This window comes from Deinococcus multiflagellatus (assembly GCF_020166415.1).
Taxonomy (GTDB): domain Bacteria; phylum Deinococcota; class Deinococci; order Deinococcales; family Deinococcaceae; genus Deinococcus; species Deinococcus multiflagellatus.
On record NZ_JAIQXV010000004.1, the window covers coordinates 1 to 56126 of the forward strand.

Consider the following 56126-nt stretch of genomic DNA (forward strand, 5'->3'; position numbering starts at 1 on the left):
CAACCGGGTCGCCAAACTGACCGTGGTGCCCCGGGGCCGCGCGGCGGGCTACATGATGCCGGACGCCGACGACCGCCTGCACGTCACCCGCCCGGCCCTGGAGGACATGCTGGCGGTCGCCCTGGCGGGCCGCGCCGCCGAGGACGTGGTGTTCGGGGACGTGACCACGGGCGCGCAGAACGATTTTCAGCAGGCCACGTCCCTGGCGCGGCGCATGGTCACCGAGTGGGGCATGAGTGCGCGCATTGGCAAGGTGGCGCTCGCCACCGACCAAGGCGATTACCTGGGCGGCGGCCCCCAGCCCCTGCCCATGAGCGAGGCCACCGCCTTTGCCGTGGACGAGGAGGTGCGCGCCCTGCTGGACGCCGCTTACGCCCGCGCCGTGGCCCTGGTGCGCGAGCACCTGCCCCGCGTGCACGAGATCGTGACGGTGCTGCTGGCCCGCGAAACCCTGAGCGGCGAGGAATTCACTGCGCTGTTGCAAGGCCATGCGCTGGAGCCCCTGCCCCCTGCAACGCCGGCCCCCGCCAGCCTGCCGGGGTGAACAACGGCAGACGAGCGCCGCGCTGTGTCATTTAGCACAGCGCGGCGCTCGTTCAACCTGGGCTTGAGTGACAGAAAGCTCCTCTTCCTCCCTCCGTCTCGCCTTCAGGTGTTCATGCCCTCCCCCTCTTCCGGGTCGCGGGTCTCGGCGGGCTTGACGGGGGCGTGAGTACGGTCCTGGCCACCTCGGCTGTCGGCGCGCAGGTCCTCACGGGTCAGCTTGATTTCAATGGGGGCGCCGCCAAAATTCAGGCTGCGCTGCGGGAAAGGAATCTCAATGCCCGCCTCGTCCATGGCGATCTTGATCCGGCGGTTGAACTCGCGGCCAATGGCGTACTGGCTCTTGGGCTGCACCTTGAACAGCGCGCGCAGGGTCACGCCGTCGGGCGCCAGTTGCGTGACGCCCTGCACCTCCGGGGCGTCCAGAAAGAAGCCCTTCCACTCTTCAGACTCGTACAACTCGGTGCTGACCGCTTCCAGCACGCGCAGGGCGTCGTCAATATTGGCGTTGTAGGTCACGTCCACGGTGGCCACCACCCGCGACCAGTCCTTGCTGCTCACGCTGACGGTCTGAATCTGGCCGTTGGGCACGATGTGCACCGTGCCGTCCAGGGCGCGCAGGGCGGTCACGCGCAGGTTCAGGCGCTCCACCGTGCCGGTAATCAGCCCGGTGTTGACCGTGATCACGTCGCCCACGCCGTACTGGTCTTCCAGCAGGATAAAAAAGCCGTTGAACACGTCCTTGATCAGGCTCTGGGCCCCAAAGCCTACCGCCAGCCCCAGCACCGAGACCCCGGCCAGCAAGCTGGTGGCGTTCACGCCCAGCGCCTGGAGGGCGGCAATCAGGCCAATGATCACCACCACCACCCGCAAGGTGCTCTCCACCACGCCCTTGAGGGTCTGCACGCGCACCGTGCGGCGGTTGAATTCCTCGTCGGGCACGATGCGGCCGGTCAGCGCCCCGATCAGGTTCCAGGCAATCAGGGCCAGGGCCAGCACCACGAGCAGCTGCCCGGCGGTGTGGCGAAACCCGCTGGTGATCTCGCGGCCCAGCTCGAACAGCACCGGCACACTGGGCAGGTACGCCACAAAGGTGGCCACCGCCAGCCACCCCACGGCGACCCCCAGCCCCCACGCGACCCGCAGCACCGGGCGCAGCGAGGTCGGCACGTGCGGCTCCAGAGCGCGGATCAGCGTACGGCCAAAGCGGTAGATGGCGTAAGCGGCCAGCGCCGTCAGCGCGAGGCCCAGCCAGACCTGGGGTTTCGTGAATTGAATGCTCAGTTCAGCCAGCATGACGACCACCTTAGTGCGTGGCCCCTCGGTTTCATGAATGGAAATGAAAGGCGGCGCCGAGAGGTTATCCCCCTGGCGCTGCTGGCCCCCGCTGGCCTGGGCCGCTCAGCTCAGGCGGGGGTCACCTGCGCCATGGCCGCGTCCAGGCGGGCAATCAGGTCGGCCTCATGGGCGCGTTCGGCCCGCAGCAGGGCGTTTTTCACGGCGCGGGCATCGGCGCTGCCGTGGCCGATAAAGGCCAGGCCGCGCACGCCGATCAGCAGGCTGGCGCCGTAGGTGCTGGGGTCCATGCGCTCGGCCAGACCGCGCAGGGCCCCGCGCACCAGCAGGGCGCCCAGCTTGGCCTTTACGGTGCTCGTCAGGGCCTCGCGCACCCAGCCGAACAGCACCTTGGCTTCGCCCTCGGCCAGTTTTAGCACCACGTTGCCGGTAAAGCCGTCGGTCACCACGATGTCGGTGGTGTTCAGGAAGATGTCGCGGCCCTCCACGTTGCCGTGAAAGTGAATGCCCTGGCCGTGCAAGGCCTTCAGGAGCGCGTGCGCTTCGAGCACCAGCGCGCTGCCCTTGTGGTCTTCCTCGCCAATGGACAGCAGGCCCACCGTGGGCGCCTCGCGGCCCTCCACCACCCGCAGGTACACAGTGGCCAGTTGCGCCCACTGCGCGTAGTAACTGGCTTTCACGTCGGCGTTGGCGCCCACGTCCAGCAGGGTGGTAAAGCCGCCCCTGGCCGGCAAATGGGTGAGGATGGCGGGGCGCTCCACGCCGCGCACCCGCCCCAGGGTCAGCAGCGCCGAGGCCATCGTGGCGCCGCTGTGCCCCATGCTGACCGCCGCGCAGGCCCGGCCTTCCTTGACCAGCCGGGTGGCCACGTTGATGCTGGCCCCGGTGCGGCGCCGCACATCGCTGGCGTGCTCGTCCATGCCGATCACGTCGCTCGCTTCCACAACCTCCAGCGGCAGGTTGGCGCTGCCAGCATGCTTGCCCAGCTCGGCGTGCAGTTTCACGCGGTCACCGACCAGCAGCACGCTCACCCCGGCGCGCGCCGCCTGCACCGCGCCCTCCACCAGCGGGGCGGGGCCGTGGTCGCCGCCCATCGCGTCCAGCGCCACCGGCAGGCGCGCGGCGTGCGGCTTAGCGGTCATCGGGGTCACTCAGCGCCGCCGAGGCGTAAAAGGGACGGGGTTCGCCGCGCTGGGTGCTGGGCAGGCGGTAGCCGGGCCGCTCCACCTGCTCACGAATGTCCTTGAAATCCACGTACTGATCGGCGGCGTTGCGCAGCTCGTAGCTGGTCATCTCGGCAATGCAGGCCACCACCACGCGCTTGCCCCGGGCGCGCAGGGCCTCCACCGGGCGCTCGAAATCGCCGTCGCCGGTCAGCAGCACGGCCGTGTCGTAGCGGTCACTGGTCAGCAGCAGGTCCGTCACGATCTCAATATCCAGGCTGGCGCGGCGCGACACCTCGCCGCTTTCATCCGTCATTTCGCGCAGGGGGCGGGTGCGCACGGTGTAGCCCATGTAGGTCAGGGCGTCGGTGAAGCGCTTTTGCTTGTCGTCCATGGGCACCGGCACGGCGGTGTAATAAAAGGCGTTGTGCAGCGTGCCCTGGGCGGCAAAGTAATCCAGAATCTTGCGGTGGTCGAAGTTCCAGCCCAGGCGTTTGGCGGCGGCGTACACGTTGGCGCCATCAATAAAAAGTGCAATACGTTCCATTTGTTTCATTCTCCTGTGCAGCCGGGGCGCGGCTTTCCGGGCCCTCTGCAGCGAAGCCTGAGGCTCGCGGGCCCCAGGATACTTGATCGCCCCCTATAGGCTGGACCTCGCCCGTGAGCGGTGGGGCTGGAAACAGGTCAACCCGGGTCAGCCTGCCCAGGTTGAGGGTGGAAGGCCGGGCGCAGCGTGGGGTCGTGCAGCGCGGCCCACACCTCGGTTCGCAGCCGCTGCAGGTCCACCCCGGCGTAAGCGGCAGGCAGGGTGTCCAGATACCGCTCGGCCTTGTAAAAGTTGCGGTGCGCCGTGCTGCCGTGGTGCCAGCGCTTGTGCAGGGCAGCGGCCAGCAGGATCAGGGCCTGAAGGAAGGCGCGGTCCGGGCCCCGGGCCAGCAGCCACGGCGCTTCCCAGGCTTCGTGGGCCTCCCACCAGTGCCCGGCGGCGAAGAGGGCCGCGCCCCGCTCCAGGGCCGCGCGAAATGGGGGGTCCGACATGGCCGGTAGCGTACCCTGGCCTTGGGCCCTGCGCGCAATTGAGCGCCAGGTCACAGCGGTTAAACGAGAGGTGAGCGGTCTGTCCATGCGCGGCATATCCGGTGCCCAGGAGGCAGGCGTATAGTCGGAGCATGAAGCCTGTGGAACTCACGGACAGCACCTTTAAGGACGAAATCGGTCAGGGCCTGACCCTGGTGGACTTCTGGGCGCCCTGGTGTGGCCCCTGCCGCATCATTGCGCCGGTGATCGAGGAACTGGCCAGCCAGTACGAGGGCCGCGTGAAGATCGCCAAACTGAACGTGGACGAAAACCCCGTCACCCAGGGCCAGTACCGCGTGATGAGCATCCCCACCCTGATCCTGTTTAAAGACGGCCAGCCGGTCGAAGGCGTGGTGGGCGCCCAGCCCAAGCGCGCGTTTGAAGCCCTGCTGGACAAGCACAGCGCCGAGATCGCCAGCGCCTAAGCCGCACAGAAAGCCGCCCCCGCCGTACGGTGCGGGGGCGGCTTTCTGTGGCCTGGGGCGGTTGGTTCAGAAGCGCACGACTTCAGGAGGGGTCCAGGCGTGCAGGGCCTCGGACAGCAGCACCTCGCCCTCGGGCCAGTCGCCGTGGCCGCTGGCCACGTTGATGTGCCCCGCCTCGCCTGCCGAGACCAGTTCGGCGCCCCAGGCCGCCGCCAGCTCCTCGGCACGCGCGAAGGTGGTGTAGGGGTCGTTCTCGCTGGCGACCACCAGCGCCGGGAAGGGCAGCTCGGTCAGGGGCAGTGGGGCCAGGGCGCGCACCGCCGGGTACAGGGCTGCGGTCTGGGGCGCCTCGGCATCGGTGGGGCCCACCAGCAGGGCGCCGCGTACCCGCCCATGCCCCCCGGTTTGCGCGGCCCAGTGCACGATGGTCAGCACCCCACACGAATGGCCCACCAGAATCAGCTCGCCCGGCGTGGCCTCAATGGTCTCCTGCAGCCGCGCGGCCCAGGCCCCGGGGGTGGGCTGGTCCGGGTCGTCCTGGCGCACGCGGGCGGCGCCGAACTTGTGCTGCCAGCGGGTCTGCCAGTGGTCGGGGCCGCTGTCGCCCAGGCCGGGCACGATCACGAGGGTGGGGGTCATGCCTGTCAAGGTACGGCCTGCGGGTCAGGCGGAAGGCCAGGAGGTGCAGACGGGCGCTGCGCCTGAGAGCGACTGCCACTTCCTTCCTACAGTCAAAAGGCGGCCCCCATTCCGTAGGCGCCGCTGTCCTTCTCGGCCACCTACTCCGTTCGCCTTGCAGACGTTGAAGGGAAAACCCGGGGCGACTCTGGGTTCCGCTTTGAAAGGGAAAACCCAAGGCGTTTCGTCTCCCTCGGACCAACAAGGGCGTACGCGGCACTCGGTGTTACCTACCGAACGGACCTCCCCTTTAGCCCACGAAAGAAGCAGAGCCCGTCAAGACTCTGCCTGCTGTTCCTGCGCCCTAATCCAGCGCCGGATCGTCCTCGTCGGGGTCCTCGCCGTCGCCCAGAGGGGTGATGCTTACCTCTTCATGGGTCACGCGGTACGGCCCTTCCTTGGCAATGTAATCGGCGGCCATGCGCAGGGTTTCTTCCACCCAGCCGTAATCGTTGCTGATGGTCGCCACGCCGATCACTTCCCAGTCGTGGGCGTTCAGGCCGTCCAGGCGCGCGACGGTGAGAGGAAAACGGACCTTCAGGCGTTCCACCACCGGGCGCACCAGGGCGCGTTTTTCTTTCAGGTTGCCCACCCAGGGCATCTCCACCCGGATGGTGAGCACCCCCACGTAGCCCAGGGCCACGGGGCCTTAGAGCATGCCGGCCAGGAACCCCTGACGGCGCACGGCGCGCACAAGGTCCATGACGGTCAGCTGCGAGGGGTCGTAGTGCACTTCAATCTGGCCTTCGTCCGGCGTGGCCTTGACCACCCCAGGCAGGGCAGCCAGGGCTTCGGAAACGGTGGTGCCGGCTTCGCGGCTCATGCCGCGCACGCCCAGCAGTACGCGGGTGGCTTTGTTCGTCATGCCGCCCAGTATACCGGCGCGAGGTCTGGGCCCAGATGCCCGAATGGGGGCAGTGCGCGAAGAGGCCGGTTGACCAAATGCCTAAGCGAGCCGGAGCCGCGCTAAGGAAACGGGGCGCCGGGTAGGGTCCATCCCCCACGCCCGCATGAAGCCGCTGTCCCTGCTCGCCACCGCCTGCTCAGTCTTGTGGAGCCAACCGCTCACCGGGGGCGGTCTTGGCGCGGGTGCCCAGGTGGCAGACCGCGTACTGCCCGGTCACCACCGCTTCCTCCTGCGCCGCCGCCCCGACCAGTGCCGGGGGCAGGGGAAAATGCACCTCGTAGACGGCGGTGTCGTAGGCGCTCTTGACCACGGCGTGCAGCAGTCCGCTGGCCACCTCGGGGCCCGCCCCGGGGTTCAGGCTGAGGGTACGCACCAGCACAATGGGGCGGTCCCCCTGCCACACCGACTGCGCAAAAACAAAGCCGTGCAGGTCGCCCCCCAGTTCGGCCACGAAGGAATGTTCGCTGCGCTCGTAGAACTTCAGGGCGGCGAGGCTGGTGTGAAGGCGGCCATCGCGTTCGCGCTCGGGCAGGGTGTCGAAGGCGGGGTCGGCGCCGCGCTGCGCGTTCAGGTCCAGGGCCTGCAGGGCCTCGTAATCGTGCTCGGTGAAGGTGCGGTAACGCATGGGCCCAGGCTAGGGCATGGGGGCGGTGGGGCGCGTGGCGGCCCCGGCCGCTTCAACCTCGGGCCACAGGGGCATGGCGGCCTGGGCGCCGCGCCGGGTGCAGGCCAGGGCCGCCGCTACGCCTGCCCAGTGCAGGGCGTGGGGCAAAGGATCACCCGACTGCAGGCGGGCGGCCAGCACCCCGCAGAAGGTGTCGCCCGCCCCGGTGGTGTCGGTCACGGCCACCGGGTGCGCGGGCAGGACGTGGGTCGCTCCGGCGGTCACGGTCACGCTGCCCCGGGCGCCCAGGGTCACCGTTACGGCTTCCGGGCCCCGGGCCAGCAGGGCGCGGGCCTGCACGCCGACCTCGCCTTCACCGCCCGCCAGGGCCGACAGTTCGTGCTCGTTGACGATCAGGTGATGGGTGGCCGCCAGCAGTTCGGGCGCCGTGTCCCGGCTGGGGGCCGCATTCAGCAGCACCCGCAGGCCTGCCGTCCGGGCGCGCTGGGCCGCCGACAGCGTCACAGCCGGGGGCAACTCTTGTTGCAGCAGCAGGTGGCTGTAAGGCCTCAGGTCGCTGGGCAGGTGGGCCGCTTCCAGCCCCGCATTGGCGCCACTGGCCACTGTGATGGCATTTTCACCGCCCGAGGCCACCGTGATGAGGGCCACCCCAGTGGCGCCAGGGACCGCGCGCACACCCTCCAGATTCACGCCCGCCGCCTGCAGCAGGTGCAGGGCCTGTGCGGCAAAAGCGTCCTGGCCCACCGCCCCCACCAGTGAGACTGACGCCCCAGCCCGCGCTGCCGCCAGCGCCTGATTGGCGCCCTTGCCGCCCGGGGACACCTGCAACTCGCCGCCCAGCACCGTTTCGCCGGGTGCGGGAATGCGCGGGGCGGCCACCGTCAGGTCCACGTTCAGGCTGCCCACCACCAGCACGCCCGGCACGCTCAGAGCCCCTGGGTTTCTTCGGGGTAGCGCGCCTGCCACAGCGCCCAGCCTTCTTCTGGAAAGGCGCGCTTGGCTTCGGGGGCAAACAGCAGGGCGCCCTCGCGTTCCAGCGCGGGGTCGGGGGTGGGCACCACCTGGGTCTGCTGCATGGCGGGGTGGTCTTCCCAGCGCAGCAGGCGCCCAGAGCCGCCCCAGGGATCGGCGGTGGCCCACACCACGCGCCCCACGCCCAGCAGCGCGCTGGCGCCGCCGCACATCAGGCAGGGCTCCAGGCTGCTGTACAGGGTCAGGGTCTCGGGGTCTTCCAGCTTGCCCACCTGAAAAAACACGTCCATCTCGGCGTGGGCCACGCTGGCGCCGCCCACATGGTCGGCGGTTTGCGCCTGCCCCACGCGGTTGTGGCCGCGCGCCAGCACCTCGCCCTGGGCACTGACCAGCAGGGCCCCCACGGGCGCGCTGCCCGCCGCCTGCCCCTGACGGGCCAGCGCCAGCGCTTCTTTCAGGTACGCAACATGATCCAGCTGTGGCAATTCAGGCATGGCCCCAGTGTGCCAGCCGCGCCCCCCCTTCCCCCAGCCGGGGCATAGGGTGAAATTCTTGAACCTTGCCCGGTTTAGCTTATACTGAGTTCAATTTCAGTTTCGGCTCATCCGCCCACTGGCCGCAGCGCCCCGGTGCCCTTCCCGCCGCCCCGGGCCTCTCCCCTTCTCCACAGGAGCGCCCCATGACCCAGCCCCTTGCCCGTCCCTGGCTCAGCCGTTACGAAGCGGGTGTGCCGCAGCACTTTGTGCCCAGCGGCCTGACCCTGCCGCAGCTGCTTGAACGCACCGCCAGCAAGTACCCTGACCGCACCGCCCTGACCTTTCTGGGGGCCAAGCTCTCATACCGCCAGCTGTGGCAAGACGCCCAGCGCTTTGCTTCGGCGCTGCAGAAGCTGGGGGTGAGGCCCGGCGACCGGGTGTCCATCATGCTGCCCAACACGCCGCAGTTCGTGGTGGCCTTTTACGGCACGCTGCTGGCGGGGGGCGTGGCGGTCAACACCAGCCCCATGTACACCTCCAGCGAACTGGAGCACCAGCTTACCGACAGCGGCAGCGAAACCCTGGTGATGCTGGACGCCTTTTATCCCCGCTACGCCGCCGTGGCGGGCCGCGTGCCGGTCAAGCGGGTGCTGGTCACGGGGGTGCAAGACGCCCTGCCGTTTCCCAAGAACCTGCTGTACCCGGTCAAGGCGCGCAAGGAAGGCACCTGGGTCAAGGTGCCCTACGCCGAGCGGGTGCTGGCCATGGGCAAGGTTGTGGCCTCGCAGGCCCCCAGCCCCCAACCGGTGAAGAGCGCGCCCGAAGACGTGGCGCTGCTGCAGTACACCGGCGGCACCACGGGCGTGCCCAAGGGCGCCATGCTGACCCACCGCAATCTCGTGGCCAACTGCGAGCAGGCCCGGGGCTGGATGACCGATCTGCGCGAGGGGCAGGAGGTGACGCTGGCGGCCATTCCGTTTTTCCATGTGTACGGCATGACGGTCGCCATGAACCTGAGCATCCTGATTGGCGCGACCATTGCGCTGGTGCCCAATCCGCGCGACCTGAAGATGGTGCTCTCGCAGATCACGGCCTCGGGGGCCACGCTGTTTCCCGGCGTGCCCACGCTGTACAACGCCATCAACAACCACCCCGACACGCCCAAGCACGACCTGACCTCTATTCGCGCCTGTATCAGCGGCAGCGCGCCGCTGCTGCTGGAAACCGCGCGGCGCTTCAAGGAGATCACGGGCGGCGCCAATCTGGTGGAGGGCTACGGGCTGACCGAAGCCAGCCCCATCACGCACACCAACCCCATTTTCGGGAACCAGAAAGAAGGCAGCATCGGCCTGCCCATGCCGGGCGTGGACGCCGTGGTCGTGGACGACAGTGGCCAGCCGGTGCAGCCGGGCGAGGTGGGCGAGCTGTGGGTGGCCGGGCCCATGATCATGAAGGGCTACTGGCAGCGCCCCGATGAAACCGCCAAAACGCTGCGCGAGGCGTTTGGCAAGACCTGGCTGATGACCGGCGATATGGCCGTGATGGACGAGCAGGGCTATTTCCGCATTGTGGACCGCAAGAAGGACCTGATTATCGCGGGCGGCTTTAACATCTACCCCCGCGAGGTGGAAGAGGCCCTGATGACCCACCCGGCGGTGCTGGAAGCGGCGGCCGTGGGCCTGCCCGACGAGTACCGCGGCGAGAGCGTGCACGCTGTGGTGGCCCTGAAACCCGGCCAGAGCGCCACCGAAGCCGACCTGATCGCCCACTGCAAGGGGCTGCTGAGCGCCTACAAGGTGCCCCGCAGCGTGGAGTTCCGCGCCGAACTGCCCAAGACGGCCGCCATGAAGATCCTGCGCCGCCAGCTGGCCCAGGAGGCCAAGGCTGCGCGGGCGGCCACCAAAGCGAGTGCTTAAAGAGGGGTGGAGGCCGTAGGGTGTGGGCTGTAGGACAACCAGGGGCCCGGCGCAACAGCGGCCGGGCCCTTTGCTGTTCTTTTCTGTTGTTCCCTACATCCTACAGCCCACGACCCACACCCCCCGCCAGCGGCGCGTAGGCCACCGCGCCCTCGCTGAGCGCACTGGGGGCGCGCCCGGCCTGGATGGCAGCGGCGGCGGCCAGGGCGATCATGGCGCCGTTGTCGGTGTTCAGGCCCGGGCCCGGAAAGACCACGTGCAGGCCCGTAGCGGCGAAGGCTTCACGCAGGGCCCGGTTGGCGGCCACCCCGCCAGACACCACCACCGTGCCGCGCCCGGTGACCTCGGCGGCGCGGACGGTGGTTTTGACCAGGGTCTGCACGGCCGCGCGCTGAAAACTGGCGGCCAGATCGTCGGGGGCGGCACCTGCCCGGTGGGCCAGCAGGGCCGCCGTTTTCAGGCCGCTGAAGCTGAAGTCAAAGCCGCTCTGGCCCTTCAGGGGTTCTTTGAACGGCACCGCGTCCGGGTTGCCGCGCCCCGCCGCCGCCGAGATGGCCGGGCCGCCGGGGTAGCCCAGGCCCGCCAGCCGGGCCACCTTGTCAAAGGCTTCCCCCGCCGCGTCGTCGCGCGTGGCGCCGATCAGCACGTATTCGCCGTCGCGGGGCACGTCGAACAGGTGCGTGTGGCCGCCGCTCACCACCAGCGCGAGGTAAGGCGGGCGCAGCTCGGCGTCGCTGGCTGCCGCGTAAATGTGGCCTTCAAGGTGATGGGCGGCGTAAAAGGGCACATCCAGCGCCTGGGCCAGCCCCTTGCCGTACATCAGCCCCACCAGCAGGGCGCCCACCAGCCCCGGGCCCGAGGTGGCGGCCACCGCGCTGATGCTGGCCAGGTCCAGGCCCGCTTCCGACAGGGCCTCGCCCACAATCGCGTCAATGCGCTCCACGTGCTCGCGGCTGGCCAGCTCGGGCATCACGCCGCCGTACTGCGCATGCACTGTCTGGGACCACACCCGGTTGGCGCGCACCTGCACGGCCCCGCCGCACAGTTCCACAATGCCCACCCCTGTGTCGTCGCAGGACGTGTCAATCCCCAGAATGAACCGGGGCTCGGGAAACGCGGCGGGCGAGGGGACGTGGGGTTCGCTCACCGGCGGAGTGTAGCAGGGGCGCCCCGGCCTGTTCCGGCGGCGGCCCCACAAAGCCCGGGGCTGACCCGCGCCCCTCTACCGCTGCTGGTCGCGCACGGCCGCCAGCGTCTCTTCAAACTCGTCCAGAAACTCGTCTTCCAGCAGGCGGTCGCGGATCAGGGCGTCCTGCTCAGTGGTGGCCTGTTCGCGCGCCCAGCGCACCCGCGCCTGCCGGGCGCCGCTCACGTTGCCTTTGCCCGCGATAAAGCGCGCCGCGTGCCGGATGGCGGCCACCGGGTCCTCGGTGGGGGCCGTCACCGAGAGGTTGCGCAGGCCGCCCTGGTCGTTCACCAGAGAACACGTGACCTCGACGCGCAGGCCACGCCGAGCCAGAAACACCTGATCCACCCGCCACATGCTGGTGGCGCGGATGGGCTCCGGGGCACGCAGGGGCCTACGCCGGGCCACGGCCCCCCCCAGGCGGGGTCCAGTCACGCGCCGCTTCCAGGCCCAGCAGGACGCGCCCCGCGCCTTCGGCCAGGGCTTCGAGTTCCACCTCGCCGGGAATGATAAACACCGGCGCGATCCAGGCCACCCGGCGCTCAATGCGGTCCATCAGTTCGTCCCAGCGCGCAATGCCGCCGGTCAGGACAAGGGCGTCGGGGCGGGCACTCAGGGCGCCGGTCTGCTCGCCCACCGCCTTGGCCACCTGGTGCACAAAGGCGCCCATGGCCGCCTGCACGTCTGGATCGCTGGGCGCCCGGGCTTCGAGGTCCCGCAGGTTCGCGCTGCCCGTCAGCGCCAGAAAGCCCCCCTCGCTGGCGAGGTGGGTCAGGGCGCGCTCGCCCAGATCGGCCCCCAGACGCAGCAGGGCGCGCGCCGGCACCGGGCCGCTTTGCATGGCGCCCAGCGGGCCGCCATCAGCGCCGGCCCCGGTGGTATCGATGGCCCGGCCCTGGTCAAAGGCGGTCACACTGGTGGTGGCCCCCAGGTGCGCCACGACCACCCGCGCCTCGTGGAAGCGCTTGCCCACCTCGTGCGCGGCGCGCCGGGCCACTGCGCGGGCGTTGAGCGCGTGAAATTCGCCCCGGCGCCGCACGCCGCGCAGGCCCGTCAGCCGGGCTTCGGGCAGCAGTTCATCGGCGCTCTGCGGGTCCACGATAAAGGCGGGCACGCCGCGCACCTGCGCCAGCGCCAGCGCCAGCGGGCCGCCCAGGTTGGGGGGCTCCTGGGCGCCCTCCCCCTGCACGGCGTAGGCGGCCAGGGCCTCGGTGACGCGGTAGGTCCCGGTGGGGACCCGGCCAATAAAGCCGCCCCGGCCCACCACGGCGTGTGGGGCTGGCCAGTCAGCGGTCAGGGCCATGATGGCCTGGGTGAGCGCGGGCACGGCCCCAGCCGTGGGGGGCGCGTGCAGCGGCAGTTCCGCGCGGGTCAGCTGCAGGCGCAGTTGCCCCGGCAGCGCGGGGTTCGCGCTGGGCTCAAGGGTGGCGCAGGCGAGCTTGACCCCGCTGCTGCCCGGATTGATCACGTGGGCGATCACAACGGCCGCAGCGTAGCAGACCCGGTGCGTGGGCGGGGGGGGGCGCGTCCCCACAGGACCGCGCGCCCCCCCGCCCAGGCCCCACGCTCAGGCGCTGGGTTCAATCAGGCCGTAGTGCCCGTCCTTGCGGCGGTAGACCACGCCGCAGATGCCCGTTTTCATGTTCATGAACACGTAAAAATCGTGGCCCAGGGCTTCCATCTGGGCCACAGCGTCCTCGGGGCTCATGGGGCGCATCTCAAAGCGCTTCTGGCGCACAATTTCCGGCTGGAATTCGCTCACATCGTCCAGGCCGGCTTCCACATCGGCCTCGGCCGGGCCGGGCTCGGGCTGGGGCGCGGCGTCGTGGCGGTGCTTGAGGTACCGGGTCTTGAACTTGCGCAGCTGGCGCTCCAGCACGTCGCTGGCGCGGTCAATGGCGGCGTACATGTCGGCGTGGTGCTCCTCGGCGCGAATAATGCCGTGGGGCACGTTGAGCTGCACTTCCACGCGGTTGCGGCGGGCGGCGTCGCGCACGTCGCGCACGGTGAGGGTCACCCGCGCGTCGGTAATCTGGTCGTTGAAACGGTCCAGCCGGGAGAGCTTTTCCTCCACGTAGTCCCGCATGGCATCAGTCACTTCGACGTTCCGGCCCGACAGCTTATAGATGTGCACGGCTTTCACCTCTTCCTTTTCCCGGAGGGTGGGGTTGCGCTCCGGTGCCCCCACTCTAGGCCCGGGGTCATGAGACTGTCATGCGAGCACCTTACAGCGCCCGCCGCGTCTTCCGGGGTATGCTCCGGAGTGGAGCGGCGCCCCCCCAAGCGGGTGAAGGCCCCTTTCATGGTGGCGCGACCGGCACGGCGGTACACTGGGCACGTGAAGGTGGACCGCCACGAACAGGACGAGGCCCGGCGCGAGCGCATTGCCCGCGCGGCCTTTGAGCTGTTTGCCCGCAGTGGGCTGGAAGAGATCAGCGCGCAGGACATCGCCCGCGCGGCGTATGTGAGCCGAACCAACCTGTACCGTTACTTTCCCAGCAAGGTGCACATGCTGCTGGCCCACTTTGAAAAGGCGGTGCAGGCCAGCCGCGACGACGCCCTGGAACGCCTGAAGGCGGGGGCCAACCCGCAACTGGTCTGGGACAAGGTCACGGCCCGCATGGCCGACCTGGGCGTGCGCTACCGGCACCTCGTGGGCGCGGTGGGGCAGGCCGTGCTGGGCGCCCCCCCCGAATCCCCAGGTGAACGCACCGATGCGCCTGCACGCCCCGGCGACGGCCTGCGGACCGCCCTGACGCTGGCGGCGCTGGTGCAGCCCGTGCTGCTGGCCATGCAGGCCCAGGGCCGCCTGCGCCCAGAAGCCAACACCCAACTGCTGAGCATGCTGCTGGTGGACGCTTTTATTCTGGCCCTGCTGCACGGCGGCCACCGCGACCAGCGCGAGGTGCTGCGCGACTGGCAGGAGCGCTTCAGCCTGCTGATGTACGGGGCCCTGAACCCAGATACGCCGCTGCGCGAGCGGGGCTAACCGTCAGTCCGGAGAAGAGGGTGGCCCGCAAGCCACCCTTCTCTGCCTGTCACAGACAGGGGTTTCTGGCATCCGCTGGACACCGGTTGACGCGGCGCACATGTACTTGTTTTCAGGTTCGCTGGGGCGTTCTGCTTGGGCCGGCGCGCCGCCGCATTGGGGCCACGGGGTCTGTGCCAGAACCTGTTTCCAGCCCAAAGGAATGCGAACCACCCGCCTCCGGCCAGCATGAAAACAGCCGGGCCACCCTCTGCCCGGCCTTTCTGATCACGCAGCGTCTACACCGGCGCTGTTTCTCCCTGCAGCGCCTCTACAAACGCCGCGCCGGTGCCGGCCCGCACCTCGTCCAGGGTGGCGCCGGGCATCAGCTCGGTGAGGGTCAGCACGCCACCCCGGAATTCAAAGACCGCCTTGTCGGTGATCACCATGTCCACCGCGCCGCGTGCAGTCAGGGGCAGGGTGCACTCGGGGACGATCTTGGGCGTGCCGTCGGGGTCGGTGTGGCTCATGGTGATGATCAGGCGCCGGGCGCCGCTGGCCAGATCCATCGCGCCGCCCACGCCCAGCAGCGGCTTGCCGGGCACCGCCCAGTTCGCCAGGTTGCCGCAGGCGTCCACCTGCAGGCCGCCCATCACGGCCACGTCCACATGCTTGCCCCGGATCATGGCAAAGGAGTCGGCGCTGTCAAAGTAGCTGGCGCCGGGCAGGGCGGTCACCGGAATCTTGCCCGCATTCACCGGGTAATCCAGCGCGCCGCCGTCTTCGGGGGCAGGGCCCACGCCCAGCATGCCGTTTTCGGTGTGCAGGTTCACGCCGTGTTCCGGGGTGATCAGGTCCGCCACCAGCGTGGGGATGCCGATGCCCAGGTTCACCACGTCGCCGCGCTTCAGTTCCTTCAGGGCGCGGCGGGCCATGTTCAGGCGGGCCTCGTCCACCTTCTTGGCGCTGCCCTTCACGCTGGCGCTGGAGCCCAGGTGTTCGGGCAGCAGCGGCGCCTGCACCAGATAGTCCACGTACAGCCCCGGCGTGTGCACCTGCTCGGGCGCAATGGTCCCCACTGGCACGATTTCCTCGACCTCGGCAATCACGAGGTCGGCGGCGGTGGCCATCGCCTTGTTGAAGTTCTGCTCGGTCAGGCGGTACTGGAGGTTGCCCGCCGTGTCGGCCCGCCACGCGCGCACAAAGGCCACGTCGCCGCGCAGGGCCGGCACAAAGATCATCTCCTGCCCATTCAGGGTGCGCACGTCGGCGTCCCCGGCGATCAGGGTGCCGGCGGCCGTGGGGGTGTAAAAGCCGCCCAGCCCGGCGCCCCCGGCCCGCAGCGCCTCGGCCAGCGTGCCCTGGGGCAGAAGGTGCACCTCCAGCCAGCCTTCCTGGTTGGCCTTGACCGCTTCGGGGTTGGAGGTGAAGTAGGAGCCCACCGCCCTGGCAATCTGGCGGTTGCGCAGCAGGCGACCGCCGCTCAGGCCCGGTTCAGAGACGTTGTTCGCCACGTAGGTCAGGCCCTGCACGTCGGTGTCGGCCAGCGCGTGCACGAGGTGGACCGGGTTGCCGGTCATGCCGAAGCCGCCCACCAGCAGGGTCTGGCCGCTGCGCACCTTGGCGGCGGCCTCCTGTGGGGTGATCACGGGGACGCTTTTCATGCTTCCACCCGTTCAATGATCGCGGCCTCACCCTGGCCCACGCCCACGCACAGGGTCGCCAGGCCGTACCGCCCCTCACGCCGGGCCAGTTCGTGGGTCAGGGCCACGATCAGGCGGGCGCCGCTCATGCCCAGCGGGTGCCCCAGGGCGATGGCGCCGCCGTTCACGTTCACCTTCTCCTCGGGCAGGTCCAGTTCGCGGATACAGGCCAGCGCCTGCACGGCAAAGGCCTCGTTCAGCTCGATCAGGTCCAGGTCGGCCACGCTCAGGCCGGTGCGCGCCAGCACCTTGCGGGTGGCGGGAATGGGGCCCAGACCCATCACGCGTGCGTCCACACCGGCCGAGGCGCCGCCCACCCAGCGGGCCAGCGGGGTCAGACCCAGTTCGCGCGCCTTAGCGGCCGACATCAGCACCAGGGCCGCCGCGCCGTCGTTCAGGCCACTGGCGTTGCCGGCGGTCACGCTGCCCCCCTTGCGAAAGGCCGGCTTGAGGCCCTGCAGGGTGGCTTCATCGGTGGCCAGGGCGTAGGTGTCGCCCTCCTTCTTCACGCGGGGATGCTCGTCGGTGTCCACGACGGTGACGCCCTTGCGGCCCTTCACCTCCACGGGCACGATCTGGCTTTTAAAGTGCCCGGCGTTCAAGGCCTCGGCCACCTTGCGCTGGCTGTTCAGGGCGAAGGCGTCCTGGGCCTCACGGGTGATCTCGCCGCCTGCGTAGGCGCCCTCGCGGCTGCGCTCGGCAATGTTCTCGGCCGTCTCCCCCATCGCTTCCAGCGGAAACAGGGCTTCTAGAGCGGGGTTGGGGAAGCGCCAGCCCAGGGTGGTGTCATAGGCCGTCACGTTACCGTTGGCAAAGGCCTGTGGACCCTTGGGCATCACCAGCGGGGCGCGGGTCATGCTTTCCACGCCGCCCACCACGTAGACGTCGCCCTCGCCGGCCCGGATGGCGCGCGCCGCTGTGTTCACGGCGGAGAGGCCGCTGGCGCATAGGCGGTTGACCGTCAGGCCCGCCACGGTGTCGGGCAGGCCCGCCAGCAGGGCGGCCATGCGGGCCACGTTGCGGTTGTCCTCGCCGGCCTGGTTGGCGCAGCCGAAAATGACCTCTTCAATCTGGTCGGCGGGCACGCCCGCGCGGGCCACGGCCTCGCGGATCACCAGGGCGGCCAGGTCATCGGGGCGCACGGACGACAGGGCGCCGCGAATGGCGCCGATGGGGGTGCGAACGGCCGATACGATCACCACGTCGCGCTCGTGCAGGGCCTGAAGGGACTGGGGGGCAGCTTGGGGGGCAGTCATGGGGACACTCCGGTCTGGATAAGGCAGCGAAAGGGGCCTCTGCGCGGCGCCAGAGCGGCAGGCAAAGGCAAACTGGGGATGCAACAGACGCATTCAAGCGCGCCTGCGCGCACTTTGGAAGGGGCAGCGGCCTGTCAAACGGAACGCCGCCCCGAGCATTCGTGAAGTGCCGGGGCGGCGAAGACTGCTGGAAGAAAGGTGAGGGTGAGGAACTGTGGCCGGGGGCCCTGTTGCAGCGCAGCAACACGCGCGGCCCCTGCACAAGCAAGGGGCCGCGTAGACAGGATGAGTTGAGGGGCAGCGGTGACGGGGCGGCCCTCCCCGGCTGGTCAGGACGCCCGGCTGCGGCGCAGGCGGCCCAGCAGGGCGAACACCTGCCGCTGCTCCTCGGCCTGAATGGCGCGGCGCAGGGCCTCGGGAGACAGGGGCCGCGCGGCGGCTTCGGGGGGCCCGGCGAGGGTCGAGCGGGCACTGGCCGGGCCCGCGTGGTGGGCGGCTGGGGGCTGCACGGTTGGGGGCTGGGCAGCTGGGGTCTGAGCAGCTGGGGTCTGCGGCGCCGGCTGGGGCGTGTGAGGCCGTGCGTCGCCGTTCAGGTAAGGCGTGCCCCACGCCCCCCACGTCGACTGATCCGCGTCCCTGGCCTTCCTGGTCATACCTACAGGGTAGGGAGCGACTTCGCACAATTCTCTGACGAATTGAGCGTTTGGTGAAGCGCGCATGTGGACAGCCCCTGGGCGGGCGCCTGTGCGCAGCCGGTATGCTCGCGGGCGCCAGAGGCACGGCTGTATTCGCCTGCCTGAAGGGAGAGCCGCACGATGAGCATCACAACCACCCCCGCCTGGAAGGCCCTGCAGGAACACCACGACGAACTGAAAGCCGCCCACCTGCGCGAGCTGTTTGAGGCCGACCCCACGCGCGGCGAGACCTTCTGCGCCGAGGGCGCGGGCCTTTATCTGGATTACAGCAAGAACCGCGTTACCGCTCAGACCCTGGAACTGCTGTGCGACCTCGCGCGGGCGGCGGGGGTGGAAGAGCGGCGAGACGCCATGCTGGCCGGCCAGAAGATCAACGTGACGGAAGACCGCGCCGTGCTGCACACCGCTCTGCGCCAGCCCCAGGGCGCGGCGGTGGCGGTGGACGGGCACAATGTGGTTCCCGAGGTCCACGAGGTACTGGGCCGCATGAGCGCCTTCGCCGAAGAGGTGCGCGCGGGCCGCTGGCTGGGCCATACAGGCAAGCCGCTGAAGAACATCGTCAACATTGGCATTGGGGGCAGCGACCTGGGGCCGGTGATGGCCTACGAGGCGCTGAAGTTCTACGCCCAGCGCGACCTGACGGTGCGCTTCGTGTCGAACGTGGACGGCACCGATCTGGTGGAAAAGACGCGCGACCTGCGGGCCGAAGAAACGCTGTTCATCGTGAGTTCCAAAACCTTCACCACCCAGGAAACGATGGCCAATGCCCGCTCGGCCCGCGCGTGGCTGCTTGCGGCGCTGAGGGACGAGGCGGCGGTGGCGCGGCATTTCGTTGCGGTGAGCACCAATGCCAGGGAGGTGGCGGCCTTTGGCATTGACACCGCCAACATGTTCGGCTTCTGGGATTGGGTGGGCGGGCGCTACTCGCTGGACAGCGCCATTGGCCTGAGCCTGATGATCGCGGTGGGCCCCGCGCCCTTCCGCGAACTGCTGGCGGGCTTTCACGACATGGACGAGCACTTCCGCACGGCGCCGCTGGAGCGCAACCTGCCCGCGTTGCTGGCGCTGCTGGGGGTCTGGTACAACAACTTTTTCGGCGCCCAGACGCACGCGGTGCTGCCCTATGACCAGTACCTCGCCTACTTTCCGGCGTACCTGCAGCAGCTGGACATGGAAAGCAACGGCAAATCGGTCACCTTGGGCGGTCAGGTGGTGGACTACCAGACGGGGCCGGTGGTCTGGGGCCAGCCGGGCACGAACGGCCAGCACGCCTTTTATCAGCTGATTCACCAGGGCACGAAGCTGATTCCCTGCGATTTCATCGCTTTCTGCCAGACCCTGAACCCCCTGCCCCAGCCCGGCGGAGCGTCGCACCACGATCTCCTGATGGCGAATGTGTTCGCCCAGACCGAGGCCCTGGCCTTTGGCAAGACGCACGCCCAGGTGCTGGCCGAGGGCGTGGCCCCAGACCTGGCGCCCCACCGCGTGTTCGAGGGCAACCGCCCCACGAACACCCTCCTGGCTGACCGCCTGACCCCACACACGCTGGGCGCGCTGATCGCGCTGTACGAACACAAGGTCTTTGTGCAGGGGGCTATCTGGGGGATCAATTCCTTTGATCAGTGGGGCGTGGAACTGGGCAAGGTGCTGGCCAGCCGCATCGTGCCCGAACTGGGCGAGGCCGAGCCGGAACTGGGGCACGACAGCTCCACCAACGCCCTGATCCGCCGCTACCGCGCCCGCCGGTAAAGGGGGCAGGGCGAGGGCTGCCCCCTCTTGGGGGTTAACAGCCTCCGGGCCCTGGCTGGTCCCTGTTCAGGGTGGCTTGCTCCAGAACGGCCTGAGGCTGGTTTAACCCTCCTGTCCCGGCGGTTCTTCCTCTTCCCGCTGCCCCTAGCCCAGTCTGCCTGGGCTGGGGCGGCACATTGTGGCGCGCCGTCATCTGCTAAAGAGGGAATGCAGGCCCGCCCAACCCCCCCTTTGAATCTGGCCCCTTGTCCCCCCTGCCCCCATGCGCCTGACCCTGATCACCGACCCCGCTGCCGAAGAAGCCCTGGAAGCCACCCGGGTGCTGACGCGGCAGTATGCCAACGCGCTGCTGGTGCTGGCCCGGAGCCGCCCCGGCGAGCGGGCGACGGTGCTGGGGCGCAGCCTGGACCAGGGCGCGGCGCTGCCGCAGTGCACCCGGCGCGCGGTGGCCGCCGAGGTGGAGCGCGCCCGGCACTGGGCGCGCGGCGGCCTGAAAACCGACGGCTTCTGGCTGGACGCCCGCAGCATGCGCGTGCACGCTGCCGGCGCGCAGGTGAGCGTGTGGACGCTGCGGGGCCGCCTGACCCTGGGCGCGCGACTGGGCAACTACCAGCGGCACCTGCTGAATACCGGGGTGGTGCGCGGCGGGCGGATCACGCGGGCCCGCTCCGGGGCGTGGTACGTGCAGGTGCAGCTGGCCGCGCGTTCCGGCGCCGCAGAGGGCACCCCCACTTCTGTGGACGCGCTGGAACGCCAGGGCCTGTTCAGCGAGGTGGCCCGGCGCCTGCGCGGCGGACGCCTGAGTGCCCGGCAGCAGGGGCAACTGGCCCTGGCCCTGCTGGACACCGGTCAGACCGACGAAGCCGAATTGCTGCTGCTCACGGCCCTGGGGGGCGAGCGCCCCGACGCCCGCATTCACCTGGGCCTGAGCCTGCTGGCGGGCAGCCGCCGCGACCCGCAGGCGCGGCTCTCGCACGCCGGGCGCGGCCTGCACGAAGGGCCCGACGATTTTACGTCGTGGTGGCTGCGCTGCTCGCAGGCGCGGGCGCTGGTGGAACTGGGGCGCGCCCCCGATGCCCGGCCCATCATGGAAGGCGTGCTGCGCGAGGTGCCGGCCTCGGAGCTGCGGTCGCGGGCGCGGGCGCTGTACTTTGCCCAGGGGGTCTGCGCGGCGCTGGACGACTTCGCCGGCCAGGACCGCTACGGGCGCGAGGCCCTGCGCCTCTTTGACCTGCTGGGGCTGGGCGGCGAGGGGCTGTCGCTGCGGCTGGACCTCGCCTACCGCCTGTATTTCCAGGGCCGCGCCGACGAGAGCTTTGCCATGATTGGCGAGGTGCTGGACATGACGGCCCGCCTGGAAGACCCGCGCGCCGGCGTGGCCCACCTGATCTGCGCCGAGCTGCACCTGCTGAGCGAGGAGTTCGCCCCCGCCCTGACCCATCTGGAACAGGTGCACGCGGCGCAGGGGCGTCACGCTGGGGACCGGCTGGACGTGCCCGCGCGGGCGTTTGCCGCCGAGTGCCTGTGGCGGCTGGGACGGCTGAACCTCCCGGATTTCGAGCGGCGCATTGAGGGCCTGCACCCCACCCAGGACTTTGACCATGTGGTCAAGGCCTTTTACACCGGCCTGCTGGCCTTTGAGGGCGGGCAGCGCGGCGCGGCGCGCGCGGCCTTCGAGCAGGTCACGGGCGGCGTGGCCCTGCTGGACGGCTTCCGGCTGCGCTCCTACGCTTTTCTGGCCTTTGAGCGCTGGGCGGCGGGCGAGCCCCTGGAGGCCGCCAGCGCCGAGCTGCTGCGCGCCCTGAACCATGTGGGCGGCGAACTGGCCCTGGCGGTGGACGCGGGCCGACTGGCCGCCCTGTACACCGCCTGCGCCGAACGCGGAATCGGCGGGCGGCCGGTGCAGCGGCTGGCGCAGCGGCTGCGGCCCCTGCTGAGCGTGCGCACCCTGGGGGGCTTTGCCGCCAGCGTGAACGGCCAGCCGGTGCACATCCGCCTGAGCAAGGCGCGCGAACTGCTGGCTTACCTGGTGCTGCATGGCCCGGCCAGCCGCGAAACGCTGATCACCGCCCTGTGGAACGGCGAGGCGCGCCCCGAACTGGGCTCGTACTTCAAACAGGCGCTGCACGCGCTGCGGCAAGCCTTGCGGCCCTTTCTGCCCGCCGCCGCCGCCGATCCGGTGCCGCACCTGGGGGGGCTGTACCACCTGTCCGAACGCTTTGCGGTGCAGGGCGACGCCCTGGCCCTGCGCGCCGCGCCCGTGCACGACCCCGAACAGCTGCAAGAAGCTCTGCACCGCTACGGCGGTCCCTTTCTGCCCGAGGTGGACACCGAGTGGGCCGCCGAGATGCGCCGCGAGCTTGAAGCCCAGGCGCAGGCCCTGGCGATGGCGCTGGGCCGCAGCCTGGAGGCAGATCAGCCCCTGGCTGCGGCGCGTGCCTATCTGCAGGCGGCGGCGCTCAACCCCCTGTTTGAATCGGCCTGGGAAGCGGCGGCGCTGGCGTACGAACGGGGCGGCGCGCCGCACCTGGCCCAGCACGCCCGCACCCAGCAAACGCTGGCCGTGCAGCAGGAAATGGGCCTGTGGGCCGCCGAAGCCGACTGACAACAGGGGGCACAGGGGCGGGAACGCGGCAGAGGGCCTCTGCGGGGCCGGGTTGTCCCCGGGTTAACCACCCCTGCGGCACACTACACGCAGTTCACCCGCTCTTTCGGAGGTTGCTGACATGAAGACTCTGCTGACTCGAACACTGATGGTCGTGTCGCTGCTGCTCGTTTCGGCAGCGCCCGCCAGCGCCACGTTGAACGCCCCGTGCTGCATCACGGGGGGCAGTCCAGCCTCAACCACTTCGCCACGCTAGCGCCTGCCACCTTCCCGCCCCGACCCCTCCTCTCACGCGGCGCGAGCGCCCTTCCCCAGCATCCTCCCTCTGCGTCTTCTTACGTTGACCCTGCTCCGTCGCCTGGCCAGAAGCGTCTCACCGCGCTTCTGGCTTTTGCTGTGGCGAAAACTGGCGGCCTGGGTGGCCTTGCGGGGCAAAGGGCCTGTCCCTGCCCAACTTCCCTTAGCCCTGGCGCACACTCTGCAGAATGCCGGCGGCAATTTCTTCCACGCTGGCGCTGGTGGTGTCGCGCACGGGAAGGCCCACACGCTGAAACAGGCGCTCGGCGCGGCGAACCTCGTGCTCGCACTGTTCCAGGCTGGCGTAGCGGCTGCCCGGCTTGCGCTGGGTGCGAATGGCGTGCAGGCGCCGGGGGTCAATGGTCAGGCCGTGCAGTTTGTGACGCCAGGGCTCCAGCGGCAGCGGCAGGCCGGTGCGTTCAAAGTCGTCCTCGGCCAGTGGGTAGTTGCTGGCGCGAATGCCGTGTTGCAGCGCCAGAAACAGGCTGGTGGGGGTTTTGCCCGCGCGGGACACCCCCACCAGAATCACGTCGGACAGGCCGTACTGTTTGTCGCCCACGCCGTCGTCGGTGGCCAGGGCGAAATCCAGGGCGTCCATGCGCGACAGGTACGCTTCGGTGTCGTGCATATCGTGGTGGCGGCCCACCTCGCGCACGGCCGGCACGGCGAATTCGCGCTCCAGCACGCCCAGCCCCGGGCCCAGCAGGTCAAAGACCTCGGCGGGGCAGGCCTGCAACTCGGCCAGCACATCGGCGCGGGTGATAGTGGTGAAAATCAGCGGGCGCTCGCCGCGCTCGGCCAGCACACAGACCTCGCGGGTGATGGCCTGCGCGGCGGGCACATCGGCTGTAAACGGGCGGCGGCGGTACACCAGCGGCTGACCCGGAAAGTGCGCCAGCAGGGCGCGGGCAATGTTCTCGGCGGTCAGACCGGTGTGGTCACTCACGATCAGCACGGTGCGCGGCTCGGGCATGGGCCCCAGCCTGACATGGGGAGCGCTTCCAGACTTGCGCCGTCTGGCGGGCAGGGACATTGTCACCCCCCGGGTGGCAGGAGGGCGGTGTCGGCTCGGGTAAGCTGGCAGCCAAGGCACACTAAAGCGCCCGGTTCCACTTAGGAAAACCTTCATCTCAACGGAGAAAACCCATGGACATGATTCGCCCGTTCCAGACACTAAGGATGACCGACGTGGAGCTTGTCGGCGGCAAGAACGCCTCGCTTGGCGAACTGATTCAGGAGCTCTCGGGGGCCGGGGTGCGCGTGCCCGGCGGCTTTGCCACCACCGCCGACGCCTTCCGGCTGTTTCTGCAGGAAAACCAGATAGAGGAGAGCATCAACGCCCGCCTGCACAGCCTGGACGTGAACGACGTGGTGGCGCTGGCCCAGGCCGGCCGCGAGATTCGCGCTCAGGTGGAAGCCGCGCGCCTGCCAGCGGCGCTGGAAGAGGCCATCCGGGCTGCCTACGCCGGGATGACCGCCGAATCCGGCGGCACCGAGCCCGACGTGGCGGTGCGTTCCAGCGCCACCGCCGAGGACCTGCCCGAAGCCAGCTTTGCCGGGCAGCAGGAAACCTTCCTGAACGTGCGCGGCGTGGAGAGCGTGCTGCACCACGTTCGGCTGGTGTTCGCCAGCCTGTACAACGACCGCGCCATCTCGTACCGGGTGCACCACGGCTTTGCCCACAGCGACGTGGCGCTCTCGGCCGGCGTGCAGCGCATGGTGCGCACCGACCTGGGGGCCAGCGGCGTGGCCTTTACCCTGGACACCGAGAGCGGGTACAGAGACGCGGTGCTGGTCACCAGCGCCTACGGCCTGGGCGAGATGGTGGTGCAGGGCGCCGTGAACCCCGACGAATTCTTCGTGTACAAGCCGGCGCTGAAGGCCGGAAAAAAAGCCATCCTGCGCCGCACCCTGGGCAGCAAGGCCAAGAAGATGGTCTATGCCGAGGCCGGCGGCGTGCAGACTGTGGACGTACCCGAAGCCGAACAGCGCGCCTTCAGCCTCTCGGACGCGGACCTGACCGAACTGGCCCGGCAGTGCGTGAGCATTGAGGACCATTACGGCCGCCCGATGGACATTGAATGGGGCAAGGACGGGCGCGACGGGCAGATTTACATTCTGCAGGCCCGCCCCGAAACCGTGCAGAGCCGCACCGGGGGCGTGCTGGAGCGCTTTGAACTCACCGGCAAGGGGCCGGTGCTGGTGGAGGGCCGCGCCGTGGGCAGCCGCATTGGGGCCGGCACCGTGCGCGTGGTCCGCGACGTCTCGCAGATGGAGCAGGTCAGAGACGGCGACGTGCTGGTGGCCGACATGACCGACCCCGACTGGGAACCCGTGATGAAACGCGCCAGCGCCATCGTGACCAACCGGGGCGGGCGCACCTGCCACGCGGCAATCATTGCGCGCGAACTGGGCATTCCCGCTGTGGTGGGGACCGGAACCGCCACCCGCGAACTGCGCAGCGGTCAGGCGGTGACGGTCTCCTGCGCCGAGGGCGACACCGGCTTCGTGTACGAGGGCCAGCTGGACTACCGCATCAACCGCGTGGAACTGGGCAACATGCCGCCCGTGGGCATGAAGATCATGATGAATGTGGCCTCGCCGGACCGCGCCTTCTCGTTTGCCGCGCTGCCGCACGAGGGCGTGGGGCTGGCGCGCGTGGAATTCATCTGCTCGAACGTGATTGGCATTCATCCCCGCGCGCTGCTGGATTACCCGGACGTGCCAGGGGACGTGAAGGCCCAGATCGAGGAGAAAACCGCCGGCTACGCCACGCCGCGCGACTTCTTCCGCGAGAAGCTGGCCGAGGGTGTGTCCTCGATTGCCGCCGCCTTTGCGCCCAAGCCGGTGATCGTGCGCCTGTCGGACTTCAAGAGCAACGAATACGCCCACCTGATCGGCGGCCCCGCGTACGAGCCCACCGAGGAAAACCCCATGATCGGCTTCCGGGGCGCCAGCCGCTACCGCAGCGCCGACTTTGCGGCGGCCTTTGCGCTGGAATGCGAGGCGATCAAGTCCGTGCGCGACGAGATGGGCCTGACCAACGTGCAGGTGATGATTCCCTTCGTGCGCACGGTGGGCGAGGCCCGGCAGATCATCGAGATTCTGGCCGCCAACGGGCTCAAGCGCGGCGAGAACGGGCTGAAGCTCATCATGATGTGCGAGATTCCCAGCAACGCCATCCTGGCCGATCAGTTCCTGGAGCACTTCGACGGCTTTTCTATCGGCAGTAACGACCTGACGCAGCTGACCCTGGCGCTGGACCGCGACTCGGGGCTGGTGGCCGAGCTGTTTGACGAGCAGAACGAGGCGGTGCTGGCCCTGATGAGTCAGGCCATCTCGGCCGCCAAACGTGCGGGCAAGTACGTGGGCATCTGCGGCCAGGGCCCCAGCGACCACCCCGCGCTGGCCCAGTGGCTGATGGACCAGGGCATTGATTCGGTCAGCCTGAACCCCGACTCCGTGCTGGGCACCTGGCTGCATCTGGCGGGCGAGGGCGCCGAGGCCCGCGCCACCGTGGCCCACTAAACCCGGGGCCGGCTCAACCCGGCGGGCCAGGGGGACGTGAATGTCCCTTTGGCCCGCCCGCCTGTTGGTGCCCCGGCCCCTAGAGCAGTTGACATAAAGATGATGTGGGTTCTTGACCCTCCCCCCTCGTGGGACTCAAAGAACTGTGCCGCAGCGAGGGGTGAGGGGGTTCTTTGGTCAACCGCTCTAGAGCAGGTGACCTAAAGATGGTTGGGTCTCGCCCCTCGTGGGACTCAAAGAACTGCGCCGCAGCGAGGGGTGAGGGGATTCTTTCCTCAACCGCTCTAGACTGCCCCGGTGAGCGCCGACCCCCATCTGGACCACGCGGCCCTGCGGGCCCTGGTGGGGTCGGCCTTTGGGCTGGCGGTGGAAGAATTGACGTTTCTGCCGGAAGGCACCTCGCACGCCTACCGGGCCCAGGGGCCAGGGGGGCGCTTTTTCCTGAAGGTGCACCCCGATTCCCCCTACGGCGCGCGCGCCACCGCACGGGCCCGGCGGGAAGCGCCGCTGCTGCAGGCGCTGCGGGAAGAGGGCCTGACCCACGTCCCCAGGCCGCTGCCCACCCGGGCGGGCGGCTGGTCAGCAGCCCTGGGCGGCTTTCAGGTGTTCGCCTACGACTGGATTGACGCGGTGAATCTGGGCCAGGACTGGACAGCAGCCCTGCCAGAACTCGCCCCGCTGCTGGGCAAGCTCCACCGCTGCACCGCGCGGATTGGGGCGCAGGGGCTGGCCCTCCCCGTCCCCCCCGAGGACTTCGCCCTGCCCTTCGACGCGCTGCTGACGGAAGCCCTGCACACCCTGGCCCACCTGCCAGCGGACGCGCGTCCGGCCCTGGTCCGGCTGGCCGGGCTGCTGGGGCCCCATCTGCCCCTGATTCAGGCCCTGCTGGCCCAGGCGCGCGAGGCGGCGCGGCAGGCCCGGCAAGCCCCGCCGCCCTTCGTGCCCTGCCACACCGACGCCCACGGCGGCAACGTGATGCGCGCCCAGGACGGTGCCCTATGGCTGATTGACTGGGAAACCGCCCGGCTGGCCCCGCCAGAACATGACCTGTGGATGCTGGGCCATCACCTCCCCGCGCTGCTGCCTGCCTATGCCGGGGGGCGGGGCCAGCCGTACGAGCCCCGGTCCCACCTGCTGCGGTTCTACGTGCTGCGCCGTTCCCTGGAAGATCTGGCCGAGGACCTGCGCTGGCTGCTGCACGAGCACCCCACACCCCAGACCGAGGCGCACTCGCTGGACCTCATCGAGCGCTTCATGCTGCCCGCCCTGCTGAGCGCCGAGGCGGACGTGGCCGCGCTGGAGGGCTGAGGCAGACGCCAGCCCGCACCAACAGCAGGGCTCTGGGAAGCAAGGCGACGCCCAGGGGGTCAAACCCCAGCCCCCCTGAATCCCGATAGGTGCTCCGCTACGCCCTGCCCTTCAAGCTAGCCGCGCCTCTCTCGGTCAGTCTGGTGACGAGCACGACTCTTCGCCGCATCGCTGCTGGCAAAGGGCCCAACGCGATGCAAGGTGGACACGTTCAATTGACGGTGATCACCCTGGGGGTCCGGTCCACCACCGTGATGGCTGGGCCGAGCGCACGTTCGCGGCTGCCGTACCAGGATTTTCCAAAGCCCAACACGGTATAGGTGCCCGGCTTGGCAAACATCAGATTGGTGCTGAAGGAGAAGGACCTGCTTTCGCCCCTGTTGTTCTTGTCTGACCAGAATGTTGACCGGGCTGCACCGGGCGACAGAGCGACCGTGGTGGGCAGGGCCTGTTGGGCCAGACACGCTCTGGCCACAGCGTCGCTGTATGCCACCGCCCCCTCAAAGACGCAGACGCCCAACTCCAGGTCGTACGAAAGAGACGTGAAGTTGGCACTGGAATCCATCAGAACGTCGGCGCCGACGGCGGCGTTCATGGGTGTTCCGACAGAAGCCGGAGCGCCCACCGCCGTGGTCATCTTCACGATATAGGGCAGGATGTCGGAATGGGGATTCGTGAGCCGGCACGAGGTCAGCAGAAGGGCGCAGAGGATCAGGCGAGGCGTCATGCTGCCCCTACAGTAGCCCCTGGCGCAGCGCCTGCACGGCCGCCTGGGTGCGGTCGGCGGCGCGCAGTTTCAGCAGGACCTCCTGCACATGGAGCTTGACGGTGCTCACGCTGATGCCCAGGGCCTGGGCAATGTCCTTGTTGCCCAGGCCGTCGGCAATCAGGCGCAGCACCTCGGTTTCGCGGGTGGTCAGGGGCGAGGCGGCGTTCGGGGCGCGGATACCGCCCAGGACATGGTGGGCCACCTGCGGGTCCAGGTAGGCGCTGCCCGCCGCCGCCGCGCGGATGGCCAGCAGCAGCAGATCGGGGTCGGCACTTTTCAGGCAGTAGGCGTGGGCGCCAGAGGCCAGGGCCGCCAGCACCTCGCCGCGCAGGTCGTGGGCGGTGAGCATCACGAGGCGCACGCCGGGCCAGCGCGCGGCCATCTCGGCGGCGGTCTGAATGCCGTCCATGCCCGGCAGGCCAATGTCCAGCACCGCCACGTCCACCGGCTGGGCACTGCCCTGGGTGCGCGCCAGCACCTCCAGGCCCTCCTCGCCGCTGCGCGCTTCGGCCACCACGCGCAGGTCGTGTTCCAGGTTGATGGCCGCGCGCAGGCCGTCGCGGGTAAAGGCGTGGTCCTCGACGAGGAGAATCCGGGTGGGGTCGGCGCTCATAGGGCCACCGGGACCAGCGTTGGCCGGCACGGTGCCAGCTGGGTGAGGCGGGCAGAAGAGGGGCGCCGCCGAGGGGCCGGCAGGCCAGACAGCAGGCGGGTCACAGGTCCTCCAGGGGCAGGGTCAGGGTAAAAACGCTCTGGGCGCGGGCGGTGCGGGTGTAGGTGACGTGGCCGCCGTGGGCCTCGGCAATGCGGCGGGTGAGGTACAGGCCCAGCCCGGTGCCGCCCCCCGCGCCGCCCGCCCGGAAGCGCTGAAACAGCGTGGCTTCGCGCCCGGCGGGGACCCCGGGGCCGTCGTCCATCACGCTCAGGGCCACTTCCTCGCCGTCGCGGCGCAGCTTGACCTGCACGGTGCTGCCCGGCGGGGCAAAGCGCACAGCGTTGTCCAGCAGGTTCTGCACCGCCCGGCGCAGGTCGTGGGGCTGGCCGCGCACCCGCACGCCTTCTAAGGTGGTTTCTAGGGTCACGCCGCGCGCCTGCGCCCGGGGCTGCACCTGCTGCGTCACCCCCAGCACCACGTCGCGCAGGGCCACGCTGCGCGGCTCGTCGGCGTTGCCGCTTTCGTACTTGGCCACCAGCAGCAGCTGATCGGCCAGGGCCAGCAGCGCCGCGTTGGCCTCCAGGCCGTTGTGCAGGGTGGCGCGGTAGTCTTCCGGCAGCGGGCCGTAGGCGCCTTTCAGGGCCGCGCGCATGTTCACGGCGTTGGCCATCAGGGGCGTGCGCAGGTCGTGGGAAAAGGCGTAGATCAGGTCCTGCAGCACCTCGCCGCGCGCCTGCAGCTGCGCCTGGCGGTCCTGCAGGTCGTCCAGCAGGGCGGTGCGGTCCAGCAGCGGCTGCAGGGTCTGCACCGCCTCGGCCAGCACGTCCGGGGGGGCGCTGGCGCCCGTCACGATCAGCAGCAGGTCCTGATCGGCTGGGCGGGTCAGGCGCGAGAGCAGCGTATGGGCGCCGTCCACCCCCCAGACCAGGGCGCTGCCGGGAGGCCGGGCCAGAAACTCCAGCGGCAGTCGGCTGCCCAGCCGCCCTGACCCCGGGCCCGGCACCAGGGCGTGGGGCGGGCGCAGCACGGCGCGGTCCACCCGGCCCAGTTCCACGCTCTTGGCGCCGGTTAACTCGCGCAGGGCCTGGGCGGCGCGGGCCACGAACGCCTCCTGGCCGTAGGGCCCACTGACCGCCTCCACCAGCCGCCGTAGGGCGCGCTCGCGCTCCAGGCGCCGCCCCTCTTCTTCCAGGCGTGCGGCGCGCAGCGAGGCTTCGCGGGCGCGCAGGGTCAGGCCGCCCACCAGCAGCGCCGCCAGAATGCTCACCACGCGGTTGCCCAGGTCCTCGGGGCTCAGGCCGTCGCGCAGGGCGTTCACCGCAGCGGCCAGCAGGTTGCCGCCCACCGCCACCGCCAGCAGGTGCAGCGTGGCTGCCCGCGACCCCCCCAGCGCCGAGAGGGCCACGGGCGCGCACAGCAGCGTGCCCACCACCAGCGACGACGGCGTGAGGGTATCGGCCAGGGTAATCAGCGCGATCAGGACAAGGCTCAGCCAGGAGCGTTTGCTCCAGGCAGGCGGCGGGGCGCCCAGGGCGGAATCGGGCAGGGTGGGCTTGGACAGGGCGGGGTCGGTCATGGCGGTGGTGGCGTGCAGGGGGGGGCCCCGCGTGGGCGCGCAGGCCAGCCCTCACCCTACCGCCGTTCCCACCCCCCCAGTGACTGGCCATCTGGCCAGTGGGGGCGCCATCTGGCGGCTGGGCGCCCGCCGGGTGGGGGGCGCACCCTGCAGGGCATGGACGCTTTCCTTCTGTTGCTGGTGCTGCTGCTGGGCGCCTACCTGCTGTACGCCCTGGTGCGGGCCGAGAGGTTCTGACACCGTGGACATTCTGCTGACCTACGGCCTGGCCATTGCGCTGGCACTGCCCCTGGGCCTGCTGATCGCCCGGGTGTACGACAGCCCGGCCTCGCCCCTCAGCCGGGGCCTGCTGCGGCTGTGCGGCGTGAACGCGGCGCGCGGCATGACGTGGCAGGGCTACGCGGCGGCGCTGCTGGGCACCAACCTGCTGGTGGGGCTGGCCGCGCTGGCGGTTTACCTGGGGCAGGGCGGCCTGCCGCTGAACCCCGACGCCATTGCCAGCATGCGCTGGGACACGGCCGTGCACACCATGGCCTCGTTTATCACCAACACCAACCAGCAGCACTACAGCGGGCAAAGTGGCCTGTCGTACCTGTCGCAGCTGCTGGGCATTACGGCGCTGCAGCTGTTTACGCCCGCCGTGGGCATGGCCGCCCTGTTTGCCGTGCTGCGCGGCCTGCGCGGCGAGACCAACGTGGGCAACTATTACCTGGACGTGACCCGCGCCGCCGGGCTGCTGGCCGCGCCCGCCTTCGTGCTGGCGCTGCTGCTGACATGGCAGGGCGTGCCCAGCACCTTTGCGGGCGCCAGAACCGCCACGCTGCTGGAGCCGCACACCGTTCAGGGCCAGACCGTGACCACCCAGACCATTCCGGTGGGGCCGGTGGCGGGCATGGTGGCCATCAAGCAGCTGGGCACCAACGGCGGGGGCTGGTACGGCCCCAACAGCGCCGTGCCGCTGGAAAACCCCACCCCACTGTCGAACCTGCTGCAACTGGTGAGCATCATTCTCTTTCCGGTGGCGCTGGTGGTGGCGACCGGGCGCTTTCTGCGCCGCCCCCGCTTTGGCCTGATGGTCATGGCGGTCATGAGCGTGCTCTCGGCGGCGCTGACCCTGAGCGCGGTGCTGGCCGAACGCGCGCCGAACGCGGCGCTCGCCGGCCTGGCCGCCGCCGGGCCCAACCTGGAAGGCAAGGAGGTGCGCTTTGGCGCCGACGCCTCGGCGCTGTGGGGCGCGCTGACCACCCAGACGAGCAACGGCTCGGTGAACAGCATGCTGGACTCCTTTACGCCGCTGGGCGGACTGGTGCCGCAGCTGGGCATGTTCCTGAACGATGTCTACGGCGGCATTGGCGTGGGCATGATCAACATGCTGGTGTTCGTGCTGCTCACCGTGTTCGTGGCCGGGCTGATGGTGGGCCGCACCCCGGAACTGTTTGGCCGCAAGATCGAGGCGCGCGAAATCAAGATCGCCTCCCTGATTCTGCTGCTGCAGCCGCTGCTGGTGCTGGGCCTCACGGCCGCCGCGCTGGCCAACCCGGCCGTGACCGCCAACTCCAACCCCGGCTTTCACGGGCTGTCGCAGGTGCTCTACGAGTACAACTCGGCGTTTGCCAACAACGGCAGCGGCTTTGAGGGCCTGGGCGACAACACCCCGTGGTGGAACCTGACCTGCGCCGCCGCGCTGCTGCTGGCCCGCTTTCTGCCCATCGTGGGGCCGCTGGCGATTGCCGGACTGCTGGCCGCCAAAAAGGCCGCCCCCGAAAGCAGCGGCACCCTGCGGGTGGACACCCCGGTCTTCGCCGGCATGCTGCTGAGCGTGATGGTGCTGCTGCAACTGCTGAACTTTGCCCCGGCCCTGGTGCTGGGCCCGGTGGCCGAACACCTCAGCCAGGGCCAGAGCACCCAGAGCGCCGCCAAGGACGTGACGAAATGACCGCCGCTCCCCAACCCCAGCCCGGCACCCCCCCCACCGCCAGGACGTCCATCTTCGCCCCTGACCTCGTGCGCGCCGCGCTGGTGGCGGCCGTGACCAAGCTCAGCCCGCGCCCCATGGCGAAAAACCCGGTGATGTTCGTGGTGTTCGTGGGCGCCGCCGTGACCCTGGTGCTCACGGTGCAGAGCCTGGTCGCCGGGCGTCCCTGGGGCTACGAAGCCGCCGTGACGCTGCTGCTGCTGTTCACCGTGATCTTTGCCAATTTTGCCGAGGGGCTGGCCGAGGCGCGCGGCAAGGCCCAGGCCAATGGCCTGCGCTCGGCGCGCGAGGACACGCCGGCGCGGCGCGTGGTGGACGGGCGCGAGGAAGTGGTGCCCAGCACCCGCCTGGGCCGGGGCGACGTGGTGGTGGTGAGCGCGGGCGAGATGATTCCCGCCGACGGCGAGGTCATTGAGGGCCTGGCCAGCGTGGACGAGAGCGCCATTACCGGCGAAAGCGCCCCCGTGATCCGCGAGGCGGGCACCGACCACAGCGGCGTGACCGGGGGTACCCGGGTGCTCTCGGACCGCATCGTGGTGCAGGTGACCAGCCAGCCCGGCGAGAGCTTTCTGGACCGCATGATCGCGCTGGTGGAAGGCGCCAGCCGCCAGAAGACCCCCAATGAACTGGCCCTGAGCATTCTGCTGGCCGCCCTGACCCTGGTGTTCCTGATCGTGGTGGCAACCCTGCTGCCCATGTCGCGCTTTGCGGGCGCCGAGGTGAACGTGGTGACGCTGGTGGCGCTGCTGGTGTGCCTGATTCCCACCACCATCGGCGGCCTGCTGCCGGCCATCGGGATTGCGGGCATGGACCGCGCCCTGCAGGCCAACGTGATTGCCAAGAGCGGCAAGGCCGTGGAGGTGGCGGGCGACGTGGACATCCTGCTGCTGGACAAGACCGGCACCATCACCATCGGGGACCGGCAGGCCACCCGCTTTGCCCCGCTGCCCGGCATCAGCGCCGAGCAGCTGGCGCGCGCCGCCGCCGTGGCCTCGCTGGCCGACCCCACCCCCGAAGGCAAGAGCATCGTGGCCCTGGCCCGGCAGCAGGGCGTGTATGCCGAGGAACCCACGAACGCCCAGTGGATTGAGTTCACCGCCCAGACCCGCATGAGCGGCGTGGACTACGCCAGCAGCGCGGGGCCGGTGAGCATTCGCAAGGGGGCCTCGGACCGGATGGCGCGGCTGGCGGCCGAGCGCGGCGCCCGCGTGCCCGCCGAACTCTCGCCGCTGGTGGACGAGGTGGCGCGCGGCGGCAGCACCCCGCTGGTGGTGATTGAAAACGAGCGCCTGCTGGGCGTGGTGGCGCTCTCTGACATCGTGAAGCCCGGCATGCGCGAGCGCTTTGAGCAGCTGCGGCGCATGGGCCTGAAAACGGTGATGATCACGGGCGACAACCCCCTGACCGCCGAGGCCATTGCCCGCGAGGCCGGCGTGGACAGCTTTTTGGCCGAAGCCACCCCCGAAGACAAGCTGGCGATGATCCGCGAGGAGCAGGGCCAGGGCAAGCTGGTGGCCATGATGGGCGACGGCACCAACGACGCCCCGGCGCTGGCCCAGGCCGATGTGGGGCTGGCGATGCAAAGCGGCACCCAGGCGGCCAAGGAAGCGGCCAACATGATTGACCTGGACTCGAACCCCACCAAGCTGATTGAGGTGGTGGAAATCGGGAAAGGTCTGCTGATGACCCGGGGCGCCCTGACCACCTTTTCCATTGCCAACGATGTGGCCAAGTACTTTGCCATTCTGCCCGCGCTGTTTGCCGCGCAGCTGCCCGCCCTGGCCCCGCTGAACGTGATGGGCCTGCGCAGCCCCGAAAGCGCCATTCTGTCGGCTGTCATCTTTAACGCCCTGGTGATTCCGGCCCTCATTCCGGTGGCCCTGAAAGGGGTGCGCTACACCCCCGGCAGCGCCGACGCCCTGCTGGCCCGCAACCTGCTGGTGTACGGCCTGGGCGGCGTCCTGGTGCCGTTCGTGGGCATCAAGCTGATTGACCTGCTGCTGGGGGCGCTGGGGGTGTGAGTGGGCGCTGCACCACGACGTGCCGCCCCGCCCTGCCGCTCTCCCTCGCCCGGCTTCTCTTCCCTGCCGCCTCTCGCTGACCTGTTCGGAGTTTGCCATGACCACACTGCCGCCAGCCGCTGCCTCTGTCCCCGACCACTCACCCCAACCCGGCTTTTTCTCGTGGCTGCGGTTCTCGCTGCTGTGGCTGGTGCTGGGGGGCGCCGCGTACCCCCTGCTGACCACCGTGACGGCCGGCGCGCTCTTTCCCTGGCAGGCGCAGGGCTCGCTGCTGCAGCAGGATGGGCGCGTGCTGGGCTCGGCGCGGGTGGGGCAGCCGTTTAGCGGCGAGCGGTACTTTGTGGGCCGCCCCAGCGCGGCGGGACGCGGCTACGACCCGGTGAACGCCTCGGGCAGCAATCTGGCGGTCAGCAACCCGGCGCTGCGCGGGCGGGTGCAGGCCGACGCCCAGGCCATCGCCGCGCGTGAGGGCGTCTCTGCCAGCCAGATTCCTGCCGATCTGGTCACGGCCAGCGGCAGCGGCCTGGACCCGCATATCTCGCCCGCCGGGGCCGAGCTGCAGGTGGCCCGGGTGGCGCGCGCGCGCGGCCTGGACGAAGCCCAGGTGCGCGCCCTGGTGGCCCGGTTCACCGAGCGCGGCCCGCTGGGACTGGGCCAGAGCGGGGTCAACGTGCTGCAGCTGAATCTCGCCCTGGACCAGCTGGCCCTTGCGCGCGCCCAGCCTGGGCAGGCCCCCTGACCCCCGCCCGGCCGCGCCCGTGACCGACGCTCCCGACCCCATCCGGCTGCCCCCGCGCCGCGCCGCCCCGGAGACGGCGCGGGGGCGGCATAAGGTGTACGTGGGCATGGCCGCCGGGGTGGGCAAGACCACCCGCGCCCTGCACGAACTGCGCGAGCGCCTGCAGGGCGGCGAGGACGCCCTGATCGGCGTGCTGGAAACCCACGGCCGGGCCGATACCATCCGCGCGGCGCAGGGCCTGCCGCTGTTTGGGCGCCTGGAGCTGCGCCGGGGCGAGGTAACCCTGGGCGAACTGGACGTGGACGGCCTGCTGCGCCGCCGCCCCGAAACGGTGCTGGTGGACGAACTGGCCCACACCAACGCCCCCGGCAGCGCGCGTGAAAAACGCTGGCAGGATGTCGAGGTGCTGCTGGCGGCGGGGATCAACGTGCTGTCCACGGTGAACGTGCAGCACCTGGAATCGCTGAACGACACCGTGGCCCGCCTGACCGGCGTGCGGGTGCGCGAGCGCCTGCCCGATCAGGTGCTGCGCGACGCCAACGAACTGGTGCTCATTGACCTGCCCCCCGACGACCTGCGCGCCCGCCTGCGCGCGGGCAAGGTGTATGGCCCGGAGAAAATCGAGCAGGCGCTGAGTAACTTCTTTACCGTGCCCAACCTCACAGCCCTGCGCGAGATTGCGCTGCGGCAGGTGGCCAACGCGGTGGAAATGGAAGCCCCGGCCGGCGAACCCGGCGTGCAGGAGCGGGTGGTGGTGGCGGTCTCGGCGGCCCCCACCGCCGCGCGCCTGATTCGCCGGGGCGGGCAGCTGGCCGAGCGCCTGCGCGGCGAACTGCATGTGGTCACGGTGCGCCCGGCGCGGCTCAGTCCCGAACAGGGGCGGCTGCTGGACACCTTCCGGGCCGTCACGGCGGCGCTGGGCGGCCACTTTGAGGTGCTTGACCCCCAGGGCAGCGTGGCGCAGACACTGGTGCGCTACGTGCAGGGCTGCCACGCCACGCAGGTGGTGCTGGGCGAAAGCCGCCGCTCGCGCTGGGAAGAGTGGTGGCGCGGCGACATCATCAAGACCGTGCTGCGCGACACCCGCAAGGTGGACGTGTACGTGATCACGCGGGAGTAGCCAGGGGGGTCCGGCCTCGGCGTGCCTGCGCCGACTGGCGGATGCCGGGCGCCGTATACGGGACGCCTCTGATTCCAAAGCCTATTGGGAAGAGCGCAGGGGTGCTTTTCCATCGCCGGAGTCCCGTATGTTCTCGTGTTCGCTCTGCGATACAGCTCTACGAGTCCGCTCAGGCTCGCCTTCGGCTCACCTGAGTTCCGCATTACGCGCTACCTACACTGGGCAGATGAGCCTGCTGAATCCCTGGGGTCTACCCGACGACGCCGGGTACGACACTTTCAGCGCCCTGCACGCCCAGGCGCTGGCGCCGTGGCAGCCGGCCCTGGAGGTCATCCGGGCGCGGCACAGCCTGCCCGGCGGCCCCTTCACCCGCTTTGCCCTGGGCAAGAACGCGGTCTTCGGGTGCGGCGAGGTGGTGGTCAAGCTGGTGCCGCCCATCTGGGCCGGGGACGCGGCGCGCGAGGCCGCGGCGCTGCGGGCTGTGCAAGGCCGCCTGCCCCTGCCCACGCCCGAGCTGCTGGCGACGGGGCGGCTGGGGCGCTGGGCCTATCTGGTCACGGCCCGGCTGCCTGGGCGCCCCCTGGCCGAGGTCTGGCGCGACCTGGACGTGCCTGGCCAGACGCGGCTGGCCGGGCAGCAGGCCGAGCTGCTCCTGGGCGTACAGGCGCTGACCCCCCCGCCGGAACTGCACTTTGACTGGCCGGGGCTGCTGCTGCGCCAGGGCCTGGAGCTGCGCGCCGCCCTGCAGGCCCCCCCGGCGCTGGCCCAGGCCGCTGAGGCCTTTTTGCAGGACGTGAGCTGGAATGGCCCCGGGTTTGGCCGCGCGCCCGTTTTTCAGCACGGTGACCTGAATTTTCTGAACCTGCTGGTCGAGGAACGCGGGGGCCAGATCACGCTGAGCGCCCTGATGGACTGGAGCGACGCCCGAAGTGGCCCCGCCGCGCACGACCTGATCTCACCAGCCGTCAACCAGTTCAGGCGCTGGCCGCAGGCCCGCCGCGCGTGGGCCGGGGTCCTGGCCCCCACGCCCGAGGACCGGCGGGAAGCCACCGCGCGGGCCCTGCTGTACTACCCCGACGACTGGAACGCCATCCTGGCCGATCTGGGGGCGGCGCAGGCCACCTCCTGGGAGGACGTTGGGGACGTGCTGTTCGGCACGGCTTAAGCCGAGGCCGGGCTCAGGCCCAGCAGGGCGGGCAACCCGGCCAGGGTCTGCACCTGCGGCACCGCTGGATCGGGCGCCCGGTGCCCCGGCCGGTTCACCCACACCGCGCGCAGCCCGGCGGCCAGGGCCCCGGCCACATCGTTCGCCCAGGAATCCCCCACCATCACCGCCTGCGCCGGGGCCACCCCCAGCGCGGCGCAGGCGGCGTGGTAGGCGCGCGGGTCTGGTTTGGGCGCTGGCATGTCCTCCACACACAGCAGGGCGTCCACCAGCCGGTGCAGGTCAACATGGGCCAGTTTCTCGGCCTGCACGGCCCGCACGTAGTTGGTCAGGACAGCCACCTTCAGCCCGGCCGCCCGCAACGCGCGCAGCAGGTCGGCAGCGCCCTCCAGCGGAGCCCACGCCTGCCGGTAAGCGGCGCGGTAGAGCCGGGTGGCCGCCTCACCGTCTGGCGCCGGGACGCCCAGGTCGCCCAGCAGCCGGGAAAAGCGCAGCACGCGGGCGCCGTGGGCATCTACGTCGCCCTGGAACAGCAGCGGATCAATGGCGCGGATGTGGGCGGCGTGCCGGGCGAACAGGTCATCGGGCGCGCAGGTCAGCCTGTGGGCCGCCGCCAGCGCCTGCAGTCCGGCCCGGGTACACGCGGCGTCGTCGAACAGGGTGTCGTCCAGATCCAGAATCACAGCCTGAAGGGCGGGCAAGGTGGGCACCGCCCGAGTGTAAGGCGCCACTCCCTGTGCCCCGGCCAGAGGGGGCCCCCTCAGCTTCCCCTCCCCCAGGGCGTCAAAGAGCCCCGGCTGGGGCACGGGCGCGCGGGGCACCAAACTGGCCGCCGTGATGCCCGTCAGCCGGCCCCCCCCTGCCCCTGCACCAGCTCTGGCGTCAGCAGGCGCGCGGCGGTCTGGGCCAGGGCGGCAGCGTCCTGCACAGGGGCGGGGAGGGTCATGCGGCGGGTCACCACCCGGCGGTCCGCAAATTTCAGTTTCAGGACAACTGTGCGGGCCCAGAGCCCCTCGCTGGCCAGTCGGCGCGCCACGCCTTCTGCCAGAACGGGCAGGCGCGACTGCACCGCCGCGAGCCCTGGCAGATCATCACTGTACGTTTCTTCGGTGCCCACGCTCTGGTGCGGGCGGCCGGGCTGCACCGGGCGGTCGTCCAGGCCCCGGGCAATGCGCCAGAAGTGCGTGCCCAGCACCCCGAACTGCGTGGCCAACTCGGCGGCCGAGGCGGCGCGCAGCTCGGCGCCCGTGTGATAAGGCTTCCGGTTCATCAGTTGTGGAACAGCTGATGAACCCGACCGGAGGGAGCAGGAAAAGCGGTGACGGAGAGGAGTGGAAGCACCGGAGCGCAGCGGAGGGGCTGAAACGGATCATCCGGAATCCGTGTGAATGCCCATCGCCGCCAGCCGGGCCACGGTGGCCGGGCCGATGCCGTGAAAGGCACCCACCGGCAGCCCCGCCAGCAGGCCATCCACTTGGCCGGGCAGCACCACGGTCAGACCGTCGGGTTTGTTCATGCCGCTGGCCAGCTTGGCCAGAAACTTGTTCACACTGACCCCGGCGCCAGCGCTCAGCCCTGTGCGGGCACGCACCTCGGCGCGGATGGCCTGCGCGATGCGGGTGGCACTGGGCCCGCCCCGCAGCGGCGCGCTCACATCCAGGTACGCCTCATCCAGCGAGAGCGGCTCGACCAGGGGCGTGTAAGCCGCGCAAATGTCGCGCACCTGCGCACTGACGTCCCGGTAGGCGTCAAAGCGGGGCGCCACCACCAGCAACCCGGGACAGCGTTCCAGCGCCCGGTACAGCGGCATGGCCGAGCGCACCCCAAAGGCACGCGCCTCGTAACTGGCGGTCAGCACCACACTGCGCCGGCCACCCCACGCCACCGCCAGCGGCCGGCCCCGCAACGCCGGCTGATCACGCGCCTCCACCGACGCGTAAAAGGCGTCCATATCGATGTGGATGATCTTGCGGGGCGGGCTGTGCACGGGGCTCAGTCCAGTTGCAGAAAGATGGCCTTGAGGTACTGGGCCTCGGGAAAGCCCGCGTGGTGGTCCGGGGCGTGCTGGGTGGTATGCAGCTCCCGCCATGTCCGCCCGCTGCGGCGCGCGGCGCCCCGCACGGCGTCCCAGAATTCTTCAGCACTCACATGCGCCGAGCACGACGCACTGATCAGCAGGCCGCCAGGAGCCAGCCGGCGCAGCCCGTCGGCCGCCAGCTTGCTGTAGGCGCGGATGGCCCCCGCGCGTTCCTGTTCCCGCCGGGCCAGCGAGGGCGGGTCCAGAATCACGAGATCAAAGGTGCGGCGGGTCTGGGCCAGCCAGTCGAACACGTCGGCCTGCACGGTTTCGTGGGGGGCACGCAACTCCGGGTTCAGGGCAAAGTTACGCGCCGCACTCGCCAGGGCGTGCGCGCTGATGTCCAGACTGACGACCTCGCGCGCCCCGCCCCGCGCGGCGTACAGCGAAAAGCCCCCGCTGAAGGAAAAGGCGTTCAGCACCCGGCGGTCCCGGGCATACCCTTCGACCCGGCGGCGGTTCTCGCGCTGGTCCAGGAAAAAGCCGGTTTTCTGGCCTTGCAGCACCTCCGCTTCAAAGGCCAGGCCGGTCTCGTGAAAGACCACGGTGCCGCCCGGCACCTCGCCCGCCAGCACCTGCCCGTCGCGCAGCCCGGCGGCAGCCGCCTTCGCCTGAATGTTGCGGCTGAGGCGCAGCACCACGGCAAAGTCTGCAAACCGGGCCTGCAGCAGCCCCAGCACCCGGTCCAGGTGCGCGAACCACGCGGCGGTGTACAGCTTGAGCACCAGCACCCCGGCGTAGCGGTCCACCACCAGCCCCGGCCAGCCGTCGGATTCGCCGTTGATCACGCGGTAGCCGTCGGTTTCCGGGCCGAACAGCGGGGCGCGGCGGGCCAGGGCGGCGTCCAGGTGGGCGGCCCACCAGCCGTCGTCCAGGGTGACGGGCGGGCCCTGGTGGAGCACCCGCACCCGCAGCGGACTGCCGGGGTCATACAGGCCGATGGCCAGAAAGCGGTCGCGGCGGTCATAGATCACGGCCAGTTCGCCGGGGTCGCCCTCGCGGTTCTGCCCACGCAGGCTGGACTCGTACACCCACGGATGCCCGGCGCGCAGGTGGCTTTCGGCGGCAGGCGATACCCGCAGGCGCAGGCGGGGACGGGAGGCAGGGGCGGCGTCCGGCATCCCCGCAGGGTAGCGCACCTGGGGAGGAGAGCAGCGCGTTTCCAGCAGGGGCGGGCGGAGGTTGGCATCAGGCGGGACGCCTCTGATGCCAAAACAGCGTGGAAGGAGCGAAGGGCTGCTGTTCCAGCGCCGTCGTCCCGTCTGTTCTTATGTGTGCGCGGCGATGCCGCTTTCGCGCGTCCGCCTGCCCCTCGCCTTCGGCTCATCTGAGTGCCGTCTCAGGCGGTGCCCGTCATGAGGCAGAGGGGCCGCCGCACCAACCGGACAACCCCTCTCCTCCATTCGGCGCGCATAAGCAGACCGCTTCAACAACCGCGCCAGAGGTCAGCCCCCCTGCGCGGGTTGGACCCGCCTCGCCAGCACGCGCAGCGCCAGCGGGGCCAGCACGGTGGTCAGCAGCACCATCAGCAGCACCTGGGCATACACCGGCCCCGTGATGATGCCGGCCGCCAGCCCCAGACTGATCACAATCAGGCCCACCTCGCCGCGCGGGACCATGCCCACGCCCACCAGCCACGCTTCCTGGCCCAGGGCGCGCGCCCCCAGCACGCCGCCCAGCAGCTTGCCGGCCACCGCCAGCAGGGTCAGCACGCCGCCAGACACCAGCACGGCGGCGCTGCCCAGCACGCCCAGGTCCACCTGCAGCCCCACCACCACGAAGAAGATGGGGGCCAGAAAGGCTTCCAGCGCATGCACCTTGGTTTCAAACTCCAGTTCGTCCTTGATCTCGGCCAGCACCATGCCCGCCAGAAAGGCCCCGATGATCGGCGCCAGCCCCGCCACGGTGCTCAGGGCCGCCACCCCCAGGCCCACCACAACCGCCACGTTGAACATGCGCGAGAGGCTGAGGCTGCGCAGACGCGGCTCGAAGCGGCGGATCAGGGGCAGGCCCAGGGCCAGCACCAGCGCCACGAACCCCAGGCTGAGGCCCAGAATCAGGGCCACCTTGCCCGCGCCCACGCTCTCCCCGGCGCCCAGACCGCTGACCACCGCCAGCAGGGTGAGGCCCAGAATGTCGTCAATGATGGCCGCCCCCAGGATGATCTGGGCAAAACGGGCGTCCAGCAGCCCCAGTTCCTGCAGCACCTTGGCGGTAATGCCCACCGAGGTCGCCACCAGGGCCGTGCCGATAAACAGCGCCGTGAGTAGTCCGTGGTTCTGCCACAGCCCAAACGCCAGCCCCAGGCCCAGCGGCAAGGCAATGCCCAGCAGCGCCACGGCCACGGCTTCCTTGCCCACCGCCAGCAGGTCGCGGAAGCGGGTTTCCAGGCCCACCATGAACAGCAGGAACACTGCCCCCAGTTCAGCCAGGCTGAGCAGCACATCGTTCACCTGCACCAAGTTCAGCACCCCGGGCCCGATAAGGAGCCCCGCCCCCACCTGCCCCACCACCGCCGGCATGCCCAGCCGCCCTGCCAGCGCGCCGCACAGGGTGGCTGCCAGCACCACCCAGAACAGGCCAAGCAGCAGCTGCGCGCTGCCCTCTGACCCTGCCGCCAGCGCCGAGCCGGACAGCAAGAGCGTAAGCGCCAGCATTTTCCTTGTGTTTGCCATATCCCACCTCCTGCAGCCAGCGCCGCCCCTGCGACTTGACCCCGCCCAACAAGGCAGGAGACAGGCCAAGTTGACCTGTCTCCACCCTGGGACCTATAGGGGCCCACCCAGCCACGGCGCCCAGACACGGCTGGGGCATGGCGCTGCTGCCATTCAGCATAGCAAAGGCAGCGAGGCCAAAACTTTAACCCATTGGCTCAATTCATGGCCCAGTGGGTCCAGTCGGCTGCTTCCTGCGGCAGCGCTGCGCCGTGTTCCTGGGCCAGCAGCGCTGTTTCTTTGAGCACCTCGCGCTCCTGGGCGATAAAAGCCTGCCGAAGCCCGGCGAGCAAAACAGCTTGCGGGGGCATGGCACGCCGATCACGCTGGGCAAACCAGCGGCGGAACAGCCGGCGGTTCGCTTCCTCAACTGTCACAAATAAGGCCTCGGCCGTCCCCCATTTCCAGTATCGAAACTGGAGTGAGAAGCGGCCCAGGGACAGCACTTCAGCGGCATCCAAACCACGCTGCTGCGCCAGTGTCAACACCACGTCTGCGGGCAGCCAGTCCTGACCACCCTGGACAAACAACTCCTGCATGAAGGCTTCTATAGGCTGGTGGCTTACATCGTCGCGGCATCCCTCGAGGGCGAAAACGCCCCGACCCAGGCTGATAAATTCCGTCTCTCGTGACAGCAAGGCCATGACGGTGCCGTCATAGACCTGGCGTGACAGCCGGCGCTGAATCTCGCGCCAATGAAGTGGCATCTGCGCGGCAGCGAGCACGGCGCGAATAGCCTCGAGATTGTTGGCATGGCCGTCACCCAGGGCACCCAGACGCCAGCAACCGTCCCGCCCAGCGTGCTCAAAGTACCTGAGTTCCCGCACATCGGGCCGACTGAGCGCCGCAGCAAAGTTGCGTGGCGGGGTCTGGCTCAGCCGGGCGTCAAAGGCGGCCGTCGCCTTTCCAATTTCACTGAAGTGCCACTCGGCAAAGCCAGCCTCGGCCAGTTGCTCTGCCACCGCTTTCATCACCTGAGGCAAGGTCCATGTGCCCAGCCCGTACAGCCCGCTGCAGACCCGTACCACCCGGGGCCAGCCACACGCCATGGCTGCCAGTGCGCCGGGCGGCACGTCCAGCCACCTGGCAAGTTGAGCTTCCTCCATGAAGGACGCTCGCTCGGCCAGCAGGCGTACGATTCTGCGTTCGTCGGGCAGCGCTTCAGGCACGAACAGGAAGACGTCCGGCCCCACAGGAAGACTGGTCATTTTACGCTTTTGCACCTCTTCCCAAAGGTTGACCACGAAGGTCCAGAGATGCGCTGGGGTGGCGTCCGGGCGGTGACCACTGCATGCACCCGACACATCGACCAGTACGCACCCATCTCGGCCCAGGCCCATGAAGACACTGTCCAGCACCAGCTTCAGCTGGGGGTTTCGAACAAAGGTGCGGCTCACTTTGTTGACCACTTGCCGCACCCGCTCGCGGGTAATACCAAATTCGTCGCCAGCGGCCTGTAAGGTCAGCCCTGGGCCAAACCGTCCCCAGATCAAGTGGCGATTGCGTTCGTCGTCAATCAGGTCAAGGCAGGCGTCAACCAGATGGCCCAGAGAGGGCAAGGCGCGGCCAGGTGACGGCGGCGAAGCAGGCCGTATGCCTTCAAGAACCTCAGCCCATTCTTCAGGCAGCGGAAAATCTGCATATGCACCCAGCTTCGACATGATTTGGCCTCAAATCAATTGTAGGGGTTGGGATGCACGCCGCGAACGAGTTTGTCGCCCAACTGAAAGGAGGAAGGGCGCCTCCGAAGAAGCGCCCGACACCCGTACAATTTCCACTCAGTCGGCGGCCTGGGTCTGCCCTTCTTCGGCGGGGTAGACCTCGATAATGCCGGCCGCGCCCATGCCACCGCCGATGCACATGGTGATCAGGGCCTTGCCGCCGCCCCGGCGCCCCAGTTCATAGATGGCCGTGGTGGTCAGCTTGGCGCCGCTGCAACCCAGGGGGTGGCCCAGGGCGATGGCGCCGCCGTTCACGTTCATCTTGTCCTCGTCAATGCCCAGTTCGCGGGCCACGGCGAGGCTTTGGGCCGCGAAGGCCTCGTTCAGCTCGATCAGGTCAATGTCGGCCAGGGTCAGGCCGGTCTGGGCCAGCACCTTGGGCACCGCCTTGACCGGACCAATGCCCATCAGTTCGGGTTCCACGCCCGCCACGGCGAAGCCCAGGAACTTCGCCAGGGGCTTCACGCCCAGTTCCTGCGCCTTCTCGCCGCTCATGATGAGCACGGCGGCAGCCCCGTCCGAAAAGGGGCTGGAGTTGGCCGCACTGACCGAGCCCGTGGCCTTGAACGCCGGGCGCACCTTGGCCATGTCGGCCAGGTTGGCGTCGCGGCGAATCAGCTCGTCCTTGTCGAAGCTGACCGTGTCGGACTTCATCTTGGTGCCCTTCAGCTTGTCCACGCGTACCGGCACCGGCACAATCTCGGCGTCGAATTTGCCGGCGTCCTGGGCGGCTGCCGCGCGCTGGTGGCTGCGCAGGGCAAAGGCGTCCTGGTCCTCGCGCGAGATGCCGTACTTGGCGGCCACGTTCTCGGCGGTCAGGCCCATGCCAATGTAAGCGCCGGGGCGGCTGTCCACGAGGTCCAGGTTGGGGCTGGGGTTGTGGCCGCTCATGGGCACCATGCTCATGGATTCCACGCCGCCCGCCAGCATCACGTCGGCCTGCCCGGTCTGAATGGCCGCCGCCGCCATGGCGATGGTTTGCAGGCCGCTGGAGCAGAAGCGGTTGACCGTCACGCCGCCCACGCTGTCGGGCATGCCGGCGCGCAGGGCGGCCAGCCGGGCCACGTTCAGGCCCTGCTCGGCTTCGGGGATGGCGCAGCCCAGGTAGACGTCTTCCACCACAGACGCGTCCACGCCCGCGCGCTTGACGGCCTCGTTGAGCACCAGGGCGGCCAGATCGTCGGGGCGGGTGTTGGCCAGCGTGCCTTTCACGCCGCGCCCAACCGGGGTACGAACAGCAGAAACAATAACAGCGTCACGCATGATGATTACTCCTTAGAGGATTTGATTGCCAAGTGTAGTCGCTCTTATCGTATGGAGTGACCAAACCTTTTTCTCGATAGTGCTGATGGCGTTGCTGAGCGATTTCGAACTTCTCTTGTGCCAAGTCCACCAAGTCTTTAAAACCATTCCTCTGAAAAACAAAGGTCAGGTCGTCGAAGCAAGTATCCGCCAGTTCCCTGACTTTTTCGGAAAACGGGGCCAGATCAGCCACGGTCAGAGGGTGATTCGGCAACTGAACCTCACCTATGCGGTAGTACACCTGCTCCTCGCCAGTGGCATCCAGGCCAATGGACACATATGAATATGCGCCCCCTTGCTCCCAGTGTTCGCCTTCAAACTCACCTTGTTCGAAGAGCAACCCGACCTTCCAGAAGAACTGCTCACCGTTCGGACGCTTCAACCAGACTTCCGAGGTGCCATAGAAGTCACCGGTGCCGTCCCAGTCATGGCAACCCGAGCAGCCCGTATAGCTGACCAAACCGACCCGGGCCAGTTCGGCAGGCTGACCCAAAGGGCTCTTCAGAAAGCTGTCCCACAGGTGCGACAGGGCTTGCTTCATCTGTTCGTGCTCCGAACTCATGCGCCACCTGCCTCTAACAGCACGCGGCCGATAAAGCCTTCCAATTGCCCGTCGTACTTTTCCGGGTCAATGTTCCAGCAGCGGATGTGCTTGGCGCCTTCGACGCGGTGGTACTCGATCAGATCGGGGCGGGCGGCAGCCAGCGCGTCGGCCTGCGAAACCGGAATGGTGCGGTCGCGGGTGCCGTGCCACAGGATCATGGGCAGGGTGAACTTGGGCGCGGCGCGCAACTGGTCCACCGTGTCGAAATCCTGCCCACTGCGCTTCGTCACGACCCACTGGGTAAAGGTGGCCACATGCCGCGCCAGGAGCTTGGGCAGGCCGAAGCGCTGCCCCTGCCACAGAATGGTGGCCCGCCAGTCCAGCACCGGGCAGTCGAGGGCCACGCCCAGAACGGGCAAAGGGAAGGGCTGGTGCTTGTCGCGCAACACACTGAGCACAATGTTCCCGCCCATCGAAAAGCCGTACAGGATCACACGTTGATAGCCGTGATCCCGGGCCCACGCCAGCGCCGCCAGCACGTCCTCGGCTTCCTGGTCGCCCAGGGTGAGGTAGCCCTTGCCCGCCTGGGGGGCGCCGTAGGCATTGCGGAAGGTGACGAACAGCGACCCCGTCCCCGTGCGCTGCAGGGCCGGCAGCATCCGCAGCGCCTGGGCCCGCTGGCCCCCGTGGCCGTGCACCACGACCACCAGGGTATCGGCGTGTTCGGGCACCGTGCCCGCAGGCGGAATGTGCCACGCGGGCATGTCGCCCACCGGGGTGGAGACCACGGTGTCCTCGTACGCCACGCCCAGCTGGGCCGGCGTGCCGTTGTAGACAAAGGTGGACACCCACGCCAGCGCGCCGTTGGGCAGCACCCCACGTTCCTGCAGCACCGGGCGGCGCACCAGGGTGCCGGCCAGTTTGCGCTCTCCCAGCACCGCGTGCCCCCGGTTGGGCCGGATGGGCACCACCCCCACCACCCCGCGCGACAGCGTTTCGGCGCCAGCCGGCAGGTAGATGTCGTTGCCCCGCCGCCCCACCGGCACGAACACCCCCTTGACCCAGCGGGTCTTGCTGCGCAGGGTGATCTCCGCACCGAACAGTGCACCGACGAGAACGACGGCGGCGTAACCCAGGGTGAGCCAGCCCAGGTGGCGGGGACGGGGCTTAAAGCGCCGTCGTGTTGATGGTTGATGGCTGATGGTTGATGGTCTAGAGGTCATGGTGCGGCCTTCAAGTTACGAGCAAGCGCGGTGATCTTGGCGCAAAGCGTATGAGCCTGGACAAGAACTTCTTGGGGCTGTTCAGGCGTGAGGTAGCCCAGCCGCACCGCCAAATCCAGCGCACTGGCCACCTCGTACGCCGAACCCCTAGCCTGCATCAGGAAATGAGCGAAATCCTTTCTGGAGTCCCGCCCAGAGCCTTCCGCAATGTTAAGGGTGATGGACGTCGCCGCACGGCGAAGCTGGTTGGTCAGCCCAAACCGCTCATCGGCAGGAAAGGCTGCAGAGATGCGGTAAACCTCCGCGGCCATCTCCACCGACAGGTGATAGATGTCCAGCTTCTCAAACCCGAAAAACCGCTGACCCATCACCGCTCCTCCATCCACCATCACCCTTCAACCATCACCATCAGTTCCTGAGCGGCTTGCCCGTCTTAAGCATGTGCTCAATGCGCTGCTGCGTGCCCTTCTTGCCCAGCAGGGTCAGGAAGGCCTCGCGTTCCAGGTCCAGCAGATGCTGCTCGCTGACCTTGGCGGTGCGGTTGTTGCCGGTGCCGCCGGACAGCACGCGGGCCAGCTGTTCAGACACCACGAGGTCGTAGTCGGTCACGTAGCCGCCCTGGTGCATGCCGTGCAGGGCGCTCTTGATGGCCGCAATGGCCGCGTCGCCCATCACGGGGATGTCCTGGCGGGGTGCGGGTTGCACATAGCCGGGGGCCAGGGCCAGCACCTGCCGCTTGGCTTCTTCCAGGATGTGGTTCCTGTTCATGGCCACGGTGTCGGTGCCGCGCAGGAAGCCCAGGTTGCGCGCTTCCAGGGCGCTGGTGCTCACCTTGGCGGTGCCGATCAGCTCAAAGGCGCGCTGCACGGCGGGCAGCAGCGTGGCGCCCACGCGCTGGCCGGGCTGCTGCATCTCGGTGAAGCGCAGCAGCATTTCCTTGGTGCCGCCGCCGCCGGGAATCAGGCCCACGCCCACTTCCACCAGGCCCATGTACAGTTCGGCGCTGGCCACCACATGGTCGGCGTGCAGGGTGAATTCGGCGCCGCCGCCCAGGGTCAGGCCGAAGGGGGCCGCCACCGTGGGGTGCGGGCTGAAGCGCAGGCTGGTCGTGACCTGCTGGAACTGCTTGACCATGTCGTCCAGCTCGTCCCACTCGTCGGCCTGGGCCTGCGACAGGATGAGCGGCAGGTTGGCCCCGGCGCTGAAATTCTCGCCCTGGTTGCCAATCACCAGGCCCGCGTACCCCATCTCCTGCACCAGCTTGTGGGCGTCCTGCACGGCGCGCAGCTGGTCCTCGCCCAGGGCGTTCATCTTGGCATGCCACTCGACCAGCAGCACCCCGTCGCCCAGGTCCACGATGCTGGCGCCGGCGCGCTTCTTGACCACCTTCGTGGCGTCTTTCTTCAGGTCAGTCAGGACAAAGTAGGGCGCTTCGTAGGGGGTGGGCTGGCCCTCGGGGGTCACGGTGTCGTCGCCCTGGTAGAAGCTTTCACGGCCACTGGCCTTCATGGCGGCCAGCAGCGGGGGCAGGGTGCGCCCTTCGGCCTCCAGGTTCGCAATCACCGTCTGCACGCCCAGGGTGTCCATCGTCTCGAAGGGACCCTGTTCCCAGCCAAAGCCCCACTTCAGGGCATTGTCAATGTCCTGCAGGCGCCCGCTGACGTTCCCGGCCATCTTGGCGGCGTACCAGAACCCGTCGTTCATCACCCCGCGCAGGAAGTCGCCTTCCTTACCCTCGGCGGTGTACAGGGCCTTGACGCGTTCGGCCAGGGGGCGGCCCTTGACGGCTTCCACGGCGGCCACCTTCACCTTGCCCCGGTCCTCGTACTCGAAGGTGTCCAGGTTCAGGTGCAAGATCTTGGTCTTGCCCTTCTCGTCCTTGGTTTTCTTGTAGAAACCGCTGCCGGTCTTGTCGCCCAGGAACTTCTTCTCTTCCACCAGGGTGCGGAAGGCAGGGGTGAGGGTGAAGTCCTCGTCGTCGGGCGTGGCCTTATTCAGGTCGTTCGCCACATGGTAGATGATGTCCAGACCCGAGAGGTCGGCCGTGCGGAAGGTCGCACTCTTGGCGCGGCCCAGGGCGGGGCCGGTCAGTTCATCCACCTCGGCGGGGGTCAGGCCGGTTTTCTCCATGTGCCCCATGGCTCGCACAATCCCGTACACGCCGATCCGGTTGGCCACGAAGCCGGGCACGTCGTTGGCCAGCACCACGCCCTTGCCCAGCGTGGTCTGCGCGAACTCGCTGAAGGTTTTCACGACCTCGGGGGCCGTCTTGGGGGTGGGGATCACTTCCAGCAGGTGCAGGTAGCGCGGCGGGTTGAAAAAGTGGGCGCCCACAAAGCGGCGCTGGAAGTCCTCGCCCCGGCCTTCAATCTGCAGGTGCATGGGAATGCCGCTGGAGTTGCTGGAGATGATGGCTGTCTTCTTCGCCACGCCCTCCACCCGCGCCCACAGGTCGCGCTTGGCGTCCAGCTTCTCGATGATCGCCTCGAGAATCCAGTCGGCGTCTTTCAGCTTCTTCAGGTCGTCTTCGAGGTTCCCAGGTGTGATCAGTGCCGCGCGCGCCGGGTCCATGAAGGCGGCGGGGCGGGCTTTCAGGGCGCGCTGAATGCCCTGCTTGGCCAGGAAGTTACGGTCGGGGTTGTCCGGCAGAACAATGTCCAGCAGAACAACAGGAATACCGGCATTGGCGAGTTGAGCGGCAATCGCCGCGCCCATGACGCCCGCGCCGATCACGGCAGCTTTCTGAATCTTCATGCGACCTCCTGCAGGATGCTTAAAAATTAGACTCGGTTCAAGTTTAAGGCGCCTCCGGGGCGTTTGTCCACTGAAGAGGTTGCGGGCCGCAGGGGGCGGGAGGCGGTGAAAAGCGCCGGGGGACCGCTCACGGAGAAGGGGGTGTTGGGTTGACCGCGTCCTGCCTCCCGCTTCCTGCCAACCCCGCCAGCGCCCGGTGTCCCGCCAGGATGTACGCCGGCTGGCCCTGTGCCGCCCCATACGCCAGGTCGCCCAGCGCGCGGCAGGTGGCGTACCACGCCGCGCGGCGCAGAAGGTCCAGGGTCTGGGGACTCACCAGCAAGGCAGCCCTGAGCAGTTCAGGCTTCGCCCAGTGAATCAGGCCAGCCCAATCCCGGGCCGGGTCGCCCAGCGCGGCGTCGGCCCAGTCCAGCACGCCGCAGGGCTGGCCCGCCCGGTCCAGCAGGACGTGCTCGGCCGCGAAGTCCCCGTGAATGGGCACCAGGGGCACGGCCAGGGGCGGCGGCGCCTGGACCACGGCCCGCCACCGCGCCGCGTCTGGGAGCAGGCCGGCCGCTTCGGCCACCTTCAGATCCGCCAGGGCGGCGTCCTGCCAGTCCCCGCCGCTGGGGTCGTGGTCGGTGGGGAGGACCACAGCAGCTGCGGGAAGGCCGTGGAGGGCACCGAGAAACTGGCCCAGCACCCGGCCCACTTCGGCAGGCCGGGCCAGGGGCTGACCCAGGGCGGGGGTGCCCGGCAGGAACCGCGCCACCGCAAAGCCTTCGGGGCACAGGGGCGCTGCGCTGCCCCAGGCGAGCACCTCGGGCAGCGGGAGGGGCAGCAGTGGGGCCAGGGTCTGCAGCAGGGCCGCCTCTAAGCGCAGGGCCTCTCCGCCACCCACCCACTTGGGAAAGCGAAGCACCAGCGTTTGCCCCAGCGCATACACCCGGTGGTCGGTGCCCTCGCCCAGCCAGCCCAGCGGCTCACCGGCCAAGTGAGGGGGCAGCAGGGCGGCCAGCTGGGCCAGGGTCAGGGCCGGAAGGGGCAGCATGGTCTACACGAAACTTTTGACCACGAAGACCACCAGCAGCCCGCCCAGCGCGAGCAGCGCCGCCACACTCAGGCGGCGGTCACGGCGCCAGCCGGTCAGGGCCACCCACAGCGCCGCCAGCACCGGCACCGCGGCCACCCACACCACGCCCACCCAGGCGAGGTCCGGCACCAGCACGCCCAGGGCCAGCAGCGCCACGCCCACCCAGAAGCCCGCCGGGTACAGCCACGCCGGCAGCCCGGCCAGTTCGGCGGACGGGGAACCGGGCGTCATTCGTCCCACTCCGGGTACTGCTCGGGGGCGGTACCCAGGGCGTCCAGCACGCGGGGCAGGCGCACACGCGGCGGGGCGTCCTGGGTGCCCTGATAGGTCACGTCGAACAACCAGTCGTCGCCGTAGTCAAAGAGAAAGGTCCAGGTGGCCTGCCGCGCAAAGGGGACCGTGGCAGGCACGCCCTTGACCCCGTGTTCCTCGCGGCCCGTCTGCTGGCCCGGCGCGGGCAGGCCGGGCCCGGTCAACACCGGCCCGACCACTTGCAGCTGGGCCAGCACCGCGTCCAGCCCGCCCGGCTGCGCCAGTTGTGCCCGGATCTGGGGCGGCAGCGAGGTGCCGGCCTCTTCCACTTCCTCGTCCAGCAGCAGGCCGTCAGCAAAGGCCCGCAGCTGGGCACTCACGGCCGCCTGCAGCCGTTCTGGCACGCGCGGCTGCAGTTCCTCGTCCAGGCGCCGGGCCAGAAAGCCGGCCGTCTCCCGCATCAGGGCGTGACGGTCCACCGTTTCCAGCAGCAACATCAGGGCCACTTCGGCCTCGTCGGGGGGTGGGGGCAGGGCCGGAAGGCCCAGCGTCGGGGCGCCGCGCGCCGTTTGCATGTCGTGAAACAGTTCGTAAGCCACGGCCGAGCGGTACGGATTCTTGCCGTCGAAAAACCCGAAGGCATGGTCCAGATCGAAATTAAACGCCGCCACGATGGCCGAAGCGAGGGCGTACAGGTCCGCGCCCTGCGGCAGCCCCACCACCCGGTAAGGCAACCGCCGCTCGCCCGGCACCTTTGCGCGGCTCACCACCTTGAAGACCTGCATCTGACGGCCAGCTTTTCTGGTTGCGGTCATGCACCCTCCCCTTTTCCCGCAGGCTCACGCCCAGTATTTCCACAGCAGCTGCGCGGCCGTAAAGATCAGCAGCAGGCTGAAAAAGAGCTTGAGCTGCGCGGCCGGAATGCGGCTTTGCAGCGTGGCCCCGGCCCGCGCGCCGATCAGCACGCCCAGCGCCACCCCGGCCGCCAGCCGCAGGTCCAGCAGCCCGCCCGCCTGATACACCAGCGCGTTGCCCACGGCGGTCAGGCCCATGATGAAGGTGCTGGTGGCAATCGCCTGCCGGATAGGCACCCCGGCCAGCAAGTTCAGCACTGGCACCTGCACCGTGCCGCCCCCAATGCCCAGCAGGCCGCTCATGACCCCGGCGAAGGTCATGGCCGGCGGCACGAGGCGGCTGGGGGGCCGCTCGGCCTCCACCCGTTTCAGGCCGCGCAGCAGGTTGTACGCCGAATACAGCAGCAGCGCGGCAAACACCGTGGCCACCGCCCGCCCCGGCAGCACCAGCCCCAGGAACGAGCCGGCGGCGCCCCCCACAATCGTGTAGGGCGAGAGCAGATACCCGGTGCGGGCGCGCACCAGCCCCTGCTGCAGGTAGCTGGCCGCCCCGCTGAGGCCCACCGCCAGCACGCCGATCTGGCTGACCGCCACCGCCTGCGCAATGGTGATGTCGCGGCCAAAGAGGGGCAGCACAAATTCCAGCGCGGGCACCACCACCACCCCGCCCCCCAGCCCCAGGATGGCCCCCAGCATCCCCGCCAGCAGCCCGATCCCGATCACCGCCAGCGTCAGGCCCGTTACCACCAGAACACCAGAGGCAGAGGCGCCCAGGCGCTGTTACGACGGGCAGGGCGCTGTAGGGAGGCACCGGGCCGCTGGGGCCCAGCTGGGCCTGCGCCGGACCGTCCGGCCAGAGGGGGCAGCCGTTTCACGCCCCGGAGGCTAACACGGCCCTCCCTAGCCCGGCACCTTCACCAGTTCGGCGCTGCGGTGTCCGCCCGCGCGCTTGGCCCGGTACATGGCGGCGTCGGCCTGCCGGACCAGGGTGTCTTCGCTGGCGCCCGCGCCGTCCATGCGCGCCAGACCCACTGACCCCGTGACCCGCACCTGCGCGCCCCCGGGCACCGTGACCGGCTCGGCCACCGCCGCCACCACCCGTTCGGCCAGTGCCTGCGCGGCCCCGGGGCTCTGGTCGGCCGGGCCCAGCAGGGCAAATTCGTCGCCGCCCAGGCGCGCCGCGCGCCAGTCCTCACCACTGCAGGCCGCCAGCCGCCCGGCCACCACGCGCAGCACCTCGTCGCCCGCCGCGTGGCCGTGATCGTCGTTGACGGGCTTGAAGCCGTCCAGGTCCAGCAGCAGCACCGTGGCCCCCCCCGGCAGCGCCGCGCGCAGGGCGCGGTAGAAGCCGGCGCGGTTAAGCAGCCCGGTCAGGCCGTCGTGAAAGGCGAGGTGCTCCATCTGGGCCTGGCTCTGGCGCAGGGCCTCGGCCTGGGCCTGCAGTTGCCGGTTCAGGCGCAGGCTCTCGGCGTGCGACAGCGCCTGGCGCAGCGTGACCATGCCGAACACGGCCGCCGTGAGCAGCACCACCCCACGGCCTGCCAGGGTGTCCTGGGGGCCATACAGCACCAGCAGCGTGCACGAGGCCAGCACCGCCACGTACGGCAGGGCGCGCAGCACCAGTTCCAGCCGGGCGTGGGCGGGGCCGGGGTCTTCGGGTTCGCGGGTGCGGGCCAGCAGCAGAATGCCCAGCGCCTGTCCCACAGCGCCCCAGGCCCACAGCAGGTCCAGCGGGCCGCGCGGCTGGTACAGGGTGCCCAGGTTGAAATACAGCAGGTCGGCCACCACGTAGGCCAGCAGGCCCAGCAGCAGCGGCCAGCGCGGGGCCGCCAGCGGCTGGCGCAGGGTAAAGAGCACCAGGGTCAGCAACACGATGTCCAGCGCCAGATAACTGAGGTTCAGCACCCGGAAGATCAGCGTGCTGCCCTGGTCCTGCAGCAGCGGCACCAGCGCCAGCACCCACGAGGCCTGCGCCACCACAAGGCCCACGGTCAGGCTGTCCAGCAGGGCGCCCGGGTTGCGCCCGCGCCGCTGGCCCAGCAGCAGCAGCCCCAGCAGCCCGGCGTAATAGATGAGGTACCCGGCGTCGGCCACCGAGAGGTCGGGGGCCTCGCGCCCGGGCAGATCGAACAGCAGCACCCAGGCGACCTCGGCCGCCGCCAGCGCCGAGAGACCCAGGGTGCCCCAGCCCAGCAGGCGCCGCCCTGTTCCGCGCGCCTGCGCGTACGCCTGCCAGGCCACCGCCGCGCACAGCAGCAGCACGCCCATGTACAGCAAGTCCACGGCGTGGGTGTCGTGGCCGGTCAGTCGGGCCAGCACCAGCACGCCGCTGTACAGGGCGCACAGGCCCAGCAGCGGAAACAGCAGGAGGGGCAACGGGGTCTTCATGGGTCTACCCCCACAGGCAGGGGTGCCCCACTGTAGGCCCCGCCACAACACAGGGCTCTGACAGCGGTGGGCCCGAACACCCTTCAGCCGCTTGAAGGGAACGCGGGCCCAGCCGCCGCGTCCCGAAAGGCCAGCCGCTTCGCCCTGCTCCTTCAGGCGCGGGTGGCCTCCGGGTAATCAAAGCGGGCGCCCAGGGCTTCCAAGTGCCGGAAAAAGAGCGGGTAACTCTTGCGGATGTGGTGCGCGCCCGTGATGCGCAGGGGCGCCTGGGCGCTCAGGCCCAGGATGGTGAGCAGCATGATCATGCGGTGGTCGCCGTGGCCGTCGGCGGTCACGCCCCCCGCCAGCGTGGCTGTGCCGCTCACGCTCAGGCTGTCTCCGGTTTCGCTGGCGTGCAGGCCCAGCCGCTCCAGTTCGCGCCGGGTGTCCGAGATGCGGTCGCATTCCTTCAGGCGCAGGGTGGCCACGTTTTCCCAGGTGGTGGTGCCCTGCGCCAGCGCAGCGGCGGCCGTGAGCGCCTGCACCGCGTCGGTAAAGCCGTCGCCGTCGCGCGTAACGGCCCACAGGGGCGCGCCGCCGCGCACGGTCAGCGTGTCGCCCTCGCGGGTGATGGCCGCGCCCATTTCGCGCAGGACCGCCACGGCCTCGCGCTCGCCCTGCAGGTCGTGTTCGCGCAGGTTCGAGAGGCGCACCTCGCCGGGGCGGGTGGCCGCCGCCGCCAGCAGGGCCGCGCTGCCGGGGTAGTCGCCCGGCACGGTCACGCGCCCCGATTGGTAAGTCTGCCCGCCCGGAATGGTCACCCGCCCCAGGTCCTCGCTGGCGCTCGCCTGCACCCCGAAGGCCGCCAGGGTGTCCAGAGTCTGGCGCAGCGGCGCGTGGCTCTTGATGTCGCCGGTCAGGCGCAGGTCCAGGCCCCCGGGCAGCAGCGGCGCCAGAAACATCAGGGCGCTGGCGTACTGGCTGGAGCGCTCGGCGCTGACTTCCACCGTGCCCCCACGCACCGGCCCGCTGATGGTGACCGGCAGGCGCCCATCCTCGCTGCGCACCCGCGCCCCCAGCCGGGCGAGTGCCTCCAGCAGGTCGCCCTGGGGCCGCCGCCCCAGTGAGTCCGGGTGGTCCGTGACGAAGGTGGTCTGCTCGGTCAGCGCCGCCACGCCCATCAGAAAGCGCGCCACCGCCCCCGCATTGCCCGGATTCAGGGTCACCCCCGCCCGGGGCCGCGCCCCAAAGCCGCGCACGACCACGTCCTCGCCGCAGTGCTCAATGCCTGCCCCCCAGTCGCCCAGACAGCGCAGCATCGCCCCCGCGTCCTCGCTGGTGGCCGCCCCCACCACCCGCGTCTCGCCCGGCGCCAGCGCGGCGGCCAGCAGGTAGCGCGTGGTGTAGTTCTTGCTGGGCTGCGCCCGCACCTCGCCCCGTAACTCGGCGGCGGGATACACGATCACATCGAATCTTTTCGGCAGGCCGTCCATGCGGGCCAGGGTACCGGGGTGGCGGGGCGCGGGGCGGTGGGTTGTCGAGAAAGGGGGGAGAGAGGGGAGTGGGTTGTGGGGAGTGGGAAAAGATTGGGGGGCAGGGTGCGGGATGCGGGAAAAGAGGGGAGTGGGGTGTGGGGTGTGGGAACAGATGGGGGTGGGCTGGTGCGGGGGTCTGGACGCCCCCTCACCCCTTGCTGCGCAAGGCCCTCTCCCACGAGGGGAGAGGGTCAGAACACCATCCCTTCTCTTCAAAAGTAGAACCTTCTGGGCCGCATCAAATTCCCTTGCCCCCTTACCGCCCGGGTCCAGACGAAGCCGTCGTGCGCGAAGCGCGCGGGCGTACGACGATGGGCG

The 56126-nt window shown here is 69.6% G+C and carries 51 protein-coding genes and 1 pseudogene; 14 read left to right on the top strand and 38 right to left on the bottom strand.

From position 1 onward, the window contains the following. Nucleotides 1–544: pseudogene (locus K7W41_RS07060) on the top strand (ATP-dependent zinc metalloprotease FtsH); the annotation flags it as partial. Nucleotides 545–648: 104 nt separating this feature from the next. On the opposite strand, the gene K7W41_RS07065 reads toward K7W41_RS07060, so the two are convergent. The 4 genes from K7W41_RS07065 to K7W41_RS07080 all read right to left on the bottom strand — a co-directional run bounded on the left by K7W41_RS07065 (nucleotide 649) and on the right by K7W41_RS07080 (nucleotide 4040). Further along, the gene (locus K7W41_RS07065) at nucleotides 649–1839 is read right to left on the bottom strand and encodes a mechanosensitive ion channel family protein (protein WP_224606217.1); all 1191 of its coding nucleotides are present in this window, start codon (nucleotides 1837–1839) and stop codon (nucleotides 649–651) included. Between the two features lie 110 nt (nucleotides 1840–1949). After that, nucleotides 1950–2981 (bottom strand): phosphate acyltransferase PlsX, encoded by a 1032-nt coding sequence (gene plsX / locus K7W41_RS07070; protein WP_224606220.1) that lies wholly within the window; start codon nucleotides 2979–2981, stop codon nucleotides 1950–1952. After that, on the bottom strand, nucleotides 2971–3549 hold the full coding sequence (locus tag K7W41_RS07075; RefSeq protein ID WP_224606223.1) for a LabA-like NYN domain-containing protein: 579 nt from the start codon (nucleotides 3547–3549) through the stop codon (nucleotides 2971–2973). Before K7W41_RS07075 ends, plsX begins: the two co-directional genes overlap by 11 nt. A 137-nt stretch (nucleotides 3550–3686) precedes the next feature. Then, on the bottom strand, nucleotides 3687–4040 hold the full coding sequence (locus tag K7W41_RS07080; RefSeq protein WP_224606224.1) for a DUF309 domain-containing protein: 354 nt from the start codon (nucleotides 4038–4040) through the stop codon (nucleotides 3687–3689). 101 nt (nucleotides 4041–4141) lie between these two features. On the opposite strand from K7W41_RS07080, the gene trxA reads away from it, so the two are divergent. After that, a complete protein-coding gene (gene trxA / locus K7W41_RS07085; RefSeq protein ID WP_224606227.1) occupies nucleotides 4142–4504 on the top strand; it encodes a thioredoxin in 363 nt (120 codons plus the stop codon). Between the two features lie 66 nt (nucleotides 4505–4570). Here trxA and K7W41_RS07090 read toward each other — a convergent pair whose 3' ends face one another. From K7W41_RS07090 to K7W41_RS07115, 6 genes are all read right to left on the bottom strand, one after another. After that, nucleotides 4571–5143, bottom strand: a complete 573-nt coding sequence (locus K7W41_RS07090; RefSeq protein WP_224606229.1) for an RBBP9/YdeN family alpha/beta hydrolase — start codon at nucleotides 5141–5143, stop codon at nucleotides 4571–4573. 343 nt (nucleotides 5144–5486) lie between these two features. Beyond that, a complete protein-coding gene (locus K7W41_RS07095; protein ID WP_224606231.1) occupies nucleotides 5487–5825 on the bottom strand; it encodes a DUF503 domain-containing protein in 339 nt (112 codons plus the stop codon). A 6-nt stretch (nucleotides 5826–5831) separates the two neighbouring features. Continuing rightward, a complete protein-coding gene (locus K7W41_RS07100; protein WP_199188377.1) occupies nucleotides 5832–6047 on the bottom strand; it encodes a heavy-metal-associated domain-containing protein in 216 nt (71 codons plus the stop codon). Between the two features lie 178 nt (nucleotides 6048–6225). Then, a complete protein-coding gene (locus K7W41_RS07105) occupies nucleotides 6226–6714 on the bottom strand; it encodes a DUF1999 domain-containing protein (protein WP_224606233.1) in 489 nt (162 codons plus the stop codon). A gap of 9 nt (nucleotides 6715–6723) precedes the next feature. Then, nucleotides 6724–7638, bottom strand: coding sequence for a ribokinase (locus K7W41_RS07110; RefSeq protein ID WP_224606235.1), 915 nt, complete (start codon nucleotides 7636–7638; stop codon nucleotides 6724–6726). A gap of 2 nt (nucleotides 7639–7640) precedes the next feature. Further along, complete coding sequence (locus tag K7W41_RS07115) at nucleotides 7641–8180, bottom strand: nucleoside deaminase (protein WP_224606236.1); 540 nt, start codon at nucleotides 8178–8180, stop codon at nucleotides 7641–7643. A 185-nt stretch (nucleotides 8181–8365) separates the two neighbouring features. Between K7W41_RS07115 and K7W41_RS07120 the strand changes: the two genes are divergently transcribed. Next, complete coding sequence (locus tag K7W41_RS07120; protein ID WP_224606239.1) at nucleotides 8366–10078, top strand: long-chain-fatty-acid--CoA ligase; 1713 nt, start codon at nucleotides 8366–8368, stop codon at nucleotides 10076–10078. 100 nt (nucleotides 10079–10178) lie between these two features. Here the strand turns inward: K7W41_RS07120 and tsaD are convergent, their stop codons facing one another. From tsaD to hpf, 4 genes are all read right to left on the bottom strand, one after another. Beyond that, on the bottom strand, nucleotides 10179–11225 hold the full coding sequence (gene tsaD, locus K7W41_RS07125; RefSeq protein ID WP_224606242.1) for a tRNA (adenosine(37)-N6)-threonylcarbamoyltransferase complex transferase subunit TsaD: 1047 nt from the start codon (nucleotides 11223–11225) through the stop codon (nucleotides 10179–10181). A 75-nt stretch (nucleotides 11226–11300) separates the two neighbouring features. Further along, a complete protein-coding gene (locus K7W41_RS07130) occupies nucleotides 11301–11672 on the bottom strand; it encodes a hypothetical protein (RefSeq protein ID WP_224606844.1) in 372 nt (123 codons plus the stop codon). Then, complete coding sequence (locus tag K7W41_RS07135) at nucleotides 11659–12744, bottom strand: butyrate kinase (protein WP_224606245.1); 1086 nt, start codon at nucleotides 12742–12744, stop codon at nucleotides 11659–11661. The genes K7W41_RS07130 and K7W41_RS07135 overlap by 14 nt, the downstream gene beginning before the upstream one ends. Before the next feature lie 87 nt (nucleotides 12745–12831). Continuing rightward, nucleotides 12832–13398 carry a ribosome hibernation-promoting factor, HPF/YfiA family gene (gene hpf / locus K7W41_RS07140; protein ID WP_224606248.1) on the bottom strand — a complete coding sequence of 189 codons (567 nt, stop codon included), beginning with the start codon at nucleotides 13396–13398 and terminating at the stop codon, nucleotides 12832–12834. Nucleotides 13399–13602: 204 nt separating this feature from the next. On the opposite strand from hpf, the gene K7W41_RS07145 reads away from it, so the two are divergent. Further along, complete coding sequence (locus tag K7W41_RS07145; RefSeq protein WP_224606251.1) at nucleotides 13603–14253, top strand: TetR/AcrR family transcriptional regulator; 651 nt, start codon at nucleotides 13603–13605, stop codon at nucleotides 14251–14253. A gap of 278 nt (nucleotides 14254–14531) precedes the next feature. Here the strand turns inward: K7W41_RS07145 and K7W41_RS07150 are convergent, their stop codons facing one another. From K7W41_RS07150 to K7W41_RS07160, 3 genes are all read right to left on the bottom strand, one after another. Next, nucleotides 14532–15896: a 3-oxoacid CoA-transferase gene (locus tag K7W41_RS07150; protein ID WP_224606254.1), complete on the bottom strand. Its 1365-nt coding sequence runs from the start codon at nucleotides 15894–15896 to the stop codon at nucleotides 14532–14534. Beyond that, nucleotides 15893–17191 carry a thiolase family protein gene (locus K7W41_RS07155; protein WP_224606257.1) on the bottom strand — a complete coding sequence of 433 codons (1299 nt, stop codon included), beginning with the start codon at nucleotides 17189–17191 and terminating at the stop codon, nucleotides 15893–15895. Before K7W41_RS07155 ends, K7W41_RS07150 begins: the two co-directional genes overlap by 4 nt. Nucleotides 17192–17520: 329 nt before the next feature. Further along, nucleotides 17521–17844 carry a hypothetical protein gene (locus K7W41_RS07160; RefSeq protein WP_224606260.1) on the bottom strand — a complete coding sequence of 108 codons (324 nt, stop codon included), beginning with the start codon at nucleotides 17842–17844 and terminating at the stop codon, nucleotides 17521–17523. A gap of 162 nt (nucleotides 17845–18006) precedes the next feature. Here K7W41_RS07160 and pgi point away from each other — a divergent pair, with 162 nt between their 5' ends. After that, nucleotides 18007–19635 carry a glucose-6-phosphate isomerase gene (gene pgi, locus K7W41_RS07165; protein WP_224606263.1) on the top strand — a complete coding sequence of 543 codons (1629 nt, stop codon included), beginning with the start codon at nucleotides 18007–18009 and terminating at the stop codon, nucleotides 19633–19635. A 262-nt stretch (nucleotides 19636–19897) separates the two neighbouring features. Next, nucleotides 19898–22240 (top strand): AfsR/SARP family transcriptional regulator, encoded by a 2343-nt coding sequence (locus tag K7W41_RS07170; protein WP_224606265.1) that lies wholly within the window; start codon nucleotides 19898–19900, stop codon nucleotides 22238–22240. Between the two features lie 460 nt (nucleotides 22241–22700). On the opposite strand, the gene K7W41_RS07175 is transcribed toward K7W41_RS07170, so the two are convergent. After that, a complete protein-coding gene (locus K7W41_RS07175; RefSeq protein ID WP_224606268.1) occupies nucleotides 22701–23510 on the bottom strand; it encodes a pyruvate, water dikinase regulatory protein in 810 nt (269 codons plus the stop codon). 173 nt (nucleotides 23511–23683) lie between these two features. Between K7W41_RS07175 and ppsA the strand changes: the two genes are divergently transcribed. Next, entirely contained in the window at nucleotides 23684–26065 is a 2382-nt protein-coding gene (gene ppsA / locus K7W41_RS07180; RefSeq protein WP_224606270.1) for a phosphoenolpyruvate synthase, read from the top strand. Nucleotides 26066–26362: 297 nt separating this feature from the next. After that, the gene (locus tag K7W41_RS07185) at nucleotides 26363–27373 is read left to right on the top strand and encodes a phosphotransferase (RefSeq protein ID WP_224606274.1); all 1011 of its coding nucleotides are present in this window, start codon (nucleotides 26363–26365) and stop codon (nucleotides 27371–27373) included. Between the two features lie 211 nt (nucleotides 27374–27584). Here the strand turns inward: K7W41_RS07185 and K7W41_RS07190 are convergent, their stop codons facing one another. The 3 genes from K7W41_RS07190 to K7W41_RS07200 form a co-directional block, all read right to left on the bottom strand. Continuing rightward, nucleotides 27585–28100 carry a hypothetical protein gene (locus K7W41_RS07190; RefSeq protein WP_224606277.1) on the bottom strand — a complete coding sequence of 172 codons (516 nt, stop codon included), beginning with the start codon at nucleotides 28098–28100 and terminating at the stop codon, nucleotides 27585–27587. Nucleotides 28101–28107: 7 nt separating this feature from the next. Further along, nucleotides 28108–28755 carry a response regulator gene (locus K7W41_RS07195; protein WP_224606280.1) on the bottom strand — a complete coding sequence of 216 codons (648 nt, stop codon included), beginning with the start codon at nucleotides 28753–28755 and terminating at the stop codon, nucleotides 28108–28110. A 100-nt stretch (nucleotides 28756–28855) separates the two neighbouring features. After that, nucleotides 28856–30373 (bottom strand): sensor histidine kinase, encoded by a 1518-nt coding sequence (locus tag K7W41_RS07200; protein ID WP_224606282.1) that lies wholly within the window; start codon nucleotides 30371–30373, stop codon nucleotides 28856–28858. Nucleotides 30374–30385: 12 nt separating this feature from the next. Here K7W41_RS07200 and K7W41_RS07205 point away from each other — a divergent pair, with 12 nt between their 5' ends. From K7W41_RS07205 to K7W41_RS07230, 6 genes are all read left to right on the top strand, one after another. Beyond that, a complete protein-coding gene (locus K7W41_RS07205; protein ID WP_224606284.1) occupies nucleotides 30386–30610 on the top strand; it encodes a potassium-transporting ATPase subunit F in 225 nt (74 codons plus the stop codon). A 4-nt stretch (nucleotides 30611–30614) separates the two neighbouring features. Beyond that, the gene (kdpA, locus tag K7W41_RS07210; RefSeq protein ID WP_224606286.1) at nucleotides 30615–32309 is read left to right on the top strand and encodes a potassium-transporting ATPase subunit KdpA; all 1695 of its coding nucleotides are present in this window, start codon (nucleotides 30615–30617) and stop codon (nucleotides 32307–32309) included. Next, nucleotides 32306–34369, top strand: coding sequence for a potassium-transporting ATPase subunit KdpB (gene kdpB, locus K7W41_RS07215; protein ID WP_224606288.1), 2064 nt, complete (start codon nucleotides 32306–32308; stop codon nucleotides 34367–34369). The genes kdpA and kdpB overlap by 4 nt, the downstream gene beginning before the upstream one ends. Nucleotides 34370–34466: 97 nt before the next feature. Beyond that, a complete protein-coding gene (gene kdpC / locus K7W41_RS07220; protein ID WP_224606290.1) occupies nucleotides 34467–35108 on the top strand; it encodes a potassium-transporting ATPase subunit KdpC in 642 nt (213 codons plus the stop codon). Nucleotides 35109–35127: 19 nt separating this feature from the next. After that, nucleotides 35128–36228 (top strand): universal stress protein, encoded by a 1101-nt coding sequence (locus K7W41_RS07225; protein WP_224606292.1) that lies wholly within the window; start codon nucleotides 35128–35130, stop codon nucleotides 36226–36228. 226 nt (nucleotides 36229–36454) lie between these two features. After that, on the top strand, nucleotides 36455–37393 hold the full coding sequence (locus K7W41_RS07230; RefSeq protein ID WP_224606294.1) for a phosphotransferase: 939 nt from the start codon (nucleotides 36455–36457) through the stop codon (nucleotides 37391–37393). On the opposite strand, the gene K7W41_RS07235 is transcribed toward K7W41_RS07230, so the two are convergent. The 17 genes from K7W41_RS07235 to aroA all read right to left on the bottom strand — a co-directional run bounded on the left by K7W41_RS07235 (nucleotide 37390) and on the right by aroA (nucleotide 55766). Then, the gene (locus K7W41_RS07235) at nucleotides 37390–38103 is read right to left on the bottom strand and encodes an HAD family hydrolase (RefSeq protein WP_224606297.1); all 714 of its coding nucleotides are present in this window, start codon (nucleotides 38101–38103) and stop codon (nucleotides 37390–37392) included. The genes K7W41_RS07230 and K7W41_RS07235 overlap by 4 nt on opposite strands. A 134-nt stretch (nucleotides 38104–38237) precedes the next feature. Continuing rightward, a complete protein-coding gene (locus tag K7W41_RS07240) occupies nucleotides 38238–38663 on the bottom strand; it encodes a DinB/UmuC family translesion DNA polymerase (protein ID WP_224606300.1) in 426 nt (141 codons plus the stop codon). A gap of 99 nt (nucleotides 38664–38762) precedes the next feature. Then, nucleotides 38763–39380, bottom strand: a complete 618-nt coding sequence (gene dinB / locus K7W41_RS07245; RefSeq protein ID WP_224606303.1) for a DNA polymerase IV — start codon at nucleotides 39378–39380, stop codon at nucleotides 38763–38765. A gap of 5 nt (nucleotides 39381–39385) precedes the next feature. After that, entirely contained in the window at nucleotides 39386–40591 is a 1206-nt protein-coding gene (locus tag K7W41_RS07250) for a 23S rRNA (cytosine(2499)-C(5))-methyltransferase (protein WP_224606307.1), read from the bottom strand. Nucleotides 40592–40915: 324 nt separating this feature from the next. Continuing rightward, nucleotides 40916–42127 (bottom strand): cation:proton antiporter, encoded by a 1212-nt coding sequence (locus K7W41_RS07255; protein ID WP_224606310.1) that lies wholly within the window; start codon nucleotides 42125–42127, stop codon nucleotides 40916–40918. Between the two features lie 215 nt (nucleotides 42128–42342). Next, complete coding sequence (locus K7W41_RS07260) at nucleotides 42343–43845, bottom strand: sigma factor-like helix-turn-helix DNA-binding protein (RefSeq protein WP_224606313.1); 1503 nt, start codon at nucleotides 43843–43845, stop codon at nucleotides 42343–42345. Between the two features lie 117 nt (nucleotides 43846–43962). Further along, entirely contained in the window at nucleotides 43963–45168 is a 1206-nt protein-coding gene (locus K7W41_RS07265) for a thiolase family protein (RefSeq protein WP_224606316.1), read from the bottom strand. Next, the gene (locus K7W41_RS07270; protein ID WP_224606319.1) at nucleotides 45161–45748 is read right to left on the bottom strand and encodes a hypothetical protein; all 588 of its coding nucleotides are present in this window, start codon (nucleotides 45746–45748) and stop codon (nucleotides 45161–45163) included. Before K7W41_RS07270 ends, K7W41_RS07265 begins: the two co-directional genes overlap by 8 nt. 17 nt (nucleotides 45749–45765) lie before the next feature. Further along, entirely contained in the window at nucleotides 45766–46974 is a 1209-nt protein-coding gene (locus K7W41_RS07275; protein WP_224606322.1) for an alpha/beta hydrolase family protein, read from the bottom strand. Next, nucleotides 46971–47342: a four helix bundle protein gene (locus K7W41_RS07280; RefSeq protein WP_224606325.1), complete on the bottom strand. Its 372-nt coding sequence runs from the start codon at nucleotides 47340–47342 to the stop codon at nucleotides 46971–46973. Before K7W41_RS07280 ends, K7W41_RS07275 begins: the two co-directional genes overlap by 4 nt. A 40-nt stretch (nucleotides 47343–47382) precedes the next feature. Continuing rightward, a complete protein-coding gene (locus K7W41_RS07285) occupies nucleotides 47383–49728 on the bottom strand; it encodes a 3-hydroxyacyl-CoA dehydrogenase/enoyl-CoA hydratase family protein (protein ID WP_224606328.1) in 2346 nt (781 codons plus the stop codon). A 127-nt stretch (nucleotides 49729–49855) separates the two neighbouring features. Next, nucleotides 49856–50758: a phosphotransferase family protein gene (locus tag K7W41_RS07290; RefSeq protein WP_224606332.1), complete on the bottom strand. Its 903-nt coding sequence runs from the start codon at nucleotides 50756–50758 to the stop codon at nucleotides 49856–49858. A gap of 3 nt (nucleotides 50759–50761) precedes the next feature. Continuing rightward, the gene (locus K7W41_RS07295; protein WP_224606335.1) at nucleotides 50762–51031 is read right to left on the bottom strand and encodes a hypothetical protein; all 270 of its coding nucleotides are present in this window, start codon (nucleotides 51029–51031) and stop codon (nucleotides 50762–50764) included. Next, the gene (locus tag K7W41_RS07300) at nucleotides 51028–51867 is read right to left on the bottom strand and encodes a plasmid pRiA4b ORF-3 family protein (protein WP_224606338.1); all 840 of its coding nucleotides are present in this window, start codon (nucleotides 51865–51867) and stop codon (nucleotides 51028–51030) included. Before K7W41_RS07300 ends, K7W41_RS07295 begins: the two co-directional genes overlap by 4 nt. A 24-nt stretch (nucleotides 51868–51891) precedes the next feature. Further along, nucleotides 51892–52653 (bottom strand): sulfite exporter TauE/SafE family protein, encoded by a 762-nt coding sequence (locus K7W41_RS07305; protein ID WP_224606341.1) that lies wholly within the window; start codon nucleotides 52651–52653, stop codon nucleotides 51892–51894. Between the two features lie 153 nt (nucleotides 52654–52806). Then, on the bottom strand, nucleotides 52807–54294 hold the full coding sequence (locus K7W41_RS07310) for a GGDEF domain-containing protein (RefSeq protein WP_224606344.1): 1488 nt from the start codon (nucleotides 54292–54294) through the stop codon (nucleotides 52807–52809). A gap of 152 nt (nucleotides 54295–54446) precedes the next feature. Further along, a complete protein-coding gene (aroA, locus tag K7W41_RS07315) occupies nucleotides 54447–55766 on the bottom strand; it encodes a 3-phosphoshikimate 1-carboxyvinyltransferase (RefSeq protein WP_224606347.1) in 1320 nt (439 codons plus the stop codon). Nucleotides 55767–56126: the final 360 nt, after the last annotated feature.

What these genes read in the sequence shown, in the direction of transcription:
- K7W41_RS07065 (WP_224606217.1), bottom strand. Translation starts at nt 1,839, where the DNA reads ATGCTGGCTGAACTGAGCATTCAATTCACGAAACCCCAGGTCTGGCTG.
- plsX (WP_224606220.1), bottom strand. Translation starts at nt 2,981, where the DNA reads ATGACCGCTAAGCCGCACGCCGCGCGCCTGCCGGTGGCGCTGGACGCG.
- K7W41_RS07075 (WP_224606223.1), bottom strand. Translation starts at nt 3,549, where the DNA reads ATGGAACGTATTGCACTTTTTATTGATGGCGCCAACGTGTACGCCGCC.
- K7W41_RS07080 (WP_224606224.1), bottom strand. Translation starts at nt 4,040, where the DNA reads ATGTCGGACCCCCCATTTCGCGCGGCCCTGGAGCGGGGCGCGGCCCTC.
- K7W41_RS07090 (WP_224606229.1), bottom strand. Translation starts at nt 5,143, where the DNA reads ATGACCCCCACCCTCGTGATCGTGCCCGGCCTGGGCGACAGCGGCCCC.
- K7W41_RS07100 (WP_199188377.1), bottom strand. Translation starts at nt 6,047, where the DNA reads ATGACGAACAAAGCCACCCGCGTACTGCTGGGCGTGCGCGGCATGAGC.
- K7W41_RS07105 (WP_224606233.1), bottom strand. Translation starts at nt 6,714, where the DNA reads ATGCGTTACCGCACCTTCACCGAGCACGATTACGAGGCCCTGCAGGCC.
- K7W41_RS07115 (WP_224606236.1), bottom strand. Translation starts at nt 8,180, where the DNA reads ATGCCTGAATTGCCACAGCTGGATCATGTTGCGTACCTGAAAGAAGCG.
- K7W41_RS07120 (WP_224606239.1), top strand. Translation starts at nt 8,366, where the DNA reads ATGACCCAGCCCCTTGCCCGTCCCTGGCTCAGCCGTTACGAAGCGGGT.
- K7W41_RS07150 (WP_224606254.1), bottom strand. Translation starts at nt 15,896, where the DNA reads ATGAAAAGCGTCCCCGTGATCACCCCACAGGAGGCCGCCGCCAAGGTG.
- K7W41_RS07155 (WP_224606257.1), bottom strand. Translation starts at nt 17,191, where the DNA reads ATGACTGCCCCCCAAGCTGCCCCCCAGTCCCTTCAGGCCCTGCACGAG.
- K7W41_RS07160 (WP_224606260.1), bottom strand. Translation starts at nt 17,844, where the DNA reads ATGACCAGGAAGGCCAGGGACGCGGATCAGTCGACGTGGGGGGCGTGG.
- pgi (WP_224606263.1), top strand. Translation starts at nt 18,007, where the DNA reads ATGAGCATCACAACCACCCCCGCCTGGAAGGCCCTGCAGGAACACCAC.
- K7W41_RS07170 (WP_224606265.1), top strand. Translation starts at nt 19,898, where the DNA reads ATGCGCCTGACCCTGATCACCGACCCCGCTGCCGAAGAAGCCCTGGAA.
- K7W41_RS07175 (WP_224606268.1), bottom strand. Translation starts at nt 23,510, where the DNA reads ATGCCCGAGCCGCGCACCGTGCTGATCGTGAGTGACCACACCGGTCTG.
- ppsA (WP_224606270.1), top strand. Translation starts at nt 23,684, where the DNA reads ATGGACATGATTCGCCCGTTCCAGACACTAAGGATGACCGACGTGGAG.
- K7W41_RS07190 (WP_224606277.1), bottom strand. Translation starts at nt 28,100, where the DNA reads ATGACGCCTCGCCTGATCCTCTGCGCCCTTCTGCTGACCTCGTGCCGG.
- K7W41_RS07195 (WP_224606280.1), bottom strand. Translation starts at nt 28,755, where the DNA reads ATGAGCGCCGACCCCACCCGGATTCTCCTCGTCGAGGACCACGCCTTT.
- K7W41_RS07200 (WP_224606282.1), bottom strand. Translation starts at nt 30,373, where the DNA reads ATGACCGACCCCGCCCTGTCCAAGCCCACCCTGCCCGATTCCGCCCTG.
- kdpB (WP_224606288.1), top strand. Translation starts at nt 32,306, where the DNA reads ATGACCGCCGCTCCCCAACCCCAGCCCGGCACCCCCCCCACCGCCAGG.
- kdpC (WP_224606290.1), top strand. Translation starts at nt 34,467, where the DNA reads ATGACCACACTGCCGCCAGCCGCTGCCTCTGTCCCCGACCACTCACCC.
- K7W41_RS07230 (WP_224606294.1), top strand. Translation starts at nt 36,455, where the DNA reads ATGAGCCTGCTGAATCCCTGGGGTCTACCCGACGACGCCGGGTACGAC.
- K7W41_RS07240 (WP_224606300.1), bottom strand. Translation starts at nt 38,663, where the DNA reads ATGAACCGGAAGCCTTATCACACGGGCGCCGAGCTGCGCGCCGCCTCG.
- K7W41_RS07250 (WP_224606307.1), bottom strand. Translation starts at nt 40,591, where the DNA reads ATGCCGGACGCCGCCCCTGCCTCCCGTCCCCGCCTGCGCCTGCGGGTA.
- K7W41_RS07255 (WP_224606310.1), bottom strand. Translation starts at nt 42,127, where the DNA reads ATGCTGGCGCTTACGCTCTTGCTGTCCGGCTCGGCGCTGGCGGCAGGG.
- K7W41_RS07260 (WP_224606313.1), bottom strand. Translation starts at nt 43,845, where the DNA reads ATGTCGAAGCTGGGTGCATATGCAGATTTTCCGCTGCCTGAAGAATGG.
- K7W41_RS07265 (WP_224606316.1), bottom strand. Translation starts at nt 45,168, where the DNA reads ATGCGTGACGCTGTTATTGTTTCTGCTGTTCGTACCCCGGTTGGGCGC.
- K7W41_RS07270 (WP_224606319.1), bottom strand. Translation starts at nt 45,748, where the DNA reads ATGAAGCAAGCCCTGTCGCACCTGTGGGACAGCTTTCTGAAGAGCCCT.
- K7W41_RS07275 (WP_224606322.1), bottom strand. Translation starts at nt 46,974, where the DNA reads ATGACCTCTAGACCATCAACCATCAGCCATCAACCATCAACACGACGG.
- K7W41_RS07280 (WP_224606325.1), bottom strand. Translation starts at nt 47,342, where the DNA reads ATGGGTCAGCGGTTTTTCGGGTTTGAGAAGCTGGACATCTATCACCTG.
- K7W41_RS07285 (WP_224606328.1), bottom strand. Translation starts at nt 49,728, where the DNA reads ATGAAGATTCAGAAAGCTGCCGTGATCGGCGCGGGCGTCATGGGCGCG.
- K7W41_RS07290 (WP_224606332.1), bottom strand. Translation starts at nt 50,758, where the DNA reads ATGCTGCCCCTTCCGGCCCTGACCCTGGCCCAGCTGGCCGCCCTGCTG.
- K7W41_RS07295 (WP_224606335.1), bottom strand. Translation starts at nt 51,031, where the DNA reads ATGACGCCCGGTTCCCCGTCCGCCGAACTGGCCGGGCTGCCGGCGTGG.
- K7W41_RS07300 (WP_224606338.1), bottom strand. Translation starts at nt 51,867, where the DNA reads ATGACCGCAACCAGAAAAGCTGGCCGTCAGATGCAGGTCTTCAAGGTG.
- K7W41_RS07310 (WP_224606344.1), bottom strand. Translation starts at nt 54,294, where the DNA reads ATGAAGACCCCGTTGCCCCTCCTGCTGTTTCCGCTGCTGGGCCTGTGC.
- aroA (WP_224606347.1), bottom strand. Translation starts at nt 55,766, where the DNA reads ATGGACGGCCTGCCGAAAAGATTCGATGTGATCGTGTATCCCGCCGCC.